Source organism: Moritella dasanensis ArB 0140, assembly GCF_000276805.1.
Taxonomy (GTDB): domain Bacteria; phylum Pseudomonadota; class Gammaproteobacteria; order Enterobacterales; family Moritellaceae; genus Moritella; species Moritella dasanensis.
This window is the reverse complement of record NZ_AKXQ01000016.1, coordinates 1-57671: the sequence shown is the minus strand read 5'-3', so window position 1 is coordinate 57671 and position 57671 is coordinate 1. Positions and strand designations below refer to the sequence as shown.

General features: G+C 40.6%; 42 protein-coding genes, 2 tRNA genes and 1 pseudogene (1 of these 45 running past the window's edge). 24 read left to right on the top strand and 21 right to left on the bottom strand.

The window, feature by feature from the left end; translation table 11 throughout:
• From A923_RS0114130 to A923_RS0114095, 8 genes are all read left to right on the top strand, one after another.
• Nucleotides 1-668, top strand: the 3' portion of a protein-coding gene (locus A923_RS0114130) for a M20 family metallopeptidase (RefSeq protein WP_017222329.1). Its footprint begins 478 nt before the window's first position; the window shows 668 of its 1146 coding nt (coding positions 479-1146); its start codon lies off the left edge, out of view; the stop codon is at nt 666-668.
• A 126-nt stretch (nt 669-794) separates the two neighbouring features.
• Entirely contained in the window at nt 795-2582 is a 1788-nt protein-coding gene (gene frdA, locus A923_RS0114125; protein ID WP_026006250.1) for a fumarate reductase (quinol) flavoprotein subunit, read from the top strand.
• Nucleotides 2582-3337, top strand: a complete 756-nt coding sequence (locus A923_RS0114120; protein ID WP_017222327.1) for a succinate dehydrogenase/fumarate reductase iron-sulfur subunit — start codon at nt 2582-2584, stop codon at nt 3335-3337. The genes frdA and A923_RS0114120 overlap by 1 nt, the downstream gene beginning before the upstream one ends.
• 37 nt (nt 3338-3374) lie before the next feature.
• Nucleotides 3375-3764 (top strand): fumarate reductase subunit C, encoded by a 390-nt coding sequence (locus A923_RS0114115; RefSeq protein ID WP_017222326.1) that lies wholly within the window; start codon nt 3375-3377, stop codon nt 3762-3764.
• Nucleotides 3765-3773: 9 nt separating this feature from the next.
• Nucleotides 3774-4151: a fumarate reductase subunit FrdD gene (frdD, locus tag A923_RS0114110; RefSeq protein WP_017222325.1), complete on the top strand. Its 378-nt coding sequence runs from the start codon at nt 3774-3776 to the stop codon at nt 4149-4151.
• Between the two features lie 319 nt (nt 4152-4470).
• Nucleotides 4471-5685: an ammonium transporter gene (locus tag A923_RS0114105; RefSeq protein WP_017222324.1), complete on the top strand. Its 1215-nt coding sequence runs from the start codon at nt 4471-4473 to the stop codon at nt 5683-5685.
• A gap of 230 nt (nt 5686-5915) precedes the next feature.
• Nucleotides 5916-6006: transfer RNA gene (locus A923_RS0114100), tRNA-Ser, on the top strand.
• A gap of 356 nt (nt 6007-6362) precedes the next feature.
• Nucleotides 6363-6453 (top strand) — tRNA-Ser (locus A923_RS0114095).
• A 97-nt stretch (nt 6454-6550) separates the two neighbouring features.
• Here the strand turns inward: A923_RS0114095 and A923_RS0114090 are convergent.
• Nucleotides 6551-7444, bottom strand: a complete 894-nt coding sequence (locus tag A923_RS0114090) for an AraC family transcriptional regulator (protein WP_017222323.1) — start codon at nt 7442-7444, stop codon at nt 6551-6553.
• Nucleotides 7445-7656: 212 nt separating this feature from the next.
• On the opposite strand from A923_RS0114090, the gene A923_RS0114085 reads away from it, so the two are divergent.
• Together A923_RS0114085 and A923_RS0114080 are read left to right on the top strand one after the other, a co-directional pair.
• A complete protein-coding gene (locus tag A923_RS0114085) occupies nt 7657-8811 on the top strand; it encodes an aminotransferase-like domain-containing protein (protein ID WP_017222322.1) in 1155 nt (384 codons plus the stop codon).
• A gap of 146 nt (nt 8812-8957) precedes the next feature.
• Nucleotides 8958-10085, top strand: a complete 1128-nt coding sequence (locus A923_RS0114080; RefSeq protein WP_017222321.1) for a conjugal transfer protein TraF — start codon at nt 8958-8960, stop codon at nt 10083-10085.
• Between the two features lie 166 nt (nt 10086-10251).
• Here the strand turns inward: A923_RS0114080 and yegD are convergent, their stop codons facing one another.
• Entirely contained in the window at nt 10252-11604 is a 1353-nt protein-coding gene (gene yegD / locus A923_RS0114075; protein WP_017222320.1) for a molecular chaperone, read from the bottom strand.
• A 143-nt stretch (nt 11605-11747) separates the two neighbouring features.
• Nucleotides 11748-13496, bottom strand: a complete 1749-nt coding sequence (locus A923_RS0114070; RefSeq protein ID WP_017222319.1) for a formate--tetrahydrofolate ligase — start codon at nt 13494-13496, stop codon at nt 11748-11750.
• A gap of 241 nt (nt 13497-13737) precedes the next feature.
• Here A923_RS0114070 and A923_RS0114065 point away from each other — a divergent pair, with 241 nt between their 5' ends.
• From A923_RS0114065 to A923_RS0114045, 5 genes are all read left to right on the top strand, one after another.
• Entirely contained in the window at nt 13738-14589 is an 852-nt protein-coding gene (locus A923_RS0114065) for an alpha/beta hydrolase family protein (protein ID WP_017222318.1), read from the top strand.
• 143 nt (nt 14590-14732) lie between these two features.
• On the top strand, nt 14733-15629 hold the full coding sequence (locus A923_RS0114060) for a DMT family transporter (protein ID WP_026006248.1): 897 nt from the start codon (nt 14733-14735) through the stop codon (nt 15627-15629).
• Between the two features lie 79 nt (nt 15630-15708).
• A complete protein-coding gene (locus tag A923_RS0114055; protein ID WP_017222315.1) occupies nt 15709-16947 on the top strand; it encodes an esterase/lipase family protein in 1239 nt (412 codons plus the stop codon).
• A 121-nt stretch (nt 16948-17068) separates the two neighbouring features.
• On the top strand, nt 17069-17542 hold the full coding sequence (locus A923_RS0114050; RefSeq protein WP_017222314.1) for a YehS family protein: 474 nt from the start codon (nt 17069-17071) through the stop codon (nt 17540-17542).
• Between the two features lie 14 nt (nt 17543-17556).
• The gene (locus A923_RS0114045) at nt 17557-17736 is read left to right on the top strand and encodes a DUF2986 domain-containing protein (RefSeq protein WP_017222313.1); all 180 of its coding nucleotides are present in this window, start codon (nt 17557-17559) and stop codon (nt 17734-17736) included.
• Nucleotides 17737-17932: 196 nt separating this feature from the next.
• On the opposite strand, the gene A923_RS0114040 is transcribed toward A923_RS0114045, so the two are convergent.
• The 9 genes from A923_RS0114040 to A923_RS0114000 form a co-directional block, all read right to left on the bottom strand.
• Nucleotides 17933-18892, bottom strand: a complete 960-nt coding sequence (locus tag A923_RS0114040) for a GGDEF domain-containing protein (RefSeq protein WP_017222312.1) — start codon at nt 18890-18892, stop codon at nt 17933-17935.
• Nucleotides 18893-18957: 65 nt separating this feature from the next.
• Complete coding sequence (locus A923_RS0114035; RefSeq protein ID WP_017222311.1) at nt 18958-20037, bottom strand: response regulator; 1080 nt, start codon at nt 20035-20037, stop codon at nt 18958-18960.
• A 166-nt stretch (nt 20038-20203) separates the two neighbouring features.
• Nucleotides 20204-20638 (bottom strand): universal stress protein, encoded by a 435-nt coding sequence (locus A923_RS0114030; protein ID WP_017222310.1) that lies wholly within the window; start codon nt 20636-20638, stop codon nt 20204-20206.
• Between the two features lie 127 nt (nt 20639-20765).
• Complete coding sequence (locus A923_RS0114025; RefSeq protein WP_017222309.1) at nt 20766-23348, bottom strand: TRAP transporter permease; 2583 nt, start codon at nt 23346-23348, stop codon at nt 20766-20768.
• Nucleotides 23349-23618: 270 nt separating this feature from the next.
• Entirely contained in the window at nt 23619-24602 is a 984-nt protein-coding gene (locus A923_RS0114020; protein WP_017222308.1) for a TAXI family TRAP transporter solute-binding subunit, read from the bottom strand.
• 452 nt (nt 24603-25054) lie between these two features.
• Nucleotides 25055-26005, bottom strand: a complete 951-nt coding sequence (locus A923_RS0114015; RefSeq protein WP_017222307.1) for a 5-oxoprolinase subunit C family protein — start codon at nt 26003-26005, stop codon at nt 25055-25057.
• Nucleotides 26005-26718, bottom strand: a complete 714-nt coding sequence (locus A923_RS0114010; RefSeq protein WP_017222306.1) for a 5-oxoprolinase subunit B family protein — start codon at nt 26716-26718, stop codon at nt 26005-26007. Before A923_RS0114010 ends, A923_RS0114015 begins: the two co-directional genes overlap by 1 nt.
• 3 nt (nt 26719-26721) lie before the next feature.
• Complete coding sequence (locus A923_RS0114005) at nt 26722-27462, bottom strand: 5-oxoprolinase subunit PxpA (RefSeq protein ID WP_017222305.1); 741 nt, start codon at nt 27460-27462, stop codon at nt 26722-26724.
• A gap of 252 nt (nt 27463-27714) precedes the next feature.
• Nucleotides 27715-28458, bottom strand: a complete 744-nt coding sequence (locus A923_RS0114000) for a YciK family oxidoreductase (RefSeq protein WP_017222304.1) — start codon at nt 28456-28458, stop codon at nt 27715-27717.
• Between the two features lie 115 nt (nt 28459-28573).
• Between A923_RS0114000 and sohB the strand changes: the two genes are divergently transcribed.
• The 3 genes from sohB (at nt 28574) to A923_RS0113985 (ending at nt 34311) form a co-directional block, all read left to right on the top strand.
• Nucleotides 28574-29653: a protease SohB gene (sohB, locus tag A923_RS0113995; protein ID WP_017222303.1), complete on the top strand. Its 1080-nt coding sequence runs from the start codon at nt 28574-28576 to the stop codon at nt 29651-29653.
• A gap of 320 nt (nt 29654-29973) precedes the next feature.
• Nucleotides 29974-32640: a type I DNA topoisomerase gene (topA, locus tag A923_RS0113990; RefSeq protein WP_026006247.1), complete on the top strand. Its 2667-nt coding sequence runs from the start codon at nt 29974-29976 to the stop codon at nt 32638-32640.
• A 714-nt stretch (nt 32641-33354) separates the two neighbouring features.
• Nucleotides 33355-34311 (top strand): porin, encoded by a 957-nt coding sequence (locus A923_RS0113985; RefSeq protein WP_017222301.1) that lies wholly within the window; start codon nt 33355-33357, stop codon nt 34309-34311.
• Nucleotides 34312-34350: 39 nt separating this feature from the next.
• Here A923_RS0113985 and A923_RS0113980 read toward each other — a convergent pair whose 3' ends face one another.
• The 3 genes from A923_RS0113980 to A923_RS0113970 all read right to left on the bottom strand — a co-directional run bounded on the left by A923_RS0113980 (nt 34351) and on the right by A923_RS0113970 (nt 40662).
• The gene (locus A923_RS0113980) at nt 34351-37092 is read right to left on the bottom strand and encodes a WD40/YVTN/BNR-like repeat-containing protein (protein ID WP_017222300.1); all 2742 of its coding nucleotides are present in this window, start codon (nt 37090-37092) and stop codon (nt 34351-34353) included.
• Between the two features lie 479 nt (nt 37093-37571).
• Nucleotides 37572-39680 (bottom strand): YjbH domain-containing protein, encoded by a 2109-nt coding sequence (locus A923_RS0113975; RefSeq protein ID WP_017222299.1) that lies wholly within the window; start codon nt 39678-39680, stop codon nt 37572-37574.
• A 73-nt stretch (nt 39681-39753) separates the two neighbouring features.
• A complete protein-coding gene (locus A923_RS0113970) occupies nt 39754-40662 on the bottom strand; it encodes a hypothetical protein (protein ID WP_017222298.1) in 909 nt (302 codons plus the stop codon).
• A 418-nt stretch (nt 40663-41080) separates the two neighbouring features.
• Between A923_RS0113970 and A923_RS0113965 the strand changes: the two genes are divergently transcribed.
• From A923_RS0113965 to A923_RS0113940, 6 genes are all read left to right on the top strand, one after another.
• Nucleotides 41081-43441: a mechanosensitive ion channel family protein gene (locus A923_RS0113965; RefSeq protein ID WP_017222297.1), complete on the top strand. Its 2361-nt coding sequence runs from the start codon at nt 41081-41083 to the stop codon at nt 43439-43441.
• Nucleotides 43442-43557: 116 nt separating this feature from the next.
• On the top strand, nt 43558-44736 hold the full coding sequence (locus A923_RS0113960) for a glycosyltransferase family protein (RefSeq protein ID WP_017222296.1): 1179 nt from the start codon (nt 43558-43560) through the stop codon (nt 44734-44736).
• Between the two features lie 81 nt (nt 44737-44817).
• Entirely contained in the window at nt 44818-45981 is a 1164-nt protein-coding gene (locus A923_RS0113955; protein ID WP_017222295.1) for a glycosyltransferase family protein, read from the top strand.
• Between the two features lie 47 nt (nt 45982-46028).
• Nucleotides 46029-47258: a glycosyltransferase family 4 protein gene (locus A923_RS0113950; protein WP_017222294.1), complete on the top strand. Its 1230-nt coding sequence runs from the start codon at nt 46029-46031 to the stop codon at nt 47256-47258.
• On the top strand, nt 47245-48510 hold the full coding sequence (locus A923_RS0113945; protein ID WP_017222293.1) for a glycosyltransferase family 4 protein: 1266 nt from the start codon (nt 47245-47247) through the stop codon (nt 48508-48510). The genes A923_RS0113950 and A923_RS0113945 overlap by 14 nt, the downstream gene beginning before the upstream one ends.
• Nucleotides 48507-49088: a histidine phosphatase family protein gene (locus A923_RS0113940; protein WP_017222292.1), complete on the top strand. Its 582-nt coding sequence runs from the start codon at nt 48507-48509 to the stop codon at nt 49086-49088. Before A923_RS0113945 ends, A923_RS0113940 begins: the two co-directional genes overlap by 4 nt.
• Nucleotides 49089-49182: 94 nt before the next feature.
• Here A923_RS0113940 and A923_RS0113935 read toward each other — a convergent pair whose 3' ends face one another.
• The 6 genes and pseudogenes from A923_RS0113935 to A923_RS22280 all read right to left on the bottom strand — a co-directional run.
• The gene (locus A923_RS0113935) at nt 49183-50613 is read right to left on the bottom strand and encodes an OmpP1/FadL family transporter (protein ID WP_017222291.1); all 1431 of its coding nucleotides are present in this window, start codon (nt 50611-50613) and stop codon (nt 49183-49185) included.
• Between the two features lie 373 nt (nt 50614-50986).
• Entirely contained in the window at nt 50987-52279 is a 1293-nt protein-coding gene (locus A923_RS0113930) for an OmpP1/FadL family transporter (protein ID WP_017222290.1), read from the bottom strand.
• A gap of 113 nt (nt 52280-52392) precedes the next feature.
• Nucleotides 52393-53637 carry an outer membrane protein transport protein gene (locus A923_RS0113925; RefSeq protein WP_017222289.1) on the bottom strand — a complete coding sequence of 415 codons (1245 nt, stop codon included), beginning with the start codon at nt 53635-53637 and terminating at the stop codon, nt 52393-52395.
• A 589-nt stretch (nt 53638-54226) separates the two neighbouring features.
• Nucleotides 54227-55240: a class 1 fructose-bisphosphatase gene (gene fbp, locus A923_RS0113920; protein WP_017222288.1), complete on the bottom strand. Its 1014-nt coding sequence runs from the start codon at nt 55238-55240 to the stop codon at nt 54227-54229.
• A gap of 328 nt (nt 55241-55568) precedes the next feature.
• Entirely contained in the window at nt 55569-57329 is a 1761-nt protein-coding gene (locus A923_RS0113910; RefSeq protein WP_017222286.1) for a BatD family protein, read from the bottom strand.
• Nucleotides 57323-57671: pseudogene (locus tag A923_RS22280) on the bottom strand (hypothetical protein); the annotation flags it as partial. The gene A923_RS0113910 and the pseudogene A923_RS22280, both read right to left, overlap by 7 nt.

Sequence of the window (57671 nt, the reverse complement as noted above, 5' to 3'; positions counted from 1 at the left end):
TCTTAGTTGCGGAAGCTGCACGTGCTGACGGTGGTTTGGTTAAAGCACGCAAAGGAATGGCGCGTTATAAAATGACCTTTAAAGGCAAAGCTGCGCATGCTGGTAATGAACCTGAGAAGGGGCGTAGTGCTATTACTGAAATGGCGAATTGGATCTTAGCAACCAACGCCATGACTAATTTTGAGTCGGGCACGACGTTAAATGTCGGTGTGGTTGCTGGTGGTGCTGGCGCAAATATTGTTCCTGATTTAGCGACTGCTATCGTCGATGTACGCTTTTGGGATAACAGTGAATACGACCATGTTGATACGGCTTTAAATGGCATGACACAAACGCCATTCGTTGACGGTGTATCGATCGAATTAACGCGTGAAGCTTACAAGCCTTCAATGGTGCCGACTGAGCAAACGCAAGCGCTGATGACACTCGTTGAGGAATCAGCACAAGAATTAGCAATTAAGATTAATTGGAAAGAAGCAGGCGGTGGCTCGGATGCCAATAACACTGCAATTCTCGGTGTGCCAACATTAGATGGTCTCGGACCAATAGGTGCTGGTTTCCATAGTGCAGATGAGTATTTGTTACTTGAATCAATTGAACCGCGTATTCAGTTATTAATGCGGGTATTGACCAAGTTAGCCGAAAATAAAAACCAAGCTAGAAACTAAAATAATAACAAAAATAACATAACGCGCGGCTTAATCATTTGGTAAAGCAGATGCCAAGTCGATGCGTTATTCGCAATTAGAATAATCTTGAAAACTCAAGGTTCATCAATTTTGATGTGGGTGAAAATGCATAAATTTAAAATAATTAAAACAGATGTTGCCATTATTGGCGCTGGTGGTTCTGGTTTACGCGCTGCGATAGAAATAGCGGAAAATAATCCCGAGCTTGATATTGCGCTTATTTCTAAAGTCTATCCAATGCGTAGTCATACTGTTGCGGCTGAAGGTGGCGCGGCTGGTGTAGCGCAAGATCATGACTCTTTAGACAATCACTTTAACGATACCGTATCGGGCGGCGATTGGCTTTGCGACCAAGATGTAGTGGAATACTTTGTCGAGAATGCAGCGAAACAGCTTACTCAATTAGAACATTGGGGTTGTCCGTGGAGCCGTAAACCTGACGGTTCGATAAACGTGCGCGCATTTGGCGGCATGAAAATCGAACGTACGTGGTTTGCAGCAGATAAAAGTGGTTTCCATATTCTCCATACCCTGTTTCAGACGTCTGTTCAGCACCCTAAAATCACCCGCTACGATGAGCATTTTTGCTTAGATCTGATTGTTGAAGATGGCAAGATCCAAGGTGTCGTGATCCTTGATATCGCTGAAGGTGAAATCAAACTGATCCAAGCTAAATCGGTGATCATGGCAACCGGTGGTGCTGGGCGTGTATATAGCTACAATACTAACGGCGGCATTGTAACGGGTGATGGTATGTCACTGGCTTATCGTCATGGTATTGCATTACGTGATATGGAATTTGTGCAATACCATCCAACCGGTTTACCTGGTAGCGGTATTCTAATGACTGAAGGTTGCCGTGGTGAAGGCGGTATTTTAGTTAATAAAGATGGTTATCGTTACCTGCAAGATTATGGTTTAGGACCTGAAGTACCGGTTGGTCAAACCAAGAATAAATACATGGAGCTGGGCCCACGCGACAAGCTGAGCCAATGTTTCTGGCAAGAGCAACAAAAAGGCCGTGTTGTTGAAGGCGAACGTGGTGATTATGTTTATCTCGATCTACGTCATTTAGGCGAAGAAAAAATCAATGAACGCCTGCCGTTTATTCGTGAACTAGCAAAAGCGTATGTTGGTGTTGACCCAGTGCATGAACCAATTCCTGTTCGTCCTACTGTGCATTACACCATGGGCGGTATTGCTACTAATGCGAAAACAGCGACCTCACTGGCTGGTTTATATGCCATTGGTGAATGTGCATCTGTTGGTTTACATGGTGCTAACCGCTTAGGCTCTAACTCATTGACTGAGTTGGCTGTGTTTGGTCAGTTAGCAGGGCAAGAAGCGGCTAAATATGCCAAAAATAATCAACATCAAGATATTGCTCCACTGAAAGTACAGGCTGAAGCAGTGATTAAACGCATGAACGCCCTGTTACACAGTGACGGTTCTGAAAAATCTGCAGATATCCGTCAAGAGATGGGCGATTGCATGGAAGAGGGTGTTGGTATTTACCGTACTGCAGAATCGATGCAAAAGACCATTGATAAATTAGCTGAGCTAAAACAGCGTTATAAAAACGTCAAGGTCGAAGATAAGTCGAGTGTGTTCAATACTGATTTCTTATATACCATTGAACTGGGTTATTTACTTGATACAGCTGAAGCAATGGCGCACAGTGCGATATTACGCCAAGAATCACGTGGTTCACATCAACGTATTGATGGCTTTGAAGCGCGTGATGATGACAAGTTCTTGAAACATTCAATGGCCTATTATCAAGCTGATAAAGCTCCTAAAATCGATTATAGCGAAGTGAAGATCACCAAGAGCCAACCTGCAGTCCGTGCCTATGGTGCTGCTGGTGAAAAATTAGCGCAGGAGGCAAAATAATGACTCAGCCAAGTATGAAAATTGATATTCAGCGTTACCGTCCAGAGATGGATGAAAAACCGTTTATGCAAACGTTTGAAGTGCCTTACAAAGCCGATATGTCAGTGTTAGAAGCGCTGCAATATATTAAAGATCATCTTGATAGCACCATTAGTTTCCGCTGGTCTTGTCGTATGGCGATTTGCGGCAGTTGTGGTTTGATGGTTGATGGTGTGCCGAAACTGGGTTGCAAAGCGTTCTTACGTGATTATTATCCTCAAACGCTTACTTTAAAACCATTGGCTAACTTTCCGATTGAACGTGACTTAGTCGCCGTGATGGATGACTTCATTAAGAAGTTGGAAGAGATAAAGCCTTATATTATCCCTGCAAAAACCGCATCAAACGAAAAGAAATGCTTATCTGACGGTGCTTATAAACAAACGCCAGAGCAAATGGAGAAATATAAAAAATACTCCATGTGTATCAACTGTGGCCTATGTTATTCAGCGTGTCCGCAGTACGCATTAGACAAGAAATTTACTGGTCCAGCTGCACTTGCATTGCTTGCGCGTTATAACCGTGACAGCCGTGATGCTGGTAAAGCAGAACGGATGAAAATTGTTAATCAAGAAGAAGGTGTTTGGGGTTGTACGTTTGTTGGTTACTGTTCAGTGGTTTGTCCAAAAGGGGTTGATCCTGCAGGTGCCATTCAACTGTTGAAAGTTGAGAGCAGTAAAGACTATCTAATTGGCATGTTTAAACCTGAGCAGTAATTTGTATATGTCGAACAGTACATAGAGAGGAATGACAATGAGCAAACGTAAACCTTATATACAAGAGCTACCGACTGACTGGTGGATGAAACAACTTTTTTATACTAAATACATGATCCGCGAAGGCAGTAGTGTATTCATTACGATTTATAGCTTAATACTGGCGTGGGGGGTATTGCGATTAAGCCAAGGTGAAGCCGCTTTTAATGCCTGGATGACGTCATTACAAAGCCCTGTTGCGATTATTGTGCATGTTATTGCATTAGCGCTGGCGTTGTATCATACAATAACCTGGTTTTCTTTAGCGCCTAAAGCCGTTGATTTATGGATTAAAGGCAAAGCGCTTGACGACAAGTTCATTGTCTCGGGACATTACGCGGCCTTTATCGCTGCGACTGTTTTTTGTCTATTCGTTATCATGCTGTAAGGAGCTAATATGTCTGAGATGAACAAGAAAACCTACGTACGATCGCATGAACCGATATTTTGGGGATTGTTTGGTGCTGGTGGCATGTTAACTGCGTTTTTAACGCCAGTGATGATTTTAATTACTGGACTGTTAATTCCGTTAGGGATCATAGATCAAGGTAACTTTAACTATCAAACCCTGCATGGTTTTGCGACCACTTGGTATGGCGCCGGTATTATATTGGTGTTAATTGCGCTGCCGTTATGGCACACCTTGCACCGTATCTTCCATGCTTTACATGATCTCGGTGTTAAGCGTGGCCGAGATTTACAGCAAGTACTGAGTTATGGCTTTGCATTTGCGGTGACAGTGTTTGTATTTACCTTGTTGCTACAAATGAGTTAAGCGCTCGCTGTCAATAGCATGTTTTATGAAAAGGCGTCCTTTATCGGGCGCCTTTTTTTATATCTTTCTTTTTATATCCCTCTTTATACAGCCATTTTTATAGCTCTTTTTATATAGTTAGCCTCAATTACTTATATCGTTCAGTAGATAGCTCTGCTATAGACATCACAGTTACTTGATGTATTATCAATGTAAATGAAGTGTATGTTTAATGTTTTTACTTTAATTTTATTTTTGCTAAATGAAGTAAAGTGAAGAGTTTACAGGGATGAGATATCAGCGTACTGGATGATGTTGATACTAAAAGAGGGATCAAAAATTGGAAAACGTTAATAGTGCAGTAGAGACGTTAGTGCAAAGCTCTAACACCATGTTCATTTTGCTGGGTGCAATCATGGTTTTGGCCATGCACGCAGGTTTTGCCTTTTTGGAAGTGGGGACGGTTCGTCATAAGAACCAAGTAAATGCCTTGGTGAAGATCATGACAGATTTTGCCATGTCGACATTGGCTTACTTTTTTGTCGGTTATCAAATAGCTTATGGCATGGACTTTTTTGCCAGTGCCAATGAGTTAACGCAGAATAGTGGTTATGAATTAGTTAAATTCTTCTTCTTACTTACCTTTGCAGCGGCAATTCCGGCTATTATTTCCGGTGGTGTGGCCGAGCGTGCTAAGTTTTATCCGATGTTAACTGCTTCAGTACTGATTGTCGGTTTTGTGTATCCTTTCTTTGAAGGCATGATTTGGAATGGTAATTATGATTTTCAAGCTTGGTTAGGTACTACGTTTGGCGCTGAATTTCATGATTTTGCTGGTTCAGTGGTCGTGCATAGTGTGGGTGGTTGGATAGCATTTGCTGCCATCATGGTGCTGGGTTCACGTAAGGGGCGTTACCGTGATGGTCGTGTGATTGCGTTTGCACCTTCGAATATTCCTTTCTTAGCATTAGGTTCTTGGATCTTAACGGTCGGTTGGTTTGGCTTTAATGTTATGTCAGCGCAAACGTTAGATGGCATCTCCGGTTTAGTGGCGGTGAATAGTTTAATGGCGATGGTCGGCGGTACGCTGGTTGCTATGGTGGTCGGTAATAAAGATCCCGGCTTTATTCATAATGGTCCTTTAGCGGGTTTAGTCGCGGTCTGTGCTGGCTCTGATATCATGCATCCGATTGGTGCATTGGTTGTTGGTGGTGTTGCGGGTGGTTTGTTTGTTGCTGTCTTTACCTTGGTGCAGAATAAGTTTCCTAAGTTTGATGATGTACTCGGTGTTTGGCCATTACATGGACTCTGTGGTGCTTGGGGCGGTATTGCTGCTGGTATATTTGGTAGTGAAGCCTTTGGCGGCCTTGGTGGCGTGAGTATTATGGCGCAGATCGTCGGTACTATTGCGGGCATGGTCATTGCACTTGTCGGTGGTTTCTTAGTTTATGGCTTGATCGATAAAGTAGTCGGTATTCGTCTTGATGAAGAATCTGAATACCACGGCGCTGATATTTCAATCCATAAAATTGGTGCGACATCGACGGATAAATAGCAACGTCCTATCTATAAATAGATAATAACGCTCTATAAATACGTTATGGATATAAACTGTAGCACAGGGACTTAGAATAGTGAAATCGCCTATACCGAACTAAATAGAGACTATTTGTCTGTAAGTTGAGCATCGTTATTTGGGGTTTTAATTATTTTTAGCTATTTTCAGCTTATTCGGTGTCGTGTATTTACATGATACTGAAGTTCCTCTATTATTCATTTCGCTGCGGAGGGGTGGCAGAGTGGCCGAATGCACTGGTCTTGAAAACCAGCAGGGGTTAATAGCTCCTCGAGAGTTCAAATCTCTCCTCCTCCGCCATTATTTAGAGAAGCCGGAACTTATTCATTTCAGTTCCGGCTTTTTGCTATCTACGACTTCAGTTATCCTCAAACCGTTATCTTCAAACAGTTATTCTTGGCAAATAACGTATGTTCACAAATAAATAGTCAATTCAAAAAATTGTTTTCTCCAATAAAGCACCGTATTAAATTAATACGATAAAGCAGACATTAATACTCCATATTCAGTCATGATGATTATAGGCAGTATTATGAAAGTGAAGGTGTATTTATATACAATCGGTTGGATATTTAACTGACTGATATGAATTTGTGATTTATTCTATGAGCTATGTTTACAAGCTAAGGCGTTTACCCTATTATTCGTCTCGCTGCGGAGGGGTGGCAGAGTGGCCGAATGCACTGGTCTTGAAAACCAGCAGGGGTTAATAGCTCCTCGAGAGTTCAAATCTCTCCTCCTCCGCCATTATTTAGAGAAGCCGGAACTTATTCATTTAAGTTCCGGCTTTTTGCTATCTAGCGTTTCATTCCTATTCTCAAAATAGTTGTCCTAAAACGTCCCACTAAAAGAAAGTCGATACCGGTAAACAAAACTGTAATTCGAACTGCTCGTCATCGTCTAAAAAATGGTTCTTCTGGTAATGCACATAGGCTGGCGTTGATTGCATCTTAAAGCCTGATGACGGCAACCACTGCTCAATGATCTTGCTTAAATAAGGCAGTAATTCACCATACTTACCGGTGAGTTTAAACACGGCATGTAAGCCACCGGGGATCACCATGCTATTCACAGTGCCTCGACGTAATAAGGGTTTGTCTATTGCTAAGCAAGCGACATAACGACACTGTTCTAAACCGACAAACGCAGGGTTAGAGTGGTGTAGTCCAAATTGTTGCTGATAACTCCTACCTTCCACATTCGCCCACGCCATGAGTGTTTGCCAAGCAAGGCGAATCGAACGGTCATATCCTTGATGGCGCACATAAGCCACATGCCTTTCTGGTAATTCAATGAGTTGCACGCGGGGTAATACTCGATTTTGAATGCGTGAATAAGCCGCTGCAATTTCCGGTTCGCGTAAATAGGGCGGTGTGCTGGTGGCTAAATCTTTACGACGCCATTCACCCGGCGACATGGCAAAGGTGGCTTTAAATGCACGGCTAAAAGAAGATACCGAGGCAAAGCCTGATTTAGTCGCGACAGTGACCACTGAACTGCGAGTATCAAACATCAATTGGTTCGCGGCAAACTCTAATCGGCTACGGCGGATGTATTGATGTACTGACTCACCAACGACATTTTTAAATACCCGATGGAAGTGCTGTTCAGAATAAGCTGCTATCTCTGCGAGTTGTTTTGCGGGTAATTCAGCGCTGATATCACTATGAATAAAATTGAGTACATCGTTGATACGCGATGTTTGCTGATTTGAAGATGTGTTCAAAAGCATTGTCATAGGTTAGTGCTCTTATAAAAGCATAAATGGACACCTATAAGCGCATAAATGGACATGCTATGTCAATTTTTTATCCGTAGTATTGATGAATGATGTATTTAACTCATGCTTTTTTTATTAGCTTAAACAGGTAAGTTAACTAATAAACTATAAAGTAGCAGTTCAATTAGATATTAAAACCAATAAAACAAAAATAACCAGAGAGATAAACTATGCAGTTAGCGAAATCATTACAGGCAATTAAACCATCTTACATCAGAGAAATTTTGAGTGTCGCTAACTCGGCAGATGTCATTTCATTAGCGGGTGGGTTACCGGATGGTGATCACTTTCCATTAGCGCTAATGGAGCAGAGTATTCAGCAATTGACTGCGCGCTCAGAGTTATTTCAATACGGCAGCACGGCTGGTTACGGACCTTTATTAGCTTATTTCCGTGAATGTTATCAATTATCTGACCAGCAAGATGCGCTAGTGTGTACAGGCTCACAGCAAGGACTGGATTTAATTGCCCGTGCATTTTTAGACGCTGGCGATAAAGTCGTGATGGAAGCGCCGAGCTACTTAGGAGCCCTGCAGGTATTTGGACTCGCACAAGCGAGTATTGAAAGTATTCAGCAGCGTGAAGATGGCCCTGATTTACAAGAGTTAGAGCAATGCTTTGCTAATAAAACCATTAAGATGTTTTATGCGGTACCTGATTTTCATAATCCAACCGGTGTATGTTGGTCGCTTGAAGTACGTAAAAAAGTCGCGCAATTGTGTCAGCAATATAATGTTGCACTGATTGAAGATGCCCCTTACCGTGAATTACGTTTTTCAGGTTCTGAGCTACCTTTGGTATCGAGTTTCTGTCCTGAACATGCGATTGTACTACGTTCATATTCTAAGATCGCAACACCGGGTATTCGCTTAGGCCTCGCGAGTGGTCCTAAAGCCTGGATATCGGCATTAGAACGTGTAAAACAAGGTGCGGATTTACATTCAAGTCAGCCAATGCAAGCAGTACTATTGGATCTATTACAACATGAAAACTTTCCGAAACACTTAGATGGACTACGTCAGTTATATCGTCAACGTTATCAGCATCTAGCGGATTTATTAACCGTACAATTACCTGCTAATTGTCAGTTTGAATCAGTTGAAGGTGGCATGTTTATTTGGTTGTCGCTACCAGTTGGTTGCAATGTTGATCGATTAGCTAAAGACATGCTTGAAGTCGGTGTTGCGGTTGTGCCGAGTTCGGTATTTTATCAATCTGCAGAGGGAAAAAAACCTGCGTTTAGATTAAACTTTACCAATGCATGTGAGTCTGATTTAGCATTGGCTGTTAGCCGATTGGCCCAAGTTTTGGCAACAGTGGAATAATGAAAGAGTGATCTTGGTTCTATAGTATTAATTATTTTTTGATATTCTTATAAAAGCTTGAACTAAAGTATGTAAAGAAGTGTCATCATTTCGCTTGCCCGATTATAATATTCCTAATCTTAATTATTTAGGTAATGGTTATTCGTATGATGAAAAATGGAATTTCACTCGGCCTTGTACTGGCATTTACATCTTTAGCATCATCAGCAGCAAATTATGCGCCTGATGGTCGTTCAAATGCAATGGGTAATATAGGTGTAGCTACAGCTGACTATTTAGTCGCTCCGCTTTATAACCCTGCATTACTTGCTGTGTTTCATGAGTCTGATGATATCGGTATTTTATTACCAGCCATTGGCGTTAATGCCAAGGACGCGGATAGTTCATTAGAAACGATCACCGATTTACAAGATACAATTGAAGATTATGAAAATAGTGGTTCGAATTCAGCTGATTTAGAGCGTGATATCAATAACTATCTAGACGATTTGGATGGCAATGCCCCTGTGAATGTGACTGCGGGTGTTGCGTTCGCAATTGCTATTCCAAGTAATAATGTATCAGTTAGCATATACGGTCGTGGTTATGTTGAAGCTATTTCTAGCATTGATGTAGACGGTTCGACAAATACACAAGTACGTTATGAAAACTCAACCGTAGAAGTAACAGGCTTTGGTTACACTGAGTTCGGTGTTGCATTAGCAAAGCAATATACAATATACGGTGAGTCGTTTGCATTTGGTGTAACGCCAAAATATCAAATTTTACAAACGTATTCTGATACTACTAACGTCGAAGATTTTGATCTTGAATTAGAAGATGCAGATTCAGAAGTCACTGCGTTTAACGTCGATTTAGGTGCTGTATGGATGAAAAATAATTTCCGCACGGCATTAGCAGTCAAAGATATATTGGCACAAGAAATTAAATCAGAATCAGGTCGCACTTACGAGATGAACCCTCAAGCAACACTTGGTTTAGCGTATGCTGTGGAATATTTCACGTTCGGTGTTGATGTCGATTTAACGGAACAAACACGTTACGTGGAATTAGAAGACAATACCCAGTTCGCACGTGTTGGTGTTGAATTTAATGCATGGCATTGGGCACAATTACGCGCAGGCTATGAGCATGATATCCAAGGTACGATGGAAGATTCATTAACTGCCGGTATTGGTATTAGCCCATTTGGCACGTTAAATCTTGATGTTGCAGGTTCTTACGGCAGTGACAATCAAGTTGGTGCATCTGCGAGTTTAAGCTTTACGTTCTAAATCCTATTTAGTTTAACGTAAGTAAAAAAGGGCTGTCTTATATAGGATTTTCTTATATATAGTGCAGCCCTTTTTGTTGTCTACAGAATATTTTATGTAGCTTCTTATGCAGCACCTAATGTAATGTTTGATTACTCATCACCGAAGTGCTTATTCATACCACTCATTAAGCAAAAAGCTTCTCAGCCCAACGCGTTAAACCTTTCGTTACACTACCAAAGTGATCACCAATAATAATTTCACAGTTTGGATAATGCTGTTGAATATATTGGAAAATGATTGGCGACTTCGCAGTACCACCGGTCACAAAGATAACATCGGGTGTTGTTTGAGCCAGTGTGATCGTTTCATCCATCAGTGCTTTAATTTTGGTTAACTGTGGTGCATTGGCAATTTCTAGTGCTTGGCGCGCTAACGGTAACGTTAGACCATTTTCAACAAAGCTTAAATCTGCGATTGTGCTGTTTTCTTGTGACAATTGCTTTTTCATCTGCTCTGCAAGATTCACCACTTGGTAAGTTTGCTTTTGTTTTTGCACTTTGAGTAAACGGGCTATTAACTGTTTTTGTTCGGCGTTTTTATATAAATCGTTTAAGCCAATAAGACTGCGTTGGCTATAAAATTCAGTCTGGCTGCCGATGTCATTAATCGCGACAGCATCCCAGAATGGTTTTACTGGCATAGGTAAGCCGCTGATGAGGTCTGAGCCCAGACCAAATAATGGCATTAATGATTTTTGTGCAAAATGAATGTCAAAATCGTTACCGCCAATACGTTCACCGGAATAACCTAAAACATGTTGGAAACGATCACTAAGACCGTAGTTTTCAGGGCCCATCTTGAGTAATGAGCAATCGGTCGTACCACCACCGATGTCAACCACTAGCACGGTTTTTTCTTTCGTGAGACTTTGTTCATAATCAAAACCAGCTGCAAGCGGTTCATACAGAAACTCAATATCTTTAAAGCCAGCGCGTTGAGCTGCCGTCGTCAACAGTGATAACGCTTGTTGGTTACTTTCTTCGCCTCTGATGCCTTGGAAGTTAACCGGCTTACCCATCACAACTTGGGTTATTTGTTTATCTAACTGTGCTTCTGCTTTATTTTTAATATTGCAGATCATCGCCGTGACGACATCTTCCATCAGTGCGAGTTGAGCTGGGCTTAAACTGGTTGCCCCTAAGAATGATTTTGGCGACTTGATGTAGTAGCCATCTTCGGGATCTTCTAAATAGGTATCAAGCGCTTCTTGGCCAAAGAACAGTTGGTCTTCATACCCTTCATGGATTAAATTGCGGCCAGCTTGAATTGGTCCACGACGTAATTGTAGGTAATTTGGTTTTGCTACTGAATCAGGTAAGTGACGTGCGACCCAGTTCGGGATCATATTACGATGCGAAGCATACAATGTTGATGCGAGATATGAACTGTTCTGGCCAAGAGAAACAAGTTCAGGATTAGCATTGTTAACATACCCAACGGCACAGTTAGAAGTACCGTAGTCAAAACCGACAAACATAATTTAATTCCAATAAAATCACACAGCCGCGCATTGTACACTGCTGTGATGAGTGAAACCAGATTGAAATTAACGCCTGTTTATGTTTTGTTATAACTTAGTCGCTTATCCCAGGTTATTGAAGCAGGGATAAGCAGTTTGCTTTAATCTAATCCAATGATATTGCCAGCGTCATCAATATCGATATTACGATAATTGGGTTTGATATTGAGCCCAGGCATTGTCATCACTTTACCAACAAGCGCGGTAATAAAACCTGCGCCAGCATTCAACCTTAGCTCTGTAACGGGCAGTTCGAAATTATCTGGCACACCTTTAATGCTTGGATCATGGCTAATAGACATAGGCGTCTTAGCAATACACAGTGGTAAATGCGAGAAGCCAAGAGTTTCGAACCGCTGCATTTGCGCAGTTGCTTGGGTTGTTAGTTTAACGCTGTTAGCACCATAGCCACTTTCAGCCAATGTCAGTAGTTTACTGATAATACTGGTATTTACATCATAGAGAAATTTGAAGTCACTGGCTTGCTCTGTCGCCGCTGCCACTGTCTTGGCGAGTTGTTCTGCCCCTCTGGCACCTTGGGAAAATGACTGACTGATTTCACAACCAAACGCTGCTGTTTTAGCTACTGCTTGTTGTAACCAATCTAGCTCTGCTTGTGTGTCAGTAGGGAAGTGATTAATAGCGACAACAACAGGTACACCATATTTAGCGACATTATTGATGTGCCAATTTAAGTTGGCAAACCCGGCTTGTAGTCTGGGCATATCAGGTTCGTTAATATCAGTATCACTCTTGCTATCATTCTCTATATCGAGAGTGATAGCACTATTCGCCTTAAGTGCTTTTAGCGTCACGACGAGCACTGCGGCATCCGGTTTTTTACCTGATTCTCTGACTTTAATATTACAGAATTTCTCAAAACCCATATCTGAGCCAAAGCCTGCTTCGGTGACGACAAAATCAGCTAGCTTAAGCGCGATATTATCCGCGATGATAGAAGAGTTACCATGGGCGATATTAGCAAATGGACCCGCATGAATAAGACAAGGTTGACCATTCAGGGTTTGCATTAACGTTGGTTTGATTGCTTCGACCATAATGGCGGTCATAGCACCCGCTACACTAAGGTCTTCAGCGGTAATCGGATTACCTGAAGTATCGAGCGCAAGAACTAAGCGACCAATTCGTTTGCGCATGTCGGTTAAATTATGACTTAACGCTAAGATCGCCATTAACTCTGATGCCGCGGTAATATCAAAGCCAGAATCATGTACTGGTCCATTAATAGGGCCATTAACAATAGAAAGACCAACGGTAATATGACGTAAACTCCGTTCGTTGTGATCGATTACCCGACGCCAAAGGATCTGTTGCGGGTCAATATTAAGGGCTGCTTGGTCAGATTGATGGGTAAATTCTACGGCACCTAATCGAGTCTCATGAAACAAGCGTGCATCAAGCGCCGCAGCAGCGAGATTATGGGCACTGCTCACAGCATGAATATCACCGGTTAGGTGCAAGTTCATTTCTTGCATTGGAATCACTTGCGCGTAACCACCGCCTGCAGCGCCACCTTTGACACCAAAAACCGGGCCCATGCTTGGTTGACGAATACAAGCACACGACTTTTTGCCAATATGAGCAAGTCCTTGTGTTAAGCCAATCGTCGTGACTGTTTTACCTTCACCGTGAGGGGTCGGGGTAACCGCTGTGACTATGATTAATTTACCGTCTTTTGTTGTTGTTAAGCGCTTAAGTAAGGCAAGGTCTACTTTGGCTTTGGCGTGACCAAACGATATTAATTCATCGTTAAGGATCCCCAGTTTATTCGCTATTTCAGAGATAGATTGAGGACTTGCTTGGTTTGAAATTTCAATATCTGTGAGCATTATATATTCCTAACAAATTATTTTACGGCGATGTATTCGTGGTGCTAAATAAGGGTATTTTGTTAGACGCATAGTAAGGCAAATAGTGGCAGATAAAAAGTTGTTCGTATTGAGTTATCGTCATTCTCTAACCTAGGTCAATAAAGTCTAAAAATCACCTTGTCATTACAGCCAATGCCAAATCAACTTTATATGTATAAGCTTGGGTGACATTTATTTTTGTACTTAATGGATTAATATCATGATAAATACAATTGAAGTGAGTACGCTTGATGGTTACCAACTTGTCGCAAGTGAGTTTAAACCAGAGAGCAGTAATGGCCGTATTGTGATTATTAACGGTGCCACAGGGGTTTTGCGTAAGTATTATCAACCTTATGCGGCATTTTTATGTGCGCAAGGCTTTACCATTATAACTTATGACTATCGTGGTATTGGCGACAGTAAACAAGCGAGTGTCAACGCCAAACCAGCCAGTATGATACATTGGGGGCAGCTTGATATGGACGCGGTATTAAGTTGGGCTCAAACGCATTACCCAGACATGAAAATTTCAGGAATTGGTCATTCTATAGGTGGGCAGCTACTGGGTATAACACCTAATAACAATCGTTATGAATCATTTCTTAATATTGCCGCACAACAGATCCATTGGAAGAATTGGGGTCGTAAAGACCAGCCATTATCGGTGTTATTCTTTTATTGTGTTTTACCTTTGTTCTATAGCGCGAATAAAGGATTACCTAAATGGGTGTTGGGGGCTGAATATTTACCAAAACAAGTAATCAGAGATTGGAGTCGCTTTGGCCGCAAACCCTTCTATACTGATGAACAAGGTAACGAGTTACACGATGGTTATCACCGCTATAAGGGTAATATGCGATTTTATGCGATGGCAGATGACAACCGATTTGCCCCACCAAGTTGTGTTAAAGCGCTGCAACAACATTTTAAAAATGCACCATCAGATATGATAGTGGTGGATCCGAAGCAAGTTGGTATGCGATCGATTGATCATTTTGGTTTTTTTAAGCGTTCGATGTCTGAATCCGTCTGGCAAGATACATCAAATTGGTTAGCTTCATCTTCGTAGGGGGGGCTTAAATTATTTTTTATCAAACAAAAACTAATTTTAACTAGAAAATCTTTACACTTCTAAAGTACCGAGTGAAATTATGTTGTTTGCGTGCTAGTCTTGCCGAAAAATACCACCCACTAATAAAGTAAGGCCTAGGCTTGGCACAATCAAATATAAAGTTTCACCTTCTGGTGATACTTGCAACGACCTTAGTTGCAGGATCATTTTTAGCATCTGCAAATCTAGCAGGGCTAGTAAACCCATTTTCTTTAACCTTGCTGCGCTTCACTGGTGCGGTGAGTATATTGTTACCGTTTATTCTATTCACCAAAAAATGGCGCAATAAGGTGTTACGCACCTTGCCACGTTCGATGGTGATTAGCCTGTTTTATTCAATGTTCTTTATCTGTCAGTTTGAAGCATTGAAAATAACCACGACGTTGAATACCGGTACCTTATATACCTTGGTGCCATTCATTACCGCTATATTATGTGTATTGGTATTTAAAGATAAAATTAAAGTGAAACAACTGATGATTTACCTACTCGGTGCGTTAGGCACTTGCTGGGTTATTTTCGCCGGAGACTTGTCTCGATTACTGGATTTCTCACTTAATAACGGTGACTTATTGTTTATCGCAGGCTGTTTGTCTATGTGCTGTTATTCAATTTCGATGAAGCGTTTATACCGTGGTGATGAATTGATTGTCATGGTATTTAGTACCTTACTCGGTGGCTGTATTTGGATGGGACTGGCTCTGTTGATATCTGGATTACCGCTAGAGTGGCATTTGATCCAAGGTGAATCGGTATTTTATATGGCCTATTTAGTCATAGGTGCAACACTGATGACAGTCTACTTATATCAGAAAACGACGGTGGCATTAGGGCCGACTCGCGTCATGGCTTATATCTACATGAACCCTGCTGTGGTTGCGTTGTTGTCACTGTTGGTGAACGGGCAAAGTATCAGTATGCAAGTGGTTCCCGGCATTTTATTGTCAGCATCGGCGACCTTTTTATTACAACGCCAAGCTAACGCTGCAAAAACCTAGATTGCGCATTCAAGTATTTAGCGTTACAACAGAGTAATGATTTTAATTCGTTGCTAACGCTAAATACAAAAGGTGCTGTATGTTTAACACCCGCAGAAAATTAAAAAGCCTAGAAATAAAGCTCTCTCATTCCGATCGTGCCAATGACATTCGTGGTGTTAATCAGCTTGCGGTAGACGCCGTGACAGGTTTAACTGACATTGTTGAAGCACTGCATTATACCATTTTGAGTTTAGGCCTTAATGATAAAGACCAACCGACAAAAACACGTGGTGTGACAGGTTTTGTCTATCGTAATATTCGCAATGTCACTGCATTCGTTGGTGATAAAATTGACCTTTCTTTATCGCAATTTGGATCGGTGCTTGGCCAGCATGAGTCATCACTCAAACGTGAAGTCGCCATTTCGATGCTTAATGGTGTATTAGGTGACTATTTATTGGAACGTGATAATCCCCTTGCTGTGATCATGCAATTACGCCGTGACGGTAAAGCATTATCTGATGTGGCATTACGTAATCTGATTGAAAAATCCGATGGTAAAATATTGTTGATGGTACATGGGTTATGCATGAACGATTTGCAGTGGCAAGTTGATGAGCATGACCATGGTATTGAATTAGCACGTGATCTTGGCTATGAACCGATTTACTTACATTATAATACCGGTCGTCATATTTCTGAAAATGGTCGTGATTTAGCCGCGTTATTAGAATATTTAGTCACGATATCACCGCAACCGTTATCCCTTTCTATTCTTGCTCACAGCATGGGCGGCTTAGTCTCTCGCAGTGCGTTCCATTATGGTGAAAAAGCCCAACATACTTGGTTAGCACAGGTGAATAAAATGGTGTTTTTGGGTACGCCGCATCATGGGGCAGCGCTTGAAAAAGGCGGTAACCTGATTGATATTTTACTGGGTTCAAATCCCTATAGTTTACCGTTTGCTAAGTTAGGTCAAATTCGCAGTGCTGGTATTACTGATTTACGTTACGGTTCGATCATTGATGAAGATTGGCAGGGAAAAGATCGCTTTAGTTATAACGCGGACGATCGTGGATCATTAGCGTTACCCAATGGTGTGCGTTGTTATACGGTAGCGGCAGTAAAAAGTAAGCAGTCAACCGTTGTCGGTGATGGTTTAATTGGTGATGGACTGGTGAATGTTGATAGTGCGTTAGGTCGCCATAATGATGATTTACTTCATTTGACGTTCCCAGAACAACATCAATGGGTTGGTCGCGATATGAATCACATGGACCTACTTTATCATCCTGATGTATATAGCAAAATAAGGTGTTGGTTATTAGATGATTAAACGCGCAGTCAGTATATAGGCAACTTGCCTGTTATCAGCTATCGGTTATCTGCTATACTGTGCGCCATAACTTAAATTGTGAGTCATAACGACATCACGCTAGCCTTATTAGGACTAATTAATGACCAATAATGATATTTTACGCCGTATTCGCTACACATTTAATTTCAGTGACAACAAGATGATTGCCTTGTTTAAACAAGCTGAAGCAGATATTACACGTGGTGAAATCAGCGATTGGTTAAAAAAAGATGACGATGCAGCATATGTAAGTTGTAGTGATACGCAGATGGCTACTTTTTTGAATGGTCTAATTAATGAAAACCGTGGTAAAAAAGACGGCCCACAACCTGAACCTGAGCATGCGATTAATAACAACATTATTTTACGTAAGTTAAAAATTGCGTTAGACCTTAAGAATGAAGACGTTCTTGATTTATTAGAACTTGCTGGATTCCGTTTAGGTAAGCATGAACTAAGTGCATTTTTCCGTAAAGCTGATCACAAACACTTCCGTGAATGTAAAGATCAAGTATTACGTAACTTCCTTGCTGGCCTGCAAATAAAACACCGACCTGAAACTGAAGACAAGTAGTAAGATCAAATATAATGAATAGAAAGAAAAAAGTTGTTTCGACATTAAAGAAAAAAGCTAAAAAAGCCAATGCTAAACTAGCGCCAAATTCTAATAAACCACGTTACATTTCTAAAGCGGAACGTGAAAAATTGGCATTAGAAGCAGAAGCGATTCAGCCTAGCGAAACTGTTCAGCAAGAAGATACTGTTTAGCAAGAGAAAGTACCCAGCATAAAGAAAGCGTTCAGGAAGAACCAAGTGCTGAAAAGATCAAACTGCAGCAGAATAGTTAGCTTAAAAGTAAAAATGATAAATATAAAAAAAGGTATAGCGTAAGCTATACCTTTTTCGTTTAAATAAACTGTAGTCGGTCGTGTTAGACCACTATCACGTTGTTTAGGAAATCGTATTACAAGTTCTGAAATATAGTGTATTGGTTACGACCATTTTCCTTGCTCTTGTACAATGCACCATCAGCATTCTTCGTCCAAGTATCAACCGTACTTGTATTCGCTGTAAACTCAGCCATACCAATTGATATTGTTACTTGTATAACATTCCCTTCATCTAGAACTAAAGTGCTTTCAATCGCTTTACGCAAGCGTTCTGCGAGTATAACCGCATTGTCTGCTGATGTATTAGTCAAACAAATTGAAAACTCTTCACCGCCATAACGTGCTGCAAAATCGGTTTCCCTGACACTTTCTTTGATCACTCTGGATACTTCAGCAATCACTTTGTCACCTGCCACGTGGCCGTAGGTATCATTTACTTTTTTAAAGTGGTCAATATCCAGCATCATTAACGTTGATACTTGTTCGTATCGTTTAACACGCTTAAATTCATCATCAATAAGCGTATTCCAACTGTGACGGTTATTCAATTGTGTCAGCGCGTCTGTTTGACTTAGGCGCGCTAATTTTTCGTTGGCTTTATCGAGTTGTAAACGGTTAATGGCAATATCGGTTACATCGTAAATAATCAAACTTACGTGCGTGACTTCGCCTGTCAGCGATGCGAGTGGTATTATCGTCATATTCTGAAACATAAATTCAGAAATACCGGTAACAGGGCGATAATTACTAAAACGGAAAATATACGGACGTTGTTCCCAGCTGGTAAAGGCGTTATTTTTAAGTAAAAATACCGACTCAATCTTACTGCGTAACCATGCTTCAGGTAGTTCTGGAAAATGCGAAAATAGTTGAGTATCTTGCATCGTCTTTGAGCTAACCCCGCTGTGGTTACTCATGAAGTCATTCCAAAGCTGGACATTGAAATTTTTATCCAAAACTACAAGACCTGCATCAATGGTTTGCACCATATTCATGATCCAATGAAACTCATTCAATGAATTTTGATTTTCCATGTTAACAATTCCTTGTAGCTATGCTGCTTTGTGTGTCGTTAAATAGACAATTAAATAACAACCAGCTAATCGATGAGGTAAGAAAGATTATTCAGTAAAGTGGGTAGTGATTTCTCAGTAAAGAGTAATAACAGGTCACATTGCACATTATGGTGTTCAATTTGGTAGTTAATTTCAATCGCGACTGTTTTTTGTTTACGGAAGTTATTGGCGTTAATCATTTCTTGCACGGTACTGTGTTGACCGAGAACAGAAGGATGACCTTGACTAAAGCTGACGTTTAATTGTTGGCTAAAGCCTTGTAGAAATGCGCCGATCAAGATATTGGCAGTATCCATGAGAATTTCTTTTTCTTGAAAACTGGATTCCTGATTTTCAATACCCATTAACTTCGCCATGTCATCAAAGCTTGAGTCATGGAATAACAATAGCGCTTCACCTGAGATACCTGAGCAAATAAAGCCTTGGCATACTGTAGAGATCGATGCTTGCTCAGACGCGGCTGATAATGCCATGGTGAGTTCGCTGGCCTCCAAAATATTCACATTTGGAACCGGTAATAACACAAATACATCGAGTAAACGTGCTAACAGCTCTGCTGCTTGCCCCATCGCGACGTTAGCCACTTCTTGCAACGCATCACGGAATTCTGGTGCGAGGTCTAGCTCAGCGCCAAGGGTTGGTAGTGTAGCTGGAATTGATTTTATTAAGTCTTGTTGTCTTTTTTCTGCTTTTTGTTGGGTTATTAACTGTGCTTCAGCTTGGGCGAACTCGTCTTTTTCGACAATGCCGTAGCTAATTAGGATGGTTTCGATTTGCTGACTTGTTACCGGTTTTTGAATAAATGCTAATGCACCTAATGCCGTAACGCGCTGATGAGCTTCGGCTTGGATATCACCAGAAACAACAATCACAAGGGCATTTAATTGCTCTTTTTGAATGGTTTCTAAAACTTGGTAACCATCCATCACCGGCATATTGAGATCGAGAAATACGATGCTACCTTTACCAGCTCTGATCACATCAATACCCTCGGCCCCGTTGGATGCAAAACTAACATCCACATCCCAATAAGGAGGCAGCGTTCTGGCCATTTGTTTACGCGCTAGGTTTGAGTCATCACAGATTAATACAGAAACTGACATGAATATCCTTTTTCAATTTCAGTGAGGTAGCAAAGAATTATTGCGCAATAGTAACTAAAAATGAGAGGAAGTGGAAGAATTAGAAAGGATTAACTAACAAATAATAACTGTTTTACATAGTGTGTTTGAAATAATGAGCAGCATTTAACACTGCCCATAAACATCTTTATTGTGGTTTAACAACCATTACGCTAATGGATGCTGAACTGACAACTCTTGCTGCTACTGAGCCAATGACGGCAAGTTCTAACTTAGCGCGTTTATGACTCGGCATGACAATTAAATCTGCATTGTATTTTGTTGCAGCTTTAATAATTTCTTTTGATGGTTTGCCTTCAGCCATATGTATCTGTGTTGCAATACCGTCATCAATGTGTTTTTTGGCAAAATCTTGTAATGACGCATAGGCTGACTTACGGATCTCTTGCAAAACAGAAGCAGGGAAGTGTGCTGACACCATAGGTAATTGCGACGTTGGTAATACATTCAATAAATGTATTACTGCGCCAGACATTTTTGCCAGAGCACAAGCGTGTTCAGCTGCAACGTGGCTAAAGCCTTCTTCGTTAAGATCAACAGGTAATAAAATAGTTTTATACATAATAGATTACTTATTTAAAATGAATTGTTTCGTTAATACAAATTGCTTAGTTAGTACTACTAATCGGCTGTGCATCATAAATGAAATGCAGTGTCAGACAACGCACTGCATTTCATGTTCATGATGATTACTTATTAGCCGCAATACGACGACGCTGACCAAAAGCAATACCTGCGAGTAACAATAATGCTGGAATGAACAGGAACTCTTTAGCTGGACGGTCTAATGGACGTTCGACCATAAGGATATTCCAGTCAAAATCAATACCCGATTTTTCAGCTGGAGAACCAAAACCGACCATATCTACAATAGTTTTGTCGTCACCAAAGCGTAATTCTAAGCCAGTACTCAATAGTCGTTCTGCACCTGTGATCGCATCTTCAGCAAAAGGTAGCTGTACAATCTTAGTTTGGAATGCACCATCAAGCGTTTCACCTTCAACACGTAAGCGTATATCTGTGCCAATAGGTAAATCTGCAAGTACTTGTTCGATATGTTGCGGGCTTACTTCTTCAACTGGTGGGTATACCATGTCCCACCAAAAGCCTGGGCGGAATAATGTAAAGGTGATTAATAATAATCCGATGGTTTCATACCATTTTGATTTTGTTAACCAGTAACCTTGGGTCGCTGCCGAGAATACCAGCATCGCGGTGGTCGCCGAGAAGATGGTTAGGAGCAAGTGACCTATCGAGTCCACACCAATCAATAATAACTGGGTATTAAAGATGAACATGAAAGGTAAGATTGCGGTACGGATGTCGTACATGAAACCTTGAATACCCGTCTTAATCGGATCTGCTTTGGCAATGGCGGCGGCTGCGAAAGCTGCGAGACCTACTGGCGGTGTATCATCTGCCAGAATACCAAAGTAAAATACAAACAAATGCACTGCGATTAACGGTACGATTAAGCCATTTTGAGCACCTAATTCAACAATAACAGGTGCCATCAATGTGGAAACAACGATGTAGTTTGCTGTCGTCGGTAAGCCCATGCCTAAGATCAAGCTGATAAGTGCTGTAAAGCCCAGCATCAGCATAATGTTACCGCCTGAGATGTACTCAACAAACTCCGTCATCACTAAGCCAATACCGGTTAGCGTTACCGTACCAACAACAATACCTGCTGCAGCTGTCGCCACACCGATACCGATCATGTTACGAGAACCCGTTACCATGCCATCAAATAATTCAACAAAACCATCTTTAACAGCACTTGGTATTGGTTTACTTTGTTTGAAGTAAGCTTGTAATGGACGTTGTGTTACCACGATGAAAATCATGAACACGGTTGCCCAGAATGCTGATAGACCAGGAGAGAAACGTTCAACCGTTAAACACCAGACTAATACAACAATTGGTAGTAGGAAGTATAAACCTGCTTTTGCTGTTGGTCCCGGTTCTGGTAACTCAAGCAATTCACTGTCTGGATCATCAATCGCCAGTTCAGGGAAGTTTGTTGAGTATTTAACGAGCGCGACGTAAATCGCGACCGTCGCAATACCGACAATCCAAGTTGCGCCAGCACCAAATACCTCTTTCGTCCAACCGATACCGTAATATACGGCAAAGCTGAGCACGATGATGAGCACTACGACAGACATAAACGAGAATAAACTCTGCGCTAATGTTGGCTTGTGACGACGTGGTAAACCTTCCATACCAGCTTTACATGCTTCTAAATGCACGATGTAAATTAACGCGATATAAGAAATAAGCGCGGGTAAAATAGCGGCTTTAATAACTTCGATATAAGGAATGCCTACGTATTCAACCATTAAGAACGCAGCTGCACCCATAATCGGTGGCGTTAACTGACCATTGGTAGATGCCGCCACTTCGACTGCACCCGCTTTGGTTGCAGGAAAGCCAACACGTTTCATCAACGGAATGGTAAAGGTACCTGTCGTTACTACGTTTGCAATCGACGAGCCTGATACTAGACCACTTAAACCTGATGCTACAACAGCCGCTTTTGCTGGGCCGCCACGCATGTGACCAAGTAGAGAGAATGCAACTTTAATGAAGTAGTTACCCGCGCCCGCTTTATCAAGCAGTGAACCGAATAGTACAAACAAGAATACAAATGACGTTGATACACCAACTGCCACACCAAATACACCTTCGGTTGTTAACCATTGGTGAGACATCGTTTTGTTTAAACTTGCACCTTTATGGGCAATGATGTCGGGCATGTATGGACCGGCAAAGGTATAAGTTAAAAATACCGCTGCCACTATCATCAGTGGTGGACCTAATGAACGGCGGGTTGCTTCAAGCAGTAATAACATACCGGTTGTTGCAACTGCAGTATCAAAGATAGTTGGTGCGCCAGCACGACCAGCCAATTCATTATAAAATAGGAAAAGATAACCAGCACAGAACGCGCCTACGAATGCAAACACCCAATCGACCAACGGCACATGGTCACGCGGTGACGACTTCATTGCAGGGTAAGCTGTAAACGCTAAAAATATAGCAAATGCTAAGTGAATAGAGCGGGCTTCAGTATCGTTGATAATACCAAAGTTTAAAATGAACGGCAGAGGAGAGGCATACCATAATTGAAATAGCGCCCAAATGAATGGCACGATTAACAATATATTTTTAGCAATACCTTTAGGATCGCGCGCACCAGTATCTGATTGTGCAAGCATTTCCTGCAGTTCAGCATCCATGCTAGTGGTTTGATTTTCTGTTTTAGACATCTGTCCTCCATCATTCTGTGATTTTTATCACACGAAGTGGCTCGGTTATTCGTTAGTAGAACAATTAATAATTACAGAACTCTTAATTTAAGAAAGGCGGTACTGCTAATGATCTCAACTAATCCGTAGTATAAGAATAGCCAGTAACGTGAGTAAGAGTAGTAAAAATTAAATTATGATAATAAAGCTGGGTAAAATAATCTGATATAAAACTTAGATGCAAATAATAAGGGGACAATGTCCCCTTATTATTTTTAACTAAAAGTGAGCTTATTTTAGGCCAACTTCTTTGTAGTATTGCGCTGCGCCAGGGTGAACAGGTGCACTAAGTGCTGCTGTTGCCATGTCTTCTTTTGTTAGCGATGCAAATGATGGGTGTAAACGTTTAAATGTATTGAAGTTCTCGAATACAGCTTTCGTTAATTCATACACCGTTTTGTTCGGCATTGATTTTGGTGTAACGATTGTTGCACGTGCACCAAATGTTACAGTGTCTTTTGGCGTACCAGTGTAAGTGCCACCAGGAATAGTTACTTGACTGTAGTAAGGGTTTTCTGCAATGAGTTTTTCAACTGTAGAATCGTTAACCGTTACAAGTACAGCGTCACACGTTGTTGTTGCTTCTTTGATTGAACCATTTGGGAAACCAGCGAAGAATACAAATGCGTCGATTTTGTTATCACAAAGTGCTTGAGATTGTTCGTTCGCTTTAAGTTCTGATGTAAGTGAGAACGCGCTGCTATCCCAGTTGTAAGCTTTCATTACAACATCCATTGTGCTGCGTTGGCCTGAACCAGGGTTACCTACGTTTACACGTTTGCCTTTAAGGTCTTTAAAGTCTTTGATGCCAGAATCTTTACGAGCAACAATAGTCAGTGCTTCTGCGTGTAGTGAGAATACAGCACGTAAGTCAGTGTAAGCACCTTGTTTAGCGTATTGGTTTAAGCCTTTGTAAGCATAAAACTGTTGATCAGATTGTGCTACACCGAAATCAAGTTCACCAGCACGCATTGTGTTGATGTTATAAGCTGAACCACCAGTACTTTCTACTGAACAACGAATGTTGTGCTCTTTACGGTTGCGGTTTACAAATTTACAAATTGCACCACCGGCAGGATAATAAACCCCTGTAACACCACCAGTACCGATTGTAATAAAGTCACTTGTTTTTGCTGTTGCAATACTTGGTACTGCTGCAGCTACTGTTAAACCTGCTATAGCAAGTGATTTTGCAATTGTTTTTGTAATAGACATGTTGTGTTCCTTTTTATAAGTCATTAGTCGCTTGTTTACTTCAAGGCATTCTGTGGCCATGAAATCGAATCCGTAAATTCAAGTTGGTGTATTAAATCAGCAAAAATAAATAATGCAATACTTATGATACAGCAAAATAACCCGTTATTATCTGTTTAGACCATACTTTGTGACACTCGGTTAACAAAAGTAAAACAATCTATAGTTTTAAGGATATTTAAGCTAAATTCTAGTACAGACTGGGCTCTTAGATGGATTTATTTTTATAAAACGAGGCATTTGTAAATTTGAAATGTGTATTTTTTGAGAGATATTATATTTTGTTAAATCTTCATAACATATCGTAATTATTTCGATTTAAAGTTAAATACGTGAACTTCGTCACTGAACTGATTGACTGTTTTGTATTCGTTTATTAAAACATTACGCTTAACCAATAGAAATCGGCAGGGTTAAAAATCGAAAAAATGCTTGAACGCTTGCATTTTATAACGTGAAACAAGCGGGTTGACGAGTCTAAACGTAATTTCTGACCCTTGTTGGCGTTGTGATAATTTACCGCAATCTAACGCGGAAATAACCCCAGCTTTCGGATAACCACCTATGGTTTGTCTGTCTTGAAGTAAGATAATTGGCAGTCCATTTGCGGGAAGCTGCACACTGCCTAATGCAATGCCTTCTGATGTTAATGCTGTCGGTAAGTCGGTAATCATGTCTCCTATTAATTGATAGCCCATTCGATTTGCTTGTGTACTGATCTGATATTTATTGGATAGCAGTTGATGCTGCTGTTTTGACGTGAACAGTAACCATTGATAGCAAGGTAATAAGCCCAGGATAAGGGGGGCTGAGTAATTTGGAATATAATGACGAGGAACAGATACTTCTGTTGGTAATTCTGCGGTTATAGTTTCTGTGCGCTGCCTTATTGATATTGGTAAATACTGACCTTGATATACTGGTGTGCTGGTTACTTGACTCAGTTCATCTCTGATCACTGTACTACGACTTTGGTGGCACTTTTCGGTTTGCAGACCACCTAATATGGCGAGGTAACCACATTTCCCTGCTTTTGCACCTCCGTACTGGATGAGATCGCCCGCTTTAACATGATGGGTTTGCCAATTAAATACCGGCTTATTATTAATCGTCACGCCAAATTCAGCACCACAAATCGCGATTTTAGTATCAACTAAAACTTTCAAAGTCATTAAGCCATAATGGATCTCAATACTTGCCATATTACTGCTATTGCTGAGTATCTTATTCGCCCAAAGATACGCATGAAGATCTGCTGGCCCGCCTGGCGTAATGCCTAAATGCTGATAGCCAAACCGACCAAGATCTTGTATTAAGCTGTGAACACCCGGTTTGATAACTTCAAATGCAGAAACGCTTTCCATTATAGATTAACCTTTTGCTGGTACTGGTGAAAGTCATCCAAGGATATTGGCTTAAATTTAACTTTACAGCCAACCGCAAGGCTGTCGAGTGCCACAGCTCTACCAACTGCAATGGGGCTTTGACCTATAATTTGCCAGCCGCCAGGACTCGCTTTTGGATAAACGGCTGTTTGATTATCTGCAATACCAACACTGCCAGCTGCAACCTGTACTTGTGGTTTTGCGTGTCTGGGTATTTGTATTCGTTTATCCACATCACCTAAGTAGCCAAAGTTCGGCATAAAGCCAATGGCATAACAACTATATATAGTAGAAGAATGAATGTGGATGATGTCATCAATGGATAATGCGGCATGTCGCGACAATGACTCGAGATCAGGCGCGAGGCTTTTGTGGTAACAAACGGGCAGTGTGATCAAATTAATCTTCACGGGTAACGTACGATCTGAAGTTTGTATGTGGGTATTTAATACTTGTTTAACGTAAGCGTCAATTTTAGTGACTAACTGATGGGGTTCAATTTTTAGTATGTTGAAGCTAACGAGTAACGTTTGATATGAGGGAATAATATCAATAATCACAGCATCTAAATCAACGGCATTAGTTAGCTGTTGATTTAAGCTGTAAATCACTGGTAATAGTTGGGCGTTACCTGCATTCGTAAAACGGATTAAAATAGCATCATAACCAATCATCTCGAGATGGTATTGCATCGTTCACCCCTTGCTTAACGACATTGCTGATTTTATTTGTGCGATAGCGTCAATAGATTGCGCATTATCACCATGCACACAGAGCGTGTCAGCCTGTAACTTGATTCGCTTTCCTGTATTGCTGGTCACACAGCCGTGCTTGGCAAGCTGTATTGCTTGATTAACAATCTGACTCTGCTGAGTAAAGACGGCACCCGCTTGTAGCCTATCTTGTAATAAGCCTGCATCGGTATAGCATCGGTCTGCAAAAGCTTCGAACAGTAATGGCACATCAAATTGAGAAGCAAGGGCTTCGCTACGGCTGTTATCCGTTTGCGCCATCAGCACTAGGGGTAGGTTAGTACTAAACGCGGCAACGCCTTTAAGGATGGCCGTCAATACTGGCTCGTCTTGCATCATGTCGTTATAAAGTGCGCCGTGAGGTTTGACATAACTTAGCGGAATATGTTGTTGTTGGCAGAAAGCGGCAAGGGCACCCACTTGATACAGTACCAATGCTTGGATCTCATCAGGGGTGCAGCGCATGTGACGACGACCAAAACCAACGAGGTCGGGATAACCTGGGTGTGCGCCTACAGCGACATTATACTGTTTAGCCAGTGTGACGGTTTGCTGCATAATAAGTGGATCTGAGGCATGGAAACCACAAGCGATGTTAGCCATATCAATGTGCGGCATGACAGCTGTATCCATACCAAGTTGCCAAAGACCAAAGCTTTCGCCCATATCACAATTCAATTTCACTGGTTAATATCCTTATTAACAAAGTCTTTCTATCTTTCTATCTTTTTATATATTTTTATATGGATAGGCGCCGTTATTAATTAGTTATTGCAGTAATTATTAGGGATAGCAAGTAATTTAGAGGTGCACGATATTTTAGTGAAGATATAACCAAACTAAAAGGATAAAAGTGAAGTTATGACTAACTGTATGAAATAAAAATCCCCAAACAATAGAAGTATTATTCAGGGACTTTAACTATCAGATTATTGATTATCTGTTTGGCTGTGCTTTAAATGTTTTACCTGTTTCAGCGACGCTGTCGTTACCCATTAAATAAAGGTAAAGCGGCATAATCTGTTCAGGGGTGAGTAGCACTTTCTCATCTTCACCAGGGAAAGCTTTAGAACGCATGCCAGTACGTGTTGCACCCGGGTTGATACAGTTAGCACGGACATTGGTATTTTCAAATTCATCAGCAAGGGTTTGCATCATGCCTTCAGTGGCGAATTTTGAAATCGCATATTCAGCCCAATAAGCACGACCTTTTACGCCAACACTTGATGACGTGAAAATGATCGACGCTTTGTCTGCTTTTTTAAGCACGGGTAATAGCGCGCTAGTCATGAATAACTGTGCTTTAACATTGACCTGCATTACTTCGTCATAGCTCTTTTCATCGATTTGATGAAATGGACCTAATACGCCTAATTGACCCGCATTGTTCAATAAACCGTCTAGTTTACCGAATTGTGTGTCAATGGTGTCAGCCATGTCTTTATAGTTTTCAACAGTCGCGCCTTTCATATCAAGCGGAATAATCGCAGGTGTTGGCGCGCCAAGTGCTTCGATTTCATCATAAACAGCTTCAAGTTTTGCCACTGTTTTACCCAGTAATATTACTGTCGCACCGTGTGCTGCATAGGTTAATGCGGCTTGACGTCCGATACCGTCACCGGCACCTGTTACTAAAATAGTTTTGTTTTCTAATAGATTTTTTTCTGCTTGATAATCCATTTTTTGGGTTCCATATCGACATATCTGACAATATTGTAACCTGCAAAGCTTGTAGATGCGATGCTGTAAATGCTATAAAGAGCAAAAATAGATATAACCGACCGAGGATTAAAATTTGGACTTTTTAAGTGAATACGGGATTTTCTTAGCGAAAACGCTAACATTCGTTCTAGCATTATTATTTGTAGTGGTCAGTATTATCAATCTTTCGTCTAAGCAAAAGAAGAGCGGCGGGCGTTTGGAGATCACCAATTTATCAGAACAGTTTCAAGATGTTGAAGATGAGTTACAGTTACATCTTGTGTCTGAAGATGAAGCTAAGTTATTAGAGAAAGAACAGCACAAAGCAGAAAAGAAAAAACACAAAGCTGAGCTGAAAGCGCTTAAAAAAGCACATAAAGCCAAAGATAAAGATAAAGAGGCGGCTAAAACAGACGACCTTGAGTCTCGTCTTTTTGTGTTAGATTTTACGGCTGGTATTGATGCAAAAGAAGTTGCCTCGCTGCGTGAAGAAATTACTGCTATTTTATTCGTTGCCAACGAGCGCGATGAAGTTTTGGTTCGCCTCGAAAGTGGCGGTGGTGTTGTGCATGGTTACGGCCTTGCAAGCTCGCAGCTAGAACGTTTAAAACAAGCTAATATTAAGCTAACTATCGCGGTTGATAAAGTCGCTGCAAGTGGTGGTTATATGATGGCATGTATTGCAGATCATATCATTGCCGCACCGTTTGCTATTGTTGGTTCGATTGGTGTTGTTGCACAAATCCCTAACTTTAATCGTTTGTTGAAAAAGAACAATGTTGATGTTGAACAACTAACCGCTGGTGAGTTCAAACGTACATTAACGATGTTCGGTGAAAATGATGATGCAGGACGTGAAAAATTCCAGCAAGAGCTTGAAGAAACGCACGTACTATTTAAAGATTTTGTCAGTGCGCATCGACCTGGTATGGATATTGAAAAAATTGCCACAGGTGAGCATTGGTTTGGTACGCATGCACACGAGCGTGGGTTAGTTGATACTTTACAAACCAGTGATGATTACTTATTAAAAGCCAACAAGTCGCAAACCATTTACATAGTCAAATATGTTGTGCGCAAAAAGTTAGCTGAAAAACTAGCGCAAGCGGCGTCAATGGCTATGTCGATAAGCTTAAATAAGTTTTTACAGCAAAGTAAGTACCCGCATTTGTAAAATTGTAAGTACTTAATTGCAAAAGACAGATTGGTGCATAAAACTAATGTATTGATAAACTGCAGTCCATTTAGTTGATTTTTATTTATTTTCGGTGTTTTAGTCTGGGTTTTCGTTGCTACGTTAGTGGTATGTTTTTGTACGAATACTAAGCATTAGAAAAATAATTAAAAAAATATTGACTACTATAAGTATATTCAATGTATATATATAAATAGAACGCAGTTATTCAATATCACTTTTTGGTTATTATTAAGTGATTTGATATCAATAGCATTCATCAATTTCATATTATTCATAAATTAAAAGAATCCGTCTGTATGGGAAGATCTCTAGTAATTGTGGAATCGCCAGCAAAAGCGAAGACCATCAATAAATATCTCGGTAAAGACTACATTGTTAAGTCAAGTGTGGGTCACGTACGTGATTTACCGACAAGTGGCGGTGCAGCTACAAAACGAGCTGGCGCACCGACGCTTGCTCAGCAAACTAAAGGCATGACGCCTGAAGCCAAAGCTGCATTTAAACAAAAACGTGATAAAAAAGCGTTATATTCCCGTATGGGGATAGACCCAGAAAATGATTGGGCAGCAACCTATCAGATTTTGCCTGGTAAAGAAAAAGTCGTTGCCGAATTACAACAACTGGCTGAAAAAGCAGACATCATCTATCTCGCAACCGATTTAGACCGCGAGGGTGAAGCGATTGCATGGCACCTGCGGGAAATTATTGGTGGTGATGATTCTCGTTTTCAACGTGTTACGTTTAACGAAATTACAAAAACAGCGATCCAAGAAGCATTTAAACAACCGTCAGAATTGAACATTGATTGTGTTAACGCACAACAAGCGCGTCGTTTCTTAGATCGTGTTGTTGGCTACATGGTGTCTCCGTTACTTTGGCAGAAGATTGCCCGTGGTTTGTCTGCTGGACGTGTTCAGTCGGTAGCAGTGCGTTTAATCGTAGACAAAGAACGTGATATTAAAGCGTTCATCCCAGAAGAGTTTTGGGATATCCATACAGACTTAGTGACTTCGCTTGGTGAACCATTACGTGTTGAAGCGGTTAAATATGCCGGTGAAGCATTTAAACCTGTTAATGAAGCGCAAGCGACGAAAGCGGTTACTGACTTACAAAATGCCAGTTACTCGTTATTAAAACGTGATGACAGAGCGACAAGCAGTAAACCCAAAGCACCATTCATTACATCAACGCTACAGCAGGCGGCAAGTACGCGTCATAGCTATGGTGTTAAGCGTACGATGGGCTTAGCGCAACGTTTATATGAAGGTGGTTACATTACCTACATGCGTACTGACTCAACAAATTTGAGTAAAGATGCTGTAGAAAGTGCCCGTGGTTTCATTGAAACAAAATACGGTAAAGAGTATTTACCTGAAGAGCCGAATGTATACGGTTCGAAAAAAGGCGCACAAGAAGCCCATGAAGCGATCCGACCTTCAGACGTCACTGTTATGTCTGGCGATCTGCAAGGTATGGATGATGATGCGAAGAAATTATACGAATTAATTTGGCGTCAGTTTGTTGCTTGTCAAATGGTACCTGCGCAATACGATTCAACTAAATTGATCATTGCTGCTGGCGAGTATCAGCTTACCGCGAAGGGACGTACTATGCGTTTCCCTGGTTGGACTAAAGCATTGCCACCAATGAGCAAGAAGTCTGAAGACGAAAGTAATTTACCTGTGCTTGAAGCCGGTGAAGCGCTTGAGTTGATAACAGTTGATCCACTGCAACACTTCACTAAGCCGCCTGCGCGTTTTAATGAAGCGTCGTTGGTTAAAGAATTAGAGAAACGTGGCATTGGTCGTCCATCGACGTATGCGTCGATTATTACTACAATTCAAGACCGTGGTTATGTGAAATCTGAAAACCGTCGTTTCTTTGCTGAGAAAATGGGTGAGATTGTTACTGAACGTTTGACCGAAAGTTTTGAAGAGTTGATGAATTTCGATTTCACCGCAAGCATGGAGTCTCAACTTGATGGGGTTGCTGAAGGCAAGCTTAACTGGATTGATGTACTGAATGAATTCTTTGGTGACTTTAAGAAGCAGCTGATAAAAGCCGGTTCTGAAGTGGCTGAAGGCGGTATGCGCTCGAACGAAATGGTTATCACGGATATTGAATGTCCAACATGCCAACGTGAGATGGGGATCCGTACCGCGACGACTGGGGTATTCCTTGGTTGTGCTGGTTATAACTTGCCACCGAAAGAACGTTGTAAGAAAACCATCAATCTTGTTTCTGGTGAAGAAGCGATTGATTTGCTAAATGAGAATGCTGAAACTGAAGCGCTTATGGCAAAACGTCGTTGTCCTAAATGTAGCACCGCAATGGATAGCTACCTGATCGACGAAACGCGTAAACTGCATGTTTGTGGTAATAACCCTGAATGTACTGGTTACGAAGTCGAGAAAGGTGAATTCAAACTAAAAGGCTATGATGGCCCTGTAGTTGAGTGTGACCGTTGTATGAATGATATGCAGCTTAAAAATGGCCGTTTCGGCAAGTACATGGGCTGTACTAACGAAGAATGTAAGAATACGCGTAAGATCCTAAAAAGTGGTGAAGTTGCGCCGCCAAAAGAAGATCCTGTTTTCCTACCTGAATTGGAATGCGAAAAATCGGATGCTTACTTTGTGCTACGTGATGGTGCTGCCGGAATCTTCCTCGCCGCGAATACGTTCCCTAAATCTCGTGAGACCCGTGCTCCGCGTATTGAAGAGCTAGTTCGCTTCAGAGACCGTATTTCAGAGAAGTTTTATTACTTAGCTGATGCACCAGTGCAAGACCCTGCAGGTAATAAAGCGATAGTACGCTTTAGCCGTAAAACCAAAGAACAATATGTGATGACCGAGGTGGAGAAGAAGGCCACGGGTTGGACAGCACATTACATCGCTGGTAAATGGGTTCAAGAAGAGAAGAAGAAAGCCGTTAAGAAGAAAAAGCCTGCAACTGAAAAGTAGTTAGTCTTTTTTAGCGCTTACATTATGCTTTCATAAGCTAGATAGCTTTATAAAATACCTCAGTAATGCTGGGGTATTTTTTTGCCTGCTAATCATCGAAAGTTAGAAGTGGGTTAGTTTAGTTTAGTGATCAGGGTCTAAATACTGTGAATATTATTTTATCTATATAATAGAAGAAACAAGCGTTGTTAAAAATTCATACTATTCTAATCTTTAGGAACAGAAGCTAACCCTAAATAATTAGATTAGATTAAATGGTATAGAATTAAAATGAATTGAACTTTTAGTTGTTTTGCTGTTCTTACTAATTAGCAGAATAACTGCAAACTATTGCTTCTGTCATAAAGTAGTCATAAATGCTTTTTTTTTAAGCGTTTAGTTTATATTAAACCCTCGCAATAATTTATTTAACTAAATATTGTCAAGAATTTTCTTCTTGTCATACCTCTTTATGTGCCCGCGATCTTAGTTTTGACCTCTTATTGATTTTCCTTATAGTTTTCATGAAATTATTATGACTATAATCTATACCAAGTTTTAAGCGTAGTTGTTAAATCTTATTCAAATGAGTTATTCAGATGAATTGTGGGTTTAACACGCTATTTGTTAGAATACATTAACTCTTGGTTTAACCAATCATTACCGGATGGAATCATCTCAGAGAGAGATTCAAGTAATGAGTGAGTTAACTTATAAATCATAAAGGATTTCAAAATGAAAAAGACTATTCTTGCTACTGCAATCTTACTAGCTGGCGCTGCAAACGCTGCTGAAGTTTATAACAACGAAGGTACTTCAGTATCTCTTGGTGGTTCTTTCCGTGGTCACGTTGTTATTGACAATTCTGATGCTGTTAATTTTGAAGATGCTGGTTCACGTTTCGATATTAAAGTAGCTAAAGAACTAGATGATGGTCTTAAAGCTTTCGGCCAAATGGAAATTAAATACACTGGCGACATGACTAAGAAAAACAGTTCAGGCGTTGAGAGTAAAACTGATGGTCTATTCATCAACAATGCTTTCCTAGGTCTAGAACATGACGTATACGGTAAACTTGTTCTTGGTAACAAACTTGGCTTAGGTGATGATTTAGTATCGAACGATTTCTCATACGAGAATGGCGTTTATGCCTTCCAAACAAATGCTGCTGGTTCAGGTACTGAAGATCAACTTGAATATACTAAAACATTCGGCGGCGCTAAGGTTGTTGTTGGTTTAATCAACCAAGATACTTACACTCTTGGTGGTACTTATGACGTTGCAGGTCTTTCTCTAGGTGTTGCATACACTATGGCAAACGACCAAAAAGGCACAGCTACGCCATTAGTTGATAACTCTTCTATCATCGTAGGCGTTCAATACTCTCTTGACGCATTAACGTTAGGTGCTCAATATCAAGCGCTAGATGTTGATAATGCAGACACTTCAGCATACGGTCTGGGTGCTAAATACGCACTAGGTCAAGCAAGTGTATATGGTTCATACGATATCCTAGATGGCGATGCAAAATCTGACGAAGGTTCTGAACTAGTTGTTGGTGCTGATTATGAAATCGCTAAAGATGTTAAAACTTACGTTGAGTTCAACTCAAGTGACCGTGATGTTGCAACAGCATCTCGTAAAGACAAAACTGAAGATACTCTTTGGGTAGGTGCTCGTGTATACTTCTAATCACTTGATTAGTTGAATATAAAACACTTATTAACCCAGTCAATTGACTGGGTTTTTTAGTTTTAAACCTAACATTATAGTTAATAGTATTAATGATATAATTGGAATACTCCCTCCACTTTTGTTATTCGAAACATTAGGAGTAATATTTGTTGTCGTTTGTGATTGAAATGTAAATGCCAATAGCCCCAGTTTTAATTCAGTGGTTACTTTCATTTCATGTTTTTCAGCACTCTGATGCCTTAAGCAAAGCGTATCACCGTTATTTATATATCCTGCCGTATTAGTGTAATTACCTGTACAATTCTTTGAGTATTCACCATTAACGATTGCTATAGAACTGTTGTCGATGAGACCTCTTATGACTTTCTTCTCACTTTCTATTAAGCTGTTTATGGGGGCATCTAACTTATCTTCAAAATAAAATGCATCTGGAATAACTGAATTTGTATTTGCAGTAAAGATGCCGCGTCCATGTGTGGCTGCATAGAGTATCGCGTTATCCCCCCAAGCTAATTCATCTATGGATACATTAGCTGGGGCACTAGGCTCCAAGGTCCAATTGCGACCATAATCATTGCTCGTAAATATGCCGACTTCGTTACCAATATATATCCAGTTATGATCGATGGGATGTATAGCTATGGCTCTAATTGGCGCTGGCGGTAATGGGCCTAATTCTGAACCTGTACTGCTATTCCAATTTAATCCCCCGTCCGTAGATAGCCACAAATTATCTTCTTCATAACCACCAAACGATATGAACAGAATGTTTTTATTCACAGGACTAACCGTTATGCGTGTTAAATACCGTTGTGGTAAGTTTGCCCCACTAATATCTATCCACTCAGGTTGTTGTGCCGTGGCATTATCCGTTTTGAAAAGTGAACCATCATTATGACCAATATAAATGGTATTACTATCACTTGAGGGGATGGCTATAGCACTAATAGGTGAGAGGCCCTCTGTTGCTACTTTAATGCTTGTCCACTTAGGGTTTACAGCTTTGACATCATTACTTAACCAGAGCTGACGTGAACCAGCAAGCATTCGATTGGCGTTGTTGGGATCAAGAATGAATGGCGCAATAAAATTAGGCTTGTCATTGATCATGTCATCTGTATAAATACTCTGTGTACTGGCGCCCCCGTCACTGCTGCGATGTAGGCGTAAGTAAACATGTTCACCATATAAATAACGTTCATCGTTAGGATCTGCAGCTGAGAAGCCGCCGTCACCTCCGTGTATATCTCTCCACTTTTCGCTATCACCTTTATACACTAGTGTGCCATTATCCTGCGCTCCACCGATCAGTTTACCGCTACGACTGACAGCAATGCTATAAAATTGAGTTATGGATAAATTATTATTAAGCTCTTTCCAACCAGTTCCACCTTTAGCGACAGATATATCAGGGGTTTCATACATACCACCGTCATTGGCAAAGAATAAACGTTGATTATTTACTCCGTCGTAATCGGGATGATGAATAATAAAGTGATGGTCTGCGTGTGCAGAGTGAGGCGCTTGCCACCAAGTACTTATTTTACTAAAATTAACCCCACCATCAGTACTACGCCATAGATCAATACCACCGATGATGAGATGGTTTTCATTTAACGGGTCGACCCACAATGCGTTATCATACCAACCTTGTACGCCAAGATAGGATAAGCCACTATTAATCAATTGATATGAAAGTCCTCCATCGTTACTTTTCCACAACTCCCCTGAATTATGATCAACAGATGCAAACACAACGTCAGTGTTGGAATGGGCATAAGCTGTTTCTATTCGAGCGTTATTAATGTGCTCCAGTCCTTGTGCCACTATCCAGCTTAAACCACTATCTTGCGAGTAGAGAAGTCCAGACCAAGTCCCCGCAACGAGTTTGTTATCATTATCGGGATTTACATCAACATCATTACTCCTTCCCTGGTAAGTTTTGCTCCAATTTACTCCACCATCATTAGAAACAAAAATACCAGTATGCGTTGCGGCAATCACCGCAGAATCATTGTTTCGGCTAGCTAGTCGATTAACCCAATAAAAATCGGTGTTGTCTTGTGTTGAAAATAAGGCATTCCACGTTTGTCCTTTATTGGTCGATTTGAAAATACCTAAACCCCGAATTTGTTCTGTATTAAAAACACCTTCTCCTGTGCCTGCGTACATAACATCACTGTTATTTGGATCAAATATGATGCTGCTTACTGAAAGATTAGTCATGAAATCATCTTGTGGTTGCCAATTATCACCACTGTTTTTACTTGACCAAATGCCACCAGCTACTGAGCCAATATAAATATGGCTGGAGTCATCAGGATCAAATGCGACTGAACGAATACGGCCCCCTATATTACCTGGGCCTAAAGATTGCCATGACATAGTATTGCTCCCTGCATCGGCATAGTTTTGTCGACGCAGATCGTGCATCTGTGGCTGAACTTTTTGTAATTCATCGACATTGATTTTGTTATCTTGACTCAATTTATACAGATGACGGAAGGCTTTGGCTTCTCCGGGATGATCAGGTTTAGGCATGGCTAATTTAGTGAGTGAACGGTTTAATTTCGAGATCGGCATTTGACATAAATCGAGCAGTGTCACACTACGTTTTGCTTGGAGTTCTTCAATGGTATCTAGAGGAAGGCCGTTGAGTATATTTCTACGAACAGAATCAAATACAGCACCGCAATAAGGCGTTTGAAAATAATAGAACAATACGCTAGAAACTAAGAGGGATGTAATAATCAGTTTTGTCACAATGTTTTTTAACATAGAAGCCTACTCGTTATTTTACGGTGTCACAATATTGTGGCGTATAATATTCCGCAGACTTCCATTCTTTTAGATATTATCGTTGTTTAATACTTAATAAATGTAGTTAACAGCATAGAGTTTGGCATGGGGTGGTTTAGATAAATGCATTCACTTATCTAAACCACGTCAATGAAATTAGCTTTTATCGTTATTATTTGTTTGATTTTTATTTGATTTTTATTTGATTTTTATTTGAAGTATTTGCAGAGTGAAATATATTATATTTTAAATAATTTATTGGACGTGAGACTCATGAATGAGATTGATTAGGGTTTAATAGCGGGAAATCTGGTGTCGCGAATCTGAGTAAGGTGTAGAAAAAATAGGGGGGGAGTGGAGGTAGTTTTTTACAAATTTATATGTTGTTGTTAAAAATGAATGAGTACGTGGCTACTTAAGACGTAGCACACGTACTGTAATTTAGATTTTATAAATCGTTACAAGGTTAAATATTTTAAGTATGCATTTCGTAATCGAGAAACATTAGATTCAAAATATTTAGGCGACATTCTATCATCGTTATAATATTGACGAGATAGGCTGTGTTGTAGATTGATTGATGATCCCATACCATTGTTTAGATTGTTATGGGAATTACCAATACGGGTCTGTAGAGCATAAGTAAATTGATCTGTGCCACGTAACTGCACATAACCCGGTTTCATATCACGCCATAACGTCAATGGTATTGAAACACCTAACGAAATAAACTCTTCTGCTTCATTAGAGTTTACTGCGGTCGTTGATTGATAGGTTGCTTCTAATTTCGCATCTCCTAACCAATGTGTTGATGTGATTTTGTAACCAGAATCACCACCCCAATAGTTACCACCTTCCACAGTACCCTGCCAGTTGAACTCTGGCACTGAAAGGGTATAACTTGATAATGTAGTATCTCTATCTTCAATATAGTAACCGTTTTGATTACGTTCTTCAGTATATGAAAATTGACTGATTTGGAAGTTAAAGCTGTGACGACCTGCTGGCGATGCCCAGCTGGTTTCATTCATAAACCCTTGATAATCTACAGCTATTACACCAAAAGAAGATTGATTGGTGACATCAAAGGGTAGTCGAAATGCTTGATGAATTAAGATACGATCTATTTCGCTTTCGTAATTGTTATCCCCCCATATTTCACCGTCTTCAAAATCATCACTGTTTGAAACCGGTAAGAGATGGCGTACATCAACCGCTGCACCAGACCATAATGTTGTATACACGTTAGTTGCTAGTGCTAAAGAGTAATCAAATACCCCGTATTCTGTCGCATCTCGGTGTTGCAAAGCGGGTGCTAAAATAATTTGAGTACGGCCAAAACCTGATTCGTTGTTGGTCTCTAACCAATTACCTTCCTTGATGACTTCGGTTAACATTGACGTTGAAAATTTAATGTCAATGCAAGGTTCACCGGTTTTGACAAAATCACGATAACAAACTGCTGATGCACTAACTTGCATCATGGGAATGTCATTCACTAAGGTAAATAGTTCAAATTCTTGATTGCCCGCTTCAATCCCTAGGTCGTTATAAATATCATTGCCTAAGTGGCTACTGATAATACCAAGTGCTACACCGACACCATCCATTTGGTTATGGTTATAGCGACGGTTTTCTAAAGACACAATGACTTTCGTATCTTTACTACCGAGTTGTACGTTGATGAAACCTTCATCAACCAATGCTTTTTTAAGCTCTGTTAAGCTAGCTGATGCACTTTGTGCTTGTGCTATGTGTATGGTGTCACTTAATGCTAATGTTTTATCTTTCCCGTAAGCCTCAGCTTGAGAGAAGTTATAGTTCATGAATGGCATACTGGCATTTAATGCCCACATAGTCTCATTTTCTTTACTCGCGTTGGCAGACTCATGACCGGTATAAACTTGGTACTGTAATGCTACTTGAGCGCCATAGGGCAATAAGTCTTCAGGTGTAAAGACTTTTACTGCGCCATTAAATTCTGTTGAGTCATATTCACCAACAAGTTGCACGAAAGGCAGAGGTTGTAATTCAATAGAACCAAACGGACCATCCATGATACCCATAGTCATATCTGACTTACCATAACCTGCACTAAAACGCACAGGTAGAGCATCAAACTCATAATCTGCTACGGCATAGTAGGTTGCGAAGTTATTGGCTGCGCCACCAATATCTTGACCACCAACCGCTAAATTGAAGCCCGTGTAATCATATATAAAAGGTAATTGATACTTAACGGATGCTGATAGATCGCGAATGCCACAACCTGATTCTGTGTATAAATTACAAGAATAACTTTGTGTGACGATACGACCACCAGCTTCGAAACCTGGTGCAAAACCGGCTGCGAAGAAGAGATTATCTAGGTCAGCAATGTGATTTTGGTAAGGTACACCTTGACCATAAAGCAACGAAAAATCACCATAATCGATGACTTGTGCATTAGGGGTTAGTAATGCACCAGTAAAGCTTTGTGCTGAAAGTAAATTATCTACATTAGCAAGAGCAGACCAAGAAACAGCAAGCGTTGCACTGGTCAATAATGTTGTTTTTATAATGGACATTTTTGTCTCTATGTTTCGAAATCAAAAAAAGGCCCCTAAATAGGAGCCTTAAAAATTTAATTAGAGTATTTGGTTACGAAGGTACTTTACCGTTACCACCGCCGCCAGTACCACCAGTACCGTCACCGCCACCTGTTGGTGGTGTTGGTGTTGGCTTATCAATTGGCTTAGCTTCTTCACCTACCGTTGGTACTTGTGGTAAGTCTGGAATAGGCTGGTCTTTTTCAACAGCATCAACTACTTTTTCAATGTCAGCATCGGATACGGTGATTGTCACTACTCCACCAGATGCACCAGTTGGGTAGTTTGGTGACGAATCGATAACTGAATCGGCAAGAGCACTCGTTGATTTAGCAAGGTCAGCTACACTTGTCGATGAATTATTTTCATCTGCGTTTGCTAGTACATCAGATAGTACTGCCGTTGTCGCAGCAAGCAGACTAGCATCAGTTGAATTAGTTGTACTTAATTCTTTTAAAACTGCATCTGTATTAGATAGTAATTTACTTACATCTACACCATTATCAATTAATGATCCTAAACCTAGCGATACTAATACAAGACGTGCACCTTCTTTTGAATATGGGTTACCTGTTGCTTTTAACTCTTTAGCAATCAATGTTGTCAATGGCGACGCTGTTACTGGTTTACCAGCTTCAACCATACCTTTAGGAATAGTGTAAGTAACACCCACCATTGATTTACTATTCGTTACGTCAATAGCACCCGCAATACCGAAGAACGTAAATGCACAAGTTTCCGGTGATACTAGAGTTGTTAACTCAAAGAATTTAGCATTACCGTCCTGACCCGTGATGATACCACCTTCAGATGTACCATCATCACATATTACACTTGCAGTCATGCCTCGTACTGCTGGATCAAATGCTTGAACTGATAGGCCTGTAGGTTGACCGTTATCATCATTACAGCCTGATAGTAAGATACCGGCAACCGCTACCGCAAGAAGTTTAATTTTCACTGTTTATTCCTTTAATTATAATTTTTGCAAGAGTTGCCTAATATCAATAGATTCAGGCAGACTTTAAAATAATACGATATCTACATTTTTAGGTAGATTACCATTTACACTTCTTTACCACAAGTGTTGTGTGATTGTAAAATATGTTTTTATATGTAAACTTACTTCTATAAATATAACATGCGTTTATTGTAAATTCGCTTAGGTTTATGGTTTGTTAATTAAAAATTAGATATAGGTAGTATTTTTATATTTTAAATTAGTTTTACTTCTTAATTATACTTTTTTCATCGTATTTCGGATGGTTGCTTTACAGTGCTTTAGTGATCAGATGTTCGTTAGTTATGTTGCTAGATCGTAAAGTTTTGATACTATAGTTATTCTTATCTTATCCTTATAAAAAATAATTGGTATTGCTATGCACAAGATTATTCGTTTAAGTCTTCCCAGTCGTATTGTTGCGACATTATTACTTAGCATGTTGTTGATGCTAAGTAATATGCCATTAGTGCATGCAAGTGATGCCGTTTATTTATCATCAGACTATGTCGCTGAAAATAACTTACCAGTCAGCAATGCTGTAGCGCAGGGTACAGCTGGTGAGAAACAACCAACGATTCAGCTCCCAAACCGTAACCGTGGCAACTCTGAAAATAAAATAACCGATGAAGATCGTAATTGGCGAGTTCTAGGTCGCGAAAATAGAGGCTATGGAGACAAAGATAATAAAGATTATCGTTATAAGAATGATGATATGGCACGTTTTATTTTCTTAATGGATGCCAAAGATCGTAAAAATAAACTATTAGCTAGCTTGGCTTTGTGGCCAGAACACCAAGAAAAATTGATTAATAACTTAACCGATGGGCAAGGTGCAGCACGTTTTTCATCTTTGTTTACGATTTTTGTATTAATGCTGGTTTGTGGTTTTATTGTTGAGCGTATCGCCAGTGTCAAAATGAACTCTTTTTCTGAGGGCGTGGCTAAAGAAAAAGACACCAGTTTTAAAGATAATCTTGATTACTTATTAATGCGTGGTTTTTTCCAATATGTTGGTATCGCCATTTTTGCTTTAACAGCCGCGCTGATTGCTATTTATAACTACGCAGAAACAGACCCATTTAGACTACTCAGCCTGCATGCATTAGGTTTAGTTGTAAAAATAAGATCGCTTACAGTGATATTAAGACTGATCTTCGCACCTTATGCACGCGGCAATCGATTATTTAAAATCGATTGTCAGTCAGCAAGTCGCCTGTATTGGTCAATTCTTGGGTTTATGGCTGTTTATCTTACTATTACAACGTTTTGGCGTATTTTAGTGGTGTTCTCGTTAGACCCGATCTTGTTTGCTTTAATCATTCCCTCTACCGGTATGATTCTGAATGTATTGTCCATTACCTTTATTTGGTTCAACCGTAGAACGATAGAATCTTTGTTTGTCAGTGGTAAAGAGACTAGCTCTGCCTTTACCCGTTTCTTACGTCAAACATGGACCAGTGTATTCACCATCTGGTTATTTATGGCTTGGGCATTCTGGGCTATGTATGAGTTTTTGGGCTATTACGAACAAGCAGATAACTTTACGCCAATTTGGTGGTTGACCTTTGTTTATCCAATATTAGACCGCTTTATTTTTGTGTCGCTTGGTCAGCTTAAACGTATATCTTGGTTGCAGAGCCACTCGTTTGAACAGCGTTGTGATAAGTTTATTAATCGCGTGATTATAGCGCTGCGTGTTATCTTTGCCGCGGTTATTTTTTATCACATCGATGCTAGCTTTGATCATAATGCATGGGAAAAATTAGCGAGTAGCTTTGGTAGTTTCATCCAAATGTTTGTGGATATCATCATCGTTGTTATTGTCGCTTATGCTATCTGGGAAGTAATTCAATCTGCGATAGAACGCCATTTACCAGCTGATATTGATGATAGTGGCACATCGACATTGGAAGGTGAAGGCGGTGGTGGCGGTGCTTCTCGTTCTGAAACCTTACTGCCATTGGTGCGTTCATTTTTAATGGTGTTCTTATTTTCTAGTGTGCTATTAATGATCTTAAGTATTGTCGGTGTTGAAATTGCGCCGCTGCTAGCTGGTGCCGGTATCGTTGGTATCGCGGTGGGCTTTGGCGCACAAAAATTAGTCCAAGATGTCATTTCTGGTATTTTCTTTTTGCTTGATGATGCCTTCCGTCGTGGTGAGTATATTGAGGCTGCAGGGTTACGTGGAACGGTTGAACGTATTTCTATTCGTTCAATTACATTACGTCATCATCTTGGCGCAATACAAACGATTCCTTTTGGTGAAATGGCGACCGTACGTAACTTGTCTCGAGATTGGATTACCAAGAAATTGGAATTCAGATTAGATTATCGCACCGACGTTGAGAAAGTGCGCAAGCTGATCAAGAAGGTCGGCCAAAAAATGTTATTGCATCCTGAATATGGACAGCATTTCTTATTACCACTAAAGTCACAAGGGGTGACGAGGGTTGAAGAGTCTGCGCTTATTTTCCGGATGAAGTTTACCTGTGTACCTGGTGAGCAATGGGTTATTCGCCGCGAAGCATTTAGATTGGTACAAGAATCATTAAAAGACAATGGCATTGAGTTTGCCCATCGCTCTGTGCACGTATTAACTCAGCATGACGGTAAAGAAGACATTCAAAACAGTATTGAAAAAAATGCTGAACTCGCTGAACAAATAGGTGCAGCGGCTGCATTAAGCGCATCTGCAGACATTAAAAAGAACGACAAAATAGATTCGGATTATAATTAATTCGCAGTCAATCTTTAACAATTTGAATGGGTTGTTTAGTGAGCGTTGCGGTATCTTAGGTTGCGCTTTTTTGGTAACCTTATCGCCTTAGTTGTATTTAGTGAAAGAGAGTTCGAGTGCGTAGTAAATTAAATAATAGCCGTTTGCTTATCTACAGCCATGACTCTTTCGGTCTTGGCCATTTACGTCGTTGTCGCACCATCGCACATGCGTTAGTTGACCGATATAAAGGCTTATCTGTTTTAATTATTACAGGTTCGCCGATTATTGGTCGTTTTGATTTTAAAGCCCGTGTGGATTTTATTCGCATACCTGGTGTGATCAAACTGCATAATGGCGAATATACCTCACTCGGCTTGCTTATCGATCTTGCTGATACGATGGCATTACGTGAATCTATCATTCTCAATACGTCTAAAGTTTTCCAGCCTGACATTTTTCTTGTCGACAAAGAACCGGGCGGATTGAAAGATGAAGTTGTTAGCACGTTAACGCATTTTAAAGATACAGACACCAAATGTATTCTTGGTTTACGTGATGTGATGGACTCTCCCGAGTTGTTAAAAAAAGAATGGCAAAAGAAAAATGTGATGCCATTACTTGAAAATCTTTATGATGAACTTTGGGTTTATGGTCCTGCTGAGGTATCCAACCCATTGCAAGGATTGGACATTAAACAAGTGGTGACAGATAAAACCTTGTTTACTGGCTATCTACCAAGACAGCTACCACAACAAGTCGATACCGACGCGATTAATTTCCCCGACAGACCTTACATTTTGGTCACACCTGGTGGTGGCGGAGATGGTATTGAGATGATTGATTGGGTTCTCCGTGCTTATGAGAGTAGCCCGACTCTGATGCCTGCTTTGTTTGTGCTTGGTCCTTTTATGCCTGCCACTGAACGCAATGATTTTTTGCGCAGAGCGGAAGTACTTCCTCATGTAGATGCACTTACATTTAGCAATCATCTTGAGCATTTAATGTTTGAGGCTGAAGCTGTAATAGCGATGGGTGGTTACAATACTTTTTGTGAAATACTGTCGTTTGATAAACCAGCCATGATTTTACCTCGCACGCAACCGCGAGAAGAACAACTTATTCGTGCGCGTAATGCCGCTGCGGTAGGGCTGTTATCTATGCTCGATTTAGATTCAGAACGTTTAACTGAGACTATGGTCGACGGTATTATTAGCCTTTTAAAGCAAGATAAACCGAGTAAACATAAACTTGATAATTTGCTCAATGGCTTAGATTTTGTCGCTGATCGATTCGGTGAGTTGGTTGTAAAATAACAGTAGTTAGTAGTTAGTAGTTAGTAGTTAGTAGTTAGTAGTTAGCTTTCTTTTTAATTTGTGTTACCGCAAGGACCAGATATGTCAGCACCGCGTATTATGTATTATGTGCAATATTTATTAGGTATTGGTCACGTTCGCAGGTCATCTCTTATCGTGCAAGCGCTCTGTGAGCAAGGCGCACAAGTTGATGTTATTTTTGGTGGAATGCCTGTGCCGAGTATGTCTTTTGGTCATGCGACCATGCACCAGTTAATGGCTGTAAAGAGTGCTGATTCCGGTTTTAGTGGTTTAGCTAAAGCAGATGGCACACCAGTCAGTGATGATGATAAAAAGCAGCGTACACAGGCTTTATTAGCGCTTTGTGAAACGCTCCAACCAGATTTAATTGTTACTGAAACCTATCCATTCGGACGCAGACAAATGCGCTTTGAATTGTTACCACTGCTCGGTTGGGCTAAATCGCAGGATAAGCCGCCTGTGCTTGTTTCATCTATCCGCGATATTTTACAACGACGTTCAACGATCAGAGAACAAGAGTACGTCAACCTTGTTAAAACCTATTACCAACACGTATTGGTACATGGTGATGAAGATTTCTATCCATTAGCAAGAAGTTTCCCTGTTGCCGATATGATTGCGGATAAAATCAGTTATTCTGGCTATGTGTGCCCGACATTAGTTAATCAGTCTAGCTCGCCTAAAACAAGGGACACGATAGTGGTGTCTGTCGGTGGTGGCAGTATTGGTAAAGATATTTTAGTTGCGGTGATGGCGCTGTATAATAGTGGATTTGCAGCGGATAAAAAGTGGTTACTGATTACTGGGCCAAATATGGACAGTGCTGATAAAGTGTATTTCCAAGCGCAGCAACAGTCAAACTTACAGGTTGTCGATCTTGCTGATGACTTTTTAAGTGAGCTAAGTAATGCTTACGTGTCAATTTCAAGGGCAGGCTATAACACGGTCATGGATTTATTATTAACTGGCGTACCCGCTGTCGTGATCCCGTTTGAAGGGGAAGGGGAGACTGAGCAGTTAGCGCGAAGTGAAGTATTGGCTGAAGCGAAAGTGCTGCAATTCGTCAAGAATGATGAGTTGAGTGTCGATACATTAAAAACGGCGATTAATAATGCACTAAATAGCACTGCAGAGACGGTTAATATCGATAATCAAGGCGCATCTCAAAGCGCTAAATTGCTTATTGAATGGGCTGTTGATAAAGGTGCAGAAACGAGGCATTAGTCGTCTCGTTATTATTGTAAATCATAAAAGTTTAAGGTCTGTCTGTAGTGAAGAAAATTGCATTAGTACTTAAAGGCTATCCACGCCTATCAGAAACATTTATAGCACAAGAAATTCGCGCATTAGAATTACGCGGTTTTGATATTACCTTAGTGTCGTTACGTCATCCGACTGATACCAGTACGCACCCAATTCATCAACAAATTGAAGCGGAGGTCCTGTATTTACCCGAGTATTTGCATGATGAACCACTACGGGTTTTAAAAGCATTTTGGAAGTTGGGGACTCAATTTTCGCTGGTTAAAGTATTTAAGCAATTTTTCCGTGATTTAAAACGTGATACTAGCCGTGGTCGTGTTCGTCGCTTTGGTCAAAGCCTAGTATTAGCCGCAGAAATGCCTGAAGGTGTTGAACAAATGTATGCACACTTTCTGCATACGCCAGCGTCAGTAACACGGTATGCGGCACTGGTAAATGGCTTACCTTGGTCTTGTTCTGCGCACGCTAAAGATATTTGGACTACTGAGCAATGGGACTTATCAGAAAAGCTTGCAGAATTAGAATGGTTATCGACTTGTACAGCCGCCAATCATGAATACTTACAATCCCTTGCTAAAGATCCGAGCAAGGTGCATTTGGTTTATCACGGTTTAGACTTCACACGTTTTCAACATGTTGATCGCGTGTCTCGTGCTGATGTTAATGGCAGTTCTGTTGATAAGCCAGTAAAAATTATCAGTGTTGGTCGCGCGGTACCGAAGAAAGGTTATGATGATTTATTGAATGCGCTGGCTAAACTGCCAAAAGATTTACACTGGCAGTTAACCCATATTGGCGGTGGCGGTATTTTGAAAGCGTTACGCCAGCAGGCTAAAGAACTCGGTATTGAACAGCATATTGAATGGCAAGGCGCACAACCACAATTAACCGTGCTTGAAGCATATCGTGAAAGTGATTTGTTTGTGTTAGCAAGTAAGATTGTTGCAGATGGTGATAGAGACGGTATGCCGAATGTATTGATGGAAGCACAAAGCCAGTCGGTATGTTGTTTGGCCACGGATATTTCAGGTATTCCTGAGCTGATTGATAGTGGTGAAAATGGCGTATTGGTTGAGTCTAATAATGTTGAGCAACTAACGGCGGCATTATTAGATTTACTTCGCGATGGTGAAAAGCGTGAGCGTTTAGGCGTCGAAGGGCAGAAACAACTGCACCAACGTTTTGATGTCAAAATCGGCATCGACCAGTTAGAAAAGCTGTTTGATGATCGAGGCTAATACAGCTGCTAGAGCAGGTCTTAATAAAAGTGTAAAAACAGGCGTCGCATTTTATGCGCCGCTTAAATCACCCTCACACCCAAATCCATCAGGTGATCGCAAGATCGCCCGATTATTTATCTGTGCACTAGAGCAGGCTGGTTATCATGTTGAGCTGGCTAGTCAGTTACGTTCTTTTGATAAAGCGGGCGATGAACTGCGTCAGCAGCGACTCATTGACCTTGCTAAGAAAGAAGCAGGCAGGATAATGCGACGTTGGCAGCAACAAGGCTTTACGCCGCAAGCTTGGTTTACCTATCATTTATATTACAAAGCGCCAGATCTCATTGGCCCAATCATCTGTCAAACTCTGAATATACCTTACATAGTTGCTGAAGCATCATGGGCTGAAAAACGCGCTGATGGTCCTTGGGCCTTGTATCACCAGCAAGTGGCTGATGGCTTGAAACTGGCGAACACAGTTGTGTGTATTAACCCAAGGGACAAAATTGCGCTGACCGACTTCTATGCTGATAGACTGGCAAAGTCTGCTTCACCGCTTGTTACCCTCAATGCTTTTATTGATGATTTACCTGTTAATAATGATGATCTGCTTGCTAATCATAATACTACAGCGACAACAAATAAGTTAATGCCTTCTAATTTAACGAGGCAAGATTTAGCGGATAAATATGGTTTAGACATCAAGTTACCTTGGCTTATTACTATCGCCATGATGCGCAGTGGTGATAAACATAGCTCATATCAGCAACTCAGTTCAGTGGTTGATTTGTTACAGCATCCTTATCAACTATTAATTATTGGTGAAGGCGTGATGCAAACTGAAGTACAGGCTCTTTTCAGGCAACATAAACAAGTTAAGTTTGCAGGAGCTGTTGAAAATAGCCAAATAAGGCAGCTATTACCACATTTCGAACTATTAGTTTGGCCGGCGATAAATGAAGCCCTTGGCATGATCTTTCTAGAAGCTCAGCAAGCGGGCGTAGCCATTGTTGCTGGCGACCAGGGGGGCGTGAGCTCAATTGTAAGTTATAATGTCACAGGCCTCCTCGTTGATGCATATAACGCGGATGCTTTGGCATTAGCGGTTGATAATTTACTTACTGATCCAGGCAAATTAAATGCGATGAAACAAGCTGCTATTGAATATGTTGCTTTACATCATTCCATCGATGCCAGTGCGTCACAGCTTAAGCAGGTGATTGAGGGAGCTATTGAGAGTGTAGACCTAAAGGATAAGACACAGTCATGATCCACGTTTATTTTATCCGCCATGGTCAAACGCAATGGAATGTTGAAAAACGTTTGCAAGGTCGTACTGATATTCAGTTAAATGAAGCTGGTAGATTGCAAATAGCTGCTTACCAGTTACCTGAGTGTTTACTGTCTGTACCTTGGTTTACTAGTCCGTTATTAAGAGCTCAACAAACGGTTGAGTTACTTGGCGTTGATGCCAATACTGAAGGCGCATTGATCGAAATGAGTTGGGGAGATTGGGAAGGAAAAGCATTAGCTCAATTAAGACAGCAAGATCCAGTTTATGTTGCTGAACAAGAATCTTTGGGGTTAGATTTACGGCCTGTTGGTGGTGAGTCTCCTCGTTTAGTTGCAAAGCGGGTTAGTGCTTGGATTGAGACCTTGGATATTGCCAATGTAGAGCAGCGAATTGGTTGTGTTAGTCATAAAGGTATTATACGTGCTATTTATGCCAGTGCCACGAATTGGGATATGTTAGGTAAACCACCGCATAAACTCAACTTTCATTGTGCCCAGCATTTTTGTTTTGATAGTGGATGTTGGTTTATTGGCGAGCTTAATATTCCGTTATAAATGGATGTTTTCGAATTAGCGTTTACTCTGTAGTAAGCGCTAATTCGTTATTATTTTTATGAATAGTTCATTATCTTATAAGCTCAAATCCGTCTTAGAAAACTAAATTCATTTGTGCTGAACCAACAACCGCTTCGGCTTTATTGGTAAACGCATACGTTAAGCCGGTATTGCTATCTGTCTCAGTAAATGACGTTTCTTCACCAACAATGTAGGCAGCGGCTAGATCAATCGACAGTGTTTTACTTATGTTAAATGTTAGACCTGCTGTATACCACTGGCGTTCTGAATCTGGAATACTGATCGTAGTATCACCAGCACTTTCATCTAACGCGTAACCTGCGCGTAAGATAATTTTGTCGCCTAAGTAATATGATAAACCTGCTGAATAACGAATGTTGTCTTCATAGTTGTAAGCTTTTTCAAATAATACTAAGTCATTATTTTCAGCAGCAACACCTTTTAGACCATCGAAACTACTCCATTCAGTCCAAACAACACCATACTGAAGGGCTATGTTACCCACTCGGTGAAAACCACCGAGTTCAGCCATAGCAGGCAATGATAAATCTAATTGGCCAGTTAACTCGTCACCTTGGTAATTTGAATAGTCGCCTTCAAATGTAAGTTCGACTTCTGAACGGTAACTAACGCCAATTTTATGGTTATCACTTAGATCAAGTAATACACCTGCATTCCAACCAAAACCGATATCATCACCTTCCATGATGAATGCTTGAGTACCGCCTGCTTGGCCCGATAGTGTCGCATTATTTGCAGCGATAGCACCGCCGATTTGTGCCGCCGAAGCACCTGTTTGAGCTAATTCGGCTATACCATTCATTGCACTTAATGCTGCGCCATCACCAAGGTTACGCTCTAGCTCTGCAGAACCGTAAACGATTTGAGCACCAACGCCGAGACGTAATTTAGAACCTAGTTTCAATGCTAAACTTGGGTTTAAATTGAATGTCGTTAATTGAGTTGAACCACCCAGTAAGCCAGCTGCATAATCACCAGGAAATTCAGTATTAGTACCATAATTAGTATAACCAGCTAAACCAATAGCAAGTTTGCTACCAACAGGTATAACAGCATAAACAGAAGGAATTGTCGAAGTGTTAACGGAGTTCTCTACGTCGTAATCAGACTCACTTGGTCCACTGTAATTAGTTCCAAATCCGTTATTAAAACCTGCATAATAAGGATCAAGTGGTGTATTGTTTCCTGTGGTCTCAACTGTTGGCTCTACATAAGCGCCACCAAATGAAAAGGCAAATTTGTCAAACGATGCCGCTGCAGCAGGGTTGGTTGCTATCACTGCTGCGTTATCAGTATTGGCAGCAAAACCTGCGTTAGCATTACCCAGTGCCGATGCAGATTGCACGTTTACTTGGAATCCTGCAGCTGATGCTTGAGCGCTGGTCATCATCGTTGCGGTGATAATCGCTGTCGCTGTCGCTATTGATTTAGATATGACACTTTTTTTGAACACATTTTGTTTGAATGAATAGGTTTTTTTCATGACTAATCCCTGTCTAGTATTAATAATGTAATGTAATGTAAATACATCCATGTTGATTACAGATTTACTCGAACTTGTGTATACACGTCGCTACTTGAGTTGGACTTATTATAGGGATTTATCGAGATGTTTATGTGAGGACAAGAGACATGTTATTAGTAATACTATTCAAATTAGAATGATCGTTTGAAGTTGGTAGTTACTATCTCTTTGTGGCCTTAATATAAAAGATTTTAAAGTACTAATCTAATCTAATGTGTTTTAGTGATAATAGTATTAACCGTATTTCAAGGCAGAATTATCAAGAGCTAATACTCTATAAACCTCAGTTTATTCACTTATTAAATTATCAATTAATCAATTAATCAATCAATCAATCAATCAATTGATAATTTAACTGTAATCCAAGCATGCTGCTATTGCCCTTGGTACTTATATCGAAGTCATCAAAGCCTATCGTATCTTTAATCCGGCTGGTTTCGTATCTCGCATAAGTAAGACCCATGTCGAAGCTTAATGACCGACTGGCAAAATAAGTTAACCCAACACTGAAGTTGGCTTTTTTATCAAAGGGGATCGAGAAGGTCGCGCTTTCAGTTGCTTTTTCTGTTGACGCTCCACTGCGCAGTAAAATGACATCGTTTAATTTATAGCTTACTGCAAGTGCTATTTTCCAGCTATCTTCTGCATTTACAGATTCAATTAAACACTGCCCTTGCGGTAAATCAAAGTCGGGGTTCGCGGGGCAGCCTGCATGTGAGACTGAAACGTAATCTAGATTCTCCCAGCCATACCAAGCGAGCGAATATTGTATTGCCAATCTAGGATCAAGTTGGTGAAAACCTGATAAGGTTGTTTCACTTGGCACGGCCATGGACAGCGTGGTGGTGTCTTCAAAGACGAGGTCATTATTCCTTGCAAGAGTCGTGAAATCGCCTTCGGTTTCAATTTTCGTTGCTGATCGATAAGATAACCCGAACTGATGGTCTTTATTTATTTTATAGAGTGCACCAATATCATACCGAAAGCCCAGGCCTGTGCCACTGAAGTCTTGATATATTTGACTCGGGTTAGTGGGGTTTTGTGCGCCATAATTTGTTGCTAGTTTATAATTACCATGGATGGCGCTAACGCCAAAGCCGAGATACAGTTTGTCTGTTAGTTTGACTGCGGCATTTGGGTTTATTTCATAAGTGAACAAAGAACGTTGTCCGGTGACGATCCCGGCGGGGTATGCCGTATCATAATTATTACGTACGTTATAATTTGAGAAGGTAGCAAAACCAAATGACCATTTATCATTAATCGGAAAGGCGAAATAGGCTGATGGGACGACGTAGTTATCGCCAATATTCGCGTTATCTAATGCGTCGGATGCACCATTTGAATAATACTCCCCATTAATGTCTTTCTCTGATTTAACAAAGATGGCCGCGATTGAGATACTCGGATGATCAAATGCTGCGGTGATCGCTGGATTGATGGCGATATTTGCGAGGTTCGTTGTGTCTGCTGCGCCGCCAGCACCTGCGTTACCGAGTTCGATGGCTGAGGTTGTTGAAGATTGGTAGGCTGCTGCGTAAGTTAACGGACTGTAATAGGTAATCAGACTCAGAAGCGCACTTAGATAGACGATAGGCGAATCACGGATACAACATTGACTCATATTTATTCCCTTAAAATAATGCTCTATTTTAAGGTTAGTCGAAAATAAAAATAGCGCCTTAAGGCGCTATTTTATTACTGTATTTAGATATTTATATTACTTATCTAACAGTATTAGAAACGGTAGTTTGCTTGTGCTGAAGCAATGATTGCATCACCTTGACCTTTGAAAGTATAACCGTACTCAGAGAACTCAATTTCTTTTGTATAAATATAAGCGAGTGCGAAATCAAAACTAAAAGCTTCATCTAGGTTGTAAGTTGCACCAAGAGTATACCAGTAGCGGTCTGTATCTGGGATGCTAAGTGTTGTTTCACCTGCTTGTTCATCAAATGCGAAACCCGCACGTAACGTTGTGTTACCGGTATAAAATTCTGTACCAATTGCGTAACGAATGTTGTCATCATAACTTTCTTCTTTTTTGAAACATTCACCAGCAGCACATTGATTGCTTAATGCCTCAAGTTCAGAGAATTTGCTCCATTGTGTCCAAAGCGCACTATAAGTTACGGCAATTTTCGGCGTTACCTTATGGTAACCAGAAATTTCAGCCGTTGCAGGTAACGGAATTTCTAAGGTAGTTTGAATCTTGTTACCACCACTGGTAGCTCCGGTGAAGTCACCTTCAAACTCGATATCAACTTGTGAACGGTATGCTACGCCAATTCTATTCTTTTCGCTAAATTCATACAGTGCACCAACGTTCCAGCCGTAACCCCAAGCATCACCTTCCAATAAGAACAATTGCTCGTTAGCGGAACCACCAAGGCCTCCTTTAGCTGGCGGAAGTATAGCTAAATCACCTTTATTACGTTTCAGAGTGGCTGTCGCGTATACAGCGTTAACACCTAAACCTAAACTTAGATCATCAGTGGCCTTAAAAGACATACTTGGGTTGATATTGAACGTGAGAAGATCCGTTGTACCAGCAGCAAAGCCTACAGCGTGGTCATCTTCATGCTCGGAAACCATACCGTAGCCTGAAAACATAGCTAGACCTACGGCCACTTTTTCATTGATTGGTTGAACATAATACATTGCAGGAACAAAAGCATCATTAATGACGTCGTTTGAATCTAGGCGTGAAGGATTGTTTAAAATAGGGTCATTTACCCCTTCAATGTCTGCGCTTGGTACAATGTAAGAGCCAACAATTGAAATTTCAGCTTTATCGAAAAGAGACATAGCTGCAGGGTTGCGTGCAATTACCGCAGCATTATCAGCAACGGCTGCTTCACCAGCAAAAGCTCGTCCAAGACCAGATGCTGAATGTTCGCTTACTTGGAAACCAGCAGCAGAAGATTGTGCAGTTACCAGCAGTAGGGCTGTAGCAAGCGTTGTTTTTTGAAATTTAGACATAGTTAATTACTCATTTTTATAAGTTTTATTTTGTTTAACTCGCTACTGGTAGCCCACTGAATAGATAAACAAAGTTCCTTTTGTTTATCGTTAAAGAGTTAAGGTCAGACCAGTTGTCGATGGTATGAGTAAATAGTAACTGGTTGTGCATGCTTTGTAATTAATAATAATTACAGTGTGTGCTATTTGATTATTAAGACTTGACGTTTCTAGTTAAAAATAGTTGATGGTGTAATTTAACTTAAGTCATTGAAAGTATACGCTTAATTTGAGCGCGCAGGTGTTGTTGTTAAATTGTTATCGATATCCAATTTATTAGAGTAGTTATTCTTATGTTTATCCTGTCAAAAAAAATGATTAAATTTGTGATATGGATCAAAATACCGTGTCAATCTTTTTTGAGACTAAATTTCATTAAGTGTCACGTCTGTCATGTTTAATCATATTGTTGTGTATAATATATACAAAGGCTTATAACAAAAAGTCCTGTAACAAAAAAACCACGCCACCTTCTTAATAGAGGATGACGTGGCTTCAAAGGATTACTTAAAGAAGAGGGGGGTCTAGGCTTCCTCTTTTCTTTTTCTTTCTATTTATCTTTGTACTCGGCCATAAACTGATGTGCTGTATCCATCATGTCTACAGAACCGGTGAAGAAAGGCACGCGTTGATGCAATTCTTTTGGTTTTAGATCTAGGATTGGTGTGTAACCATCAGTCGCTAATGCACCAGCTTGTTCAGCAAGGAAAGCCATTGGGTTGCACTCGTATAATAAGCGCAATTTACCCGTTGGTGCTTGTGCTGTTTGTGGGTAAATGTAGATACCACCTTTAAGCAGGTTACGGTGGAAGTCAGAAACCAAAGAACCGATGTAACGAGACGTATAAGGACGGTTCGTTTCGTCATCTTCTTCCTGGCAATACTTGATGTATTTTTTAACACCCATTGGGAATTTGCTGTAGTTACCTTCATTAATCGAGTAGATTTTACCTGATTTAGGGAAGGTCATTGCTTCGTGAGATAAGCAGAACACACCGATTGATGGGTCGTAAGTGAAACCATGAACACCGTTACCAGTCGTAAATACCAGCATAGTTGATGAACCATATACCACATAACCAGCGGCAACTTGTTTACGGCCAACTTGTAAGAAGTCGTCCATTGATACAGGACCGCCAACTGGAGATATACGACGGTAGATAGAGAAAATTGTACCAACAGAAACGTTAACATCGATGTTTGATGAACCGTCTAGGGGATCCATTAATACTACATAATTAGCATTACGGCTGTTTTGATTGTCGAAAAATACATAATGATCTTCTTCTTCAGAAGCAATACCACAAACTTCACCACGTGCCATTAAAGCATTTTTAAATACTTCGTTTGCGTACATATCGAGTTTTTGCTGTTCTTCGCCTTGGATGTTTTCAATGCCACTTGCACCGGTAATATCAACTAGACCAGCTTTGTTGATTTCGCGGTTTACAATTTTAGCTGCAAGTTTGATTGAACTTAATAATGCTGTTAACTCACCTTTTGCATGAGGAAAATCAGATTGATTCTCAACGATGAACTCACCAAGTGTTTTATGTATAGACATTCCAATTCCCTAATAAAGCAATAATTAAATCCGATAACTGGATCTAGTTTGCGCTTTTTTAAGGGGGATATCTAGTGCGGGTAATAGATAAATGTATGTAATTTGTAGATTCACTTGTTAACTTTCAGTTAATGCAACTCAGCTTTCAGGTGAAAGGCCTAGTTGCTCATATGAATGTTTCATTTTCATATTCGAGAGAGGTTGTTTAATGTTCGAGCATTTGTTATTGGTTTTTTAATGCTCGAATTCGAACATTTTGGGCGTGTTGTTATTTTCACAAACGAAGTAGGCGTCTTTTTTGACGCCACTTCGAGAGATGATGGGGTTGCTACTGTGGATTAAGTTGCGATTTTATATTGGCTTGTTGCGATTTTGTTGTGACTTGTTTTGAGCGTCGTAGTTTGGTCAGTTGAACCAACAGTGCTTGCCCATTCCAAGTTGTTGACGCTGTCTTTTTAGCATAGCTAAAGGTTAATAGATCCTGACAAGCTTGCAGACATTCTTGACTCATCGGCAGTGAAGCTAGGTGCTGATCTTTGATCTCGGGCCAGTGTTGTTTAACCCAAGCATGCAATAGCGGACTGCTTTGTTGTGCATCATTGTTTTTCAGCGCCGTTTCTAATAGTGGCCAGATATTATCTGATTTAGCACTGTTAGTTATTTGTGGGTTAACTGTTTGTTGATGACCTTTACGTAACATCAACCAAGCAACACAGGTTAATAACCACAATCCAGCAAAGAGAAAGGTTAACCAACGCCATATCGGAGATTCAGTTGTTGCTGTTGGCGGTGTTTGTATATTTGATTTGTCACTGTTACTGCCCTTGTTAGGGGTTGAGCTTGTTTGATCATCTTGATTGTTGGCATTGCTGACAACTGCTGCGCTATTTTCACTTGCGACGATAGTGACCGTTTTAGCGGGTAGCGTTGCCCACTCTTGTTGTTGGCTTTTGTTATTAAACCAAGGTACAGATACCGCGGGTAATATCAGTTCACCCACTTGATTGGGAATGATGGCAAAGCTAAGTACTTGTTGCGCGAAATAATTACCTTGTTGTGCAAAACTCGTCAACTGTGGCTTATCAGGGTAGATCTTGACTGTTTTAGGCCAAGTCATCGCCAAATCGGGTAGGGCTGATTTATGGACGTTCGCAGCGGTTAATGTAATGGTACGAGTGATCGGTTCACCTTGTTGATAAGTACTTTGTAAGGGTTGTAACTCTTCGTTTAGCTGAACAAAGTCACTGACTAACCATTCGCCTTTATACGTACTGGGTTGTGCCTGAATATTTAAATTTAACGAGTCTGCTTGGATAATGACTGGGGTAACCGGTCCTGAGCGATAACCGCGTTTGGCGGTGCTTACCTGACCTTCAAACCGACTTGGTGTAATTGCGTTTGTTCCTGCGGTATTGATGGTGATCGCGAATTGACGCGTGATGGTTTGATAACGGCGGCCGTTAATCACTTCACTGCCATTTTCATCTTTGCCTATTTGCTTCACTGTGCCATCAGCCACTTCTGGCTCGGTGATATTACCGGCTTGCATCTCGGTGTTCTGGGCTATGTACAAGGTTGTGGTATAGATAAATTGCTGACCGACATAGATGGCGGTATCCGCGACATTCGCTTTTAATTCAACATTACGGTTATTGAGACCACGGCTACTAGCGGTCGATGATGAAATGACGTTTAGGTTAATTGGTTTGGTTGTCGCGTCATCAATGGTAAATGCTGGGATGGTATAACTGCCAATATTGCGTGCCATTAGTACCGTTGTAAATGTCGTTATATGGGATTTTTTACCATTGATATAAGACGTTTGACTGTTTGTCGATGTTCTACCCACCACAAAATCAGCCAGCAGTGCAGAACTGTCCCAATCGCTGGCACTGATACTTTCATTCGCACGGATCTCAAGAATGAAGCTGCTGCCTTGTATGATAGGGTTTTGATTGACCGACGCTATCATTTTTAATGCCGCATTGGCCTGAAAACTAAGCGTAAATAATAAGCCTGCAAGGACGATAATACTCGCTATTGGTGAGAACTTAGAATCGCGGCGATGTGTGTGTTTTGCCTTTACCATATTTGCTCCGAGCTATTTTGCTGATTAGATCCAGCTTTACGTTGCTGACTTTCTATATACATTTTATTTTTTAATAACCGAGAGGGGTCATCAGGGATATTGCGTAACCATTTCTGTAAGCGTTGCTGCTCTTTTTTTTGTTCTAATTCTAATGGTGTTTTCTGCGCTGCTGGTATACCTTGGCCGTTACCTTCTTCCGCCGTTTCATCGCTGACTTCTTGTTGTCCAGCTAGACCCGCTTTATCTTGCTCATCCTGTTGGTTCTGACTGTCTTGCTGGTTCTGACTGTCTTGCTGGTTCTGACTGTCTTGCTGGTTCTGACTGTCTTGTTGGTTCTGACTG

Coding starts and splice junctions, on each gene's coding strand:
- A923_RS0113930 (WP_017222290.1), bottom strand. CDS start 52,279: ATGAGTCAATGTTGTATCCGTGATTCGCCTATCGTCTATCTAAGTGCG.
- A923_RS0113945 (WP_017222293.1), top strand. CDS start 47,245: ATGATCGAGGCTAATACAGCTGCTAGAGCAGGTCTTAATAAAAGTGTA.
- yegD (WP_017222320.1), bottom strand. CDS start 11,604: ATGTTTGTCGGTTTTGACTACGGTACTTCTAACTGTGCCGTTGGGTAT.
- A923_RS0114080 (WP_017222321.1), top strand. CDS start 8,958: ATGATGAAAAATGGAATTTCACTCGGCCTTGTACTGGCATTTACATCT.
- A923_RS0113955 (WP_017222295.1), top strand. CDS start 44,818: ATGTCAGCACCGCGTATTATGTATTATGTGCAATATTTATTAGGTATT.
- topA (WP_026006247.1), top strand. CDS start 29,974: ATGGGAAGATCTCTAGTAATTGTGGAATCGCCAGCAAAAGCGAAGACC.
- A923_RS0114025 (WP_017222309.1), bottom strand. CDS start 23,348: ATGTCTAAAACAGAAAATCAAACCACTAGCATGGATGCTGAACTGCAG.
- fbp (WP_017222288.1), bottom strand. CDS start 55,240: ATGTCTATACATAAAACACTTGGTGAGTTCATCGTTGAGAATCAATCT.
- A923_RS0114045 (WP_017222313.1), top strand. CDS start 17,557: ATGAATAGAAAGAAAAAAGTTGTTTCGACATTAAAGAAAAAAGCTAAA.
- A923_RS0114090 (WP_017222323.1), bottom strand. CDS start 7,444: ATGACAATGCTTTTGAACACATCTTCAAATCAGCAAACATCGCGTATC.
- A923_RS0114055 (WP_017222315.1), top strand. CDS start 15,709: ATGTTTAACACCCGCAGAAAATTAAAAAGCCTAGAAATAAAGCTCTCT.
- A923_RS0114115 (WP_017222326.1), top strand. CDS start 3,375: ATGAGCAAACGTAAACCTTATATACAAGAGCTACCGACTGACTGGTGG.
- A923_RS0113935 (WP_017222291.1), bottom strand. CDS start 50,613: ATGAAAAAAACCTATTCATTCAAACAAAATGTGTTCAAAAAAAGTGTC.
- A923_RS0114010 (WP_017222306.1), bottom strand. CDS start 26,718: ATGCAATACCATCTCGAGATGATTGGTTATGATGCTATTTTAATCCGT.
- A923_RS0113980 (WP_017222300.1), bottom strand. CDS start 37,092: ATGTTAAAAAACATTGTGACAAAACTGATTATTACATCCCTCTTAGTT.
- A923_RS0113965 (WP_017222297.1), top strand. CDS start 41,081: ATGCACAAGATTATTCGTTTAAGTCTTCCCAGTCGTATTGTTGCGACA.
- A923_RS0114035 (WP_017222311.1), bottom strand. CDS start 20,037: ATGTCAGTTTCTGTATTAATCTGTGATGACTCAAACCTAGCGCGTAAA.
- A923_RS0114015 (WP_017222307.1), bottom strand. CDS start 26,005: ATGGAAAGCGTTTCTGCATTTGAAGTTATCAAACCGGGTGTTCACAGC.
- A923_RS0114065 (WP_017222318.1), top strand. CDS start 13,738: ATGATAAATACAATTGAAGTGAGTACGCTTGATGGTTACCAACTTGTC.
- frdD (WP_017222325.1), top strand. CDS start 3,774: ATGTCTGAGATGAACAAGAAAACCTACGTACGATCGCATGAACCGATA.
- A923_RS0114120 (WP_017222327.1), top strand. CDS start 2,582: ATGACTCAGCCAAGTATGAAAATTGATATTCAGCGTTACCGTCCAGAG.
- A923_RS0114050 (WP_017222314.1), top strand. CDS start 17,069: ATGACCAATAATGATATTTTACGCCGTATTCGCTACACATTTAATTTC.
- A923_RS0114070 (WP_017222319.1), bottom strand. CDS start 13,496: ATGCTCACAGATATTGAAATTTCAAACCAAGCAAGTCCTCAATCTATC.
- A923_RS0113910 (WP_017222286.1), bottom strand. CDS start 57,329: ATGGTAAAGGCAAAACACACACATCGCCGCGATTCTAAGTTCTCACCA.
- A923_RS0113925 (WP_017222289.1), bottom strand. CDS start 53,637: ATGTCTAAATTTCAAAAAACAACGCTTGCTACAGCCCTACTGCTGGTA.
- A923_RS0114000 (WP_017222304.1), bottom strand. CDS start 28,458: ATGGATTATCAAGCAGAAAAAAATCTATTAGAAAACAAAACTATTTTA.
- A923_RS0113985 (WP_017222301.1), top strand. CDS start 33,355: ATGAAAAAGACTATTCTTGCTACTGCAATCTTACTAGCTGGCGCTGCA.
- A923_RS0114020 (WP_017222308.1), bottom strand. CDS start 24,602: ATGTCTATTACAAAAACAATTGCAAAATCACTTGCTATAGCAGGTTTA.
- frdA (WP_026006250.1), top strand. CDS start 795: ATGCATAAATTTAAAATAATTAAAACAGATGTTGCCATTATTGGCGCT.
- A923_RS0113940 (WP_017222292.1), top strand. CDS start 48,507: ATGATCCACGTTTATTTTATCCGCCATGGTCAAACGCAATGGAATGTT.
- A923_RS0114040 (WP_017222312.1), bottom strand. CDS start 18,892: ATGGAAAATCAAAATTCATTGAATGAGTTTCATTGGATCATGAATATG.
- A923_RS0113975 (WP_017222299.1), bottom strand. CDS start 39,680: ATGTCCATTATAAAAACAACATTATTGACCAGTGCAACGCTTGCTGTT.
- A923_RS0114030 (WP_017222310.1), bottom strand. CDS start 20,638: ATGTATAAAACTATTTTATTACCTGTTGATCTTAACGAAGAAGGCTTT.
- A923_RS0114085 (WP_017222322.1), top strand. CDS start 7,657: ATGCAGTTAGCGAAATCATTACAGGCAATTAAACCATCTTACATCAGA.